The 55,345-nt window shown below is 68.4% G+C and carries 55 protein-coding genes and 6 pseudogenes (1 of these 61 cut by a window edge); 36 read left to right on the top strand and 25 right to left on the bottom strand.

Annotated elements, in window-relative coordinates; genetic code table 11:
• The 3 genes from ACFQ4H_RS20895 to ACFQ4H_RS20885 all read right to left on the bottom strand — a co-directional run.
• Nucleotides 1-223, bottom strand: partial view of a GNAT family N-acetyltransferase gene (locus ACFQ4H_RS20895; protein WP_377572813.1) — the beginning only. 350 nt of this gene lie to the left of the window's left edge; the window shows 223 of its 573 coding nt (coding positions 1-223); its start codon is at nt 221-223; the stop codon falls past the left edge of the window.
• Nucleotides 224-273: 50 nt separating this feature from the next.
• The gene (locus ACFQ4H_RS20890; RefSeq protein ID WP_377572812.1) at nt 274-1,014 is read right to left on the bottom strand and encodes a class I SAM-dependent DNA methyltransferase; all 741 of its coding nucleotides are present in this window, start codon (nt 1,012-1,014) and stop codon (nt 274-276) included.
• A 64-nt stretch (nt 1,015-1,078) separates the two neighbouring features.
• On the bottom strand, nt 1,079-1,570 hold the full coding sequence (locus tag ACFQ4H_RS20885; protein ID WP_377572810.1) for a cysteine hydrolase family protein: 492 nt from the start codon (nt 1,568-1,570) through the stop codon (nt 1,079-1,081).
• Between the two features lie 60 nt (nt 1,571-1,630).
• On the opposite strand from ACFQ4H_RS20885, the gene ACFQ4H_RS20880 reads away from it, so the two are divergent.
• Nucleotides 1,631-2,647 (top strand): aldo/keto reductase, encoded by a 1,017-nt coding sequence (locus ACFQ4H_RS20880; RefSeq protein ID WP_377572808.1) that lies wholly within the window; start codon nt 1,631-1,633, stop codon nt 2,645-2,647.
• A 1-nt stretch (nt 2,648) separates the two neighbouring features.
• Entirely contained in the window at nt 2,649-3,071 is a 423-nt protein-coding gene (locus ACFQ4H_RS20875; RefSeq protein WP_377572807.1) for a MarR family winged helix-turn-helix transcriptional regulator, read from the top strand.
• An 88-nt stretch (nt 3,072-3,159) separates the two neighbouring features.
• Here ACFQ4H_RS20875 and ACFQ4H_RS20870 read toward each other — a convergent pair whose 3' ends face one another.
• The 3 genes and pseudogenes from ACFQ4H_RS20870 to ACFQ4H_RS20860 all read right to left on the bottom strand — a co-directional run bounded on the left by ACFQ4H_RS20870 (nt 3,160) and on the right by ACFQ4H_RS20860 (nt 6,088).
• The gene (locus ACFQ4H_RS20870; RefSeq protein ID WP_377572805.1) at nt 3,160-3,621 is read right to left on the bottom strand and encodes an HNH endonuclease; all 462 of its coding nucleotides are present in this window, start codon (nt 3,619-3,621) and stop codon (nt 3,160-3,162) included.
• 397 nt (nt 3,622-4,018) lie between these two features.
• Nucleotides 4,019-5,082: pseudogene (locus ACFQ4H_RS20865) on the bottom strand (S9 family peptidase).
• 466 nt (nt 5,083-5,548) lie between these two features.
• Nucleotides 5,549-6,088, bottom strand: coding sequence for a DUF1062 domain-containing protein (locus ACFQ4H_RS20860; RefSeq protein WP_377572803.1), 540 nt, complete (start codon nt 6,086-6,088; stop codon nt 5,549-5,551).
• A gap of 341 nt (nt 6,089-6,429) precedes the next feature.
• Here ACFQ4H_RS20860 and ACFQ4H_RS20855 point away from each other — a divergent pair, with 341 nt between their 5' ends.
• Nucleotides 6,430-8,094, top strand: coding sequence for a HEAT repeat domain-containing protein (locus ACFQ4H_RS20855; RefSeq protein ID WP_377572801.1), 1,665 nt, complete (start codon nt 6,430-6,432; stop codon nt 8,092-8,094).
• A gap of 48 nt (nt 8,095-8,142) precedes the next feature.
• On the opposite strand, the pseudogene ACFQ4H_RS20850 reads toward ACFQ4H_RS20855, so the two are convergent.
• Both ACFQ4H_RS20850 and ACFQ4H_RS20845 read right to left on the bottom strand, forming a co-directional pair.
• A pseudogene (locus tag ACFQ4H_RS20850) lies at nt 8,143-8,328 on the bottom strand (hypothetical protein); the annotation flags it as partial.
• A gap of 136 nt (nt 8,329-8,464) precedes the next feature.
• Nucleotides 8,465-9,412, bottom strand: coding sequence for a tyrosine-type recombinase/integrase (locus ACFQ4H_RS20845; protein ID WP_377572799.1), 948 nt, complete (start codon nt 9,410-9,412; stop codon nt 8,465-8,467).
• A gap of 683 nt (nt 9,413-10,095) precedes the next feature.
• On the opposite strand from ACFQ4H_RS20845, the gene ACFQ4H_RS20840 reads away from it, so the two are divergent.
• The 4 genes from ACFQ4H_RS20840 to ACFQ4H_RS20825 all read left to right on the top strand — a co-directional run bounded on the left by ACFQ4H_RS20840 (nt 10,096) and on the right by ACFQ4H_RS20825 (nt 12,910).
• Nucleotides 10,096-10,554 carry a MarR family winged helix-turn-helix transcriptional regulator gene (locus ACFQ4H_RS20840; RefSeq protein ID WP_377572797.1) on the top strand — a complete coding sequence of 153 codons (459 nt, stop codon included), beginning with the start codon at nt 10,096-10,098 and terminating at the stop codon, nt 10,552-10,554.
• Nucleotides 10,551-11,984: an MFS transporter gene (locus tag ACFQ4H_RS20835; RefSeq protein ID WP_377572795.1), complete on the top strand. Its 1,434-nt coding sequence runs from the start codon at nt 10,551-10,553 to the stop codon at nt 11,982-11,984. The genes ACFQ4H_RS20840 and ACFQ4H_RS20835 overlap by 4 nt, the downstream gene beginning before the upstream one ends.
• A gap of 33 nt (nt 11,985-12,017) precedes the next feature.
• Complete coding sequence (locus ACFQ4H_RS20830) at nt 12,018-12,311, top strand: DUF1330 domain-containing protein (protein WP_229401590.1); 294 nt, start codon at nt 12,018-12,020, stop codon at nt 12,309-12,311.
• Nucleotides 12,312-12,592: 281 nt separating this feature from the next.
• A complete protein-coding gene (locus ACFQ4H_RS20825; RefSeq protein WP_377572793.1) occupies nt 12,593-12,910 on the top strand; it encodes a hypothetical protein in 318 nt (105 codons plus the stop codon).
• Nucleotides 12,911-13,248: 338 nt separating this feature from the next.
• Here ACFQ4H_RS20825 and ACFQ4H_RS20820 read toward each other — a convergent pair whose 3' ends face one another.
• The 7 genes and pseudogenes from ACFQ4H_RS20820 to ACFQ4H_RS20790 form a co-directional block, all read right to left on the bottom strand.
• Nucleotides 13,249-16,275 carry a Tn3 family transposase gene (locus ACFQ4H_RS20820; protein WP_377572791.1) on the bottom strand — a complete coding sequence of 1,009 codons (3,027 nt, stop codon included), beginning with the start codon at nt 16,273-16,275 and terminating at the stop codon, nt 13,249-13,251.
• Between the two features lie 117 nt (nt 16,276-16,392).
• A pseudogene (locus ACFQ4H_RS20815) lies at nt 16,393-17,082 on the bottom strand (IS5 family transposase); the annotation flags it as partial.
• A 56-nt stretch (nt 17,083-17,138) separates the two neighbouring features.
• A complete protein-coding gene (locus ACFQ4H_RS20810; RefSeq protein ID WP_377572789.1) occupies nt 17,139-17,366 on the bottom strand; it encodes a hypothetical protein in 228 nt (75 codons plus the stop codon).
• 122 nt (nt 17,367-17,488) lie between these two features.
• Entirely contained in the window at nt 17,489-17,893 is a 405-nt protein-coding gene (locus ACFQ4H_RS20805; RefSeq protein ID WP_377572787.1) for an NUDIX domain-containing protein, read from the bottom strand.
• A gap of 241 nt (nt 17,894-18,134) precedes the next feature.
• Nucleotides 18,135-18,670: pseudogene (locus ACFQ4H_RS20800) on the bottom strand (Tn3 family transposase); the annotation flags it as partial.
• Nucleotides 18,671-18,750: 80 nt separating this feature from the next.
• On the bottom strand, nt 18,751-19,335 hold the full coding sequence (locus ACFQ4H_RS20795; protein ID WP_377572785.1) for an isochorismatase family protein: 585 nt from the start codon (nt 19,333-19,335) through the stop codon (nt 18,751-18,753).
• Nucleotides 19,336-19,375: 40 nt separating this feature from the next.
• The gene (locus ACFQ4H_RS20790) at nt 19,376-20,620 is read right to left on the bottom strand and encodes an MFS transporter (protein ID WP_377572783.1); all 1,245 of its coding nucleotides are present in this window, start codon (nt 20,618-20,620) and stop codon (nt 19,376-19,378) included.
• A gap of 137 nt (nt 20,621-20,757) precedes the next feature.
• Here ACFQ4H_RS20790 and ACFQ4H_RS20785 point away from each other — a divergent pair, with 137 nt between their 5' ends.
• Both ACFQ4H_RS20785 and ACFQ4H_RS20780 read left to right on the top strand, forming a co-directional pair.
• Nucleotides 20,758-21,690 carry a LysR family transcriptional regulator gene (locus tag ACFQ4H_RS20785; RefSeq protein WP_377572781.1) on the top strand — a complete coding sequence of 311 codons (933 nt, stop codon included), beginning with the start codon at nt 20,758-20,760 and terminating at the stop codon, nt 21,688-21,690.
• A gap of 64 nt (nt 21,691-21,754) precedes the next feature.
• Entirely contained in the window at nt 21,755-21,937 is a 183-nt protein-coding gene (locus tag ACFQ4H_RS20780) for a hypothetical protein (protein WP_377572780.1), read from the top strand.
• Here the strand turns inward: ACFQ4H_RS20780 and ACFQ4H_RS20775 are convergent.
• Nucleotides 21,919-22,893, bottom strand: coding sequence for a helix-turn-helix transcriptional regulator (locus ACFQ4H_RS20775; RefSeq protein ID WP_377572778.1), 975 nt, complete (start codon nt 22,891-22,893; stop codon nt 21,919-21,921). The genes ACFQ4H_RS20780 and ACFQ4H_RS20775 overlap by 19 nt on opposite strands.
• 136 nt (nt 22,894-23,029) lie before the next feature.
• On the opposite strand from ACFQ4H_RS20775, the gene ACFQ4H_RS20770 reads away from it, so the two are divergent.
• The 9 genes and pseudogenes from ACFQ4H_RS20770 (at nt 23,030) to ACFQ4H_RS20730 (ending at nt 28,465) form a co-directional block, all read left to right on the top strand.
• Entirely contained in the window at nt 23,030-23,425 is a 396-nt protein-coding gene (locus tag ACFQ4H_RS20770; protein WP_377572777.1) for a RidA family protein, read from the top strand.
• A gap of 145 nt (nt 23,426-23,570) precedes the next feature.
• Nucleotides 23,571-23,666 (top strand): annotated as a pseudogene (locus ACFQ4H_RS20765) (hypothetical protein); the annotation flags it as partial.
• A 41-nt stretch (nt 23,667-23,707) separates the two neighbouring features.
• Nucleotides 23,708-23,890: a Tn3 family transposase gene (locus ACFQ4H_RS20760; protein WP_377572843.1), complete on the top strand. Its 183-nt coding sequence runs from the start codon at nt 23,708-23,710 to the stop codon at nt 23,888-23,890.
• 40 nt (nt 23,891-23,930) lie between these two features.
• The gene (locus ACFQ4H_RS20755; protein WP_377572775.1) at nt 23,931-24,083 is read left to right on the top strand and encodes a hypothetical protein; all 153 of its coding nucleotides are present in this window, start codon (nt 23,931-23,933) and stop codon (nt 24,081-24,083) included.
• Between the two features lie 77 nt (nt 24,084-24,160).
• Complete coding sequence (locus tag ACFQ4H_RS20750; protein ID WP_377572773.1) at nt 24,161-24,286, top strand: hypothetical protein; 126 nt, start codon at nt 24,161-24,163, stop codon at nt 24,284-24,286.
• A gap of 107 nt (nt 24,287-24,393) precedes the next feature.
• Nucleotides 24,394-25,914 (top strand): N-acyl homoserine lactonase family protein, encoded by a 1,521-nt coding sequence (locus tag ACFQ4H_RS20745; RefSeq protein ID WP_377572771.1) that lies wholly within the window; start codon nt 24,394-24,396, stop codon nt 25,912-25,914.
• Nucleotides 25,911-26,567: a TetR/AcrR family transcriptional regulator gene (locus ACFQ4H_RS20740; protein ID WP_377572770.1), complete on the top strand. Its 657-nt coding sequence runs from the start codon at nt 25,911-25,913 to the stop codon at nt 26,565-26,567. The genes ACFQ4H_RS20745 and ACFQ4H_RS20740 overlap by 4 nt, the downstream gene beginning before the upstream one ends.
• A gap of 48 nt (nt 26,568-26,615) precedes the next feature.
• The gene (locus ACFQ4H_RS20735; RefSeq protein WP_377572769.1) at nt 26,616-27,584 is read left to right on the top strand and encodes a VOC family protein; all 969 of its coding nucleotides are present in this window, start codon (nt 26,616-26,618) and stop codon (nt 27,582-27,584) included.
• 101 nt (nt 27,585-27,685) lie between these two features.
• Nucleotides 27,686-28,465: a class I SAM-dependent methyltransferase gene (locus ACFQ4H_RS20730; RefSeq protein WP_377572768.1), complete on the top strand. Its 780-nt coding sequence runs from the start codon at nt 27,686-27,688 to the stop codon at nt 28,463-28,465.
• Nucleotides 28,466-28,618: 153 nt separating this feature from the next.
• Here the strand turns inward: ACFQ4H_RS20730 and ACFQ4H_RS20725 are convergent, their stop codons facing one another.
• Nucleotides 28,619-29,128: a peptidoglycan-binding domain-containing protein gene (locus ACFQ4H_RS20725; protein WP_377572766.1), complete on the bottom strand. Its 510-nt coding sequence runs from the start codon at nt 29,126-29,128 to the stop codon at nt 28,619-28,621.
• Here ACFQ4H_RS20725 and ACFQ4H_RS20720 point away from each other — a divergent pair.
• From ACFQ4H_RS20720 to ACFQ4H_RS20700, 5 genes are all read left to right on the top strand, one after another.
• Nucleotides 29,127-29,402, top strand: a complete 276-nt coding sequence (locus tag ACFQ4H_RS20720) for a nucleoside triphosphate pyrophosphohydrolase family protein (protein WP_377572764.1) — start codon at nt 29,127-29,129, stop codon at nt 29,400-29,402. The two genes, ACFQ4H_RS20725 and ACFQ4H_RS20720, sit on opposite strands and share 2 nt — an antisense overlap.
• Nucleotides 29,403-29,876: 474 nt before the next feature.
• Entirely contained in the window at nt 29,877-30,026 is a 150-nt protein-coding gene (locus ACFQ4H_RS20715) for a hypothetical protein (RefSeq protein WP_377572763.1), read from the top strand.
• Nucleotides 30,023-30,430 (top strand): hypothetical protein, encoded by a 408-nt coding sequence (locus ACFQ4H_RS20710; protein ID WP_377572761.1) that lies wholly within the window; start codon nt 30,023-30,025, stop codon nt 30,428-30,430. Before ACFQ4H_RS20715 ends, ACFQ4H_RS20710 begins: the two co-directional genes overlap by 4 nt.
• Nucleotides 30,430-30,735 (top strand): DUF4158 domain-containing protein, encoded by a 306-nt coding sequence (locus tag ACFQ4H_RS20705; protein ID WP_377572759.1) that lies wholly within the window; start codon nt 30,430-30,432, stop codon nt 30,733-30,735. Before ACFQ4H_RS20710 ends, ACFQ4H_RS20705 begins: the two co-directional genes overlap by 1 nt.
• Nucleotides 30,736-31,601: 866 nt before the next feature.
• Nucleotides 31,602-32,189 carry a GNAT family N-acetyltransferase gene (locus ACFQ4H_RS20700; protein WP_377572757.1) on the top strand — a complete coding sequence of 196 codons (588 nt, stop codon included), beginning with the start codon at nt 31,602-31,604 and terminating at the stop codon, nt 32,187-32,189.
• A 210-nt stretch (nt 32,190-32,399) separates the two neighbouring features.
• On the opposite strand, the gene ACFQ4H_RS20695 is transcribed toward ACFQ4H_RS20700, so the two are convergent.
• Nucleotides 32,400-32,588, bottom strand: coding sequence for a hypothetical protein (locus tag ACFQ4H_RS20695; protein WP_377572755.1), 189 nt, complete (start codon nt 32,586-32,588; stop codon nt 32,400-32,402).
• A 137-nt stretch (nt 32,589-32,725) separates the two neighbouring features.
• On the opposite strand from ACFQ4H_RS20695, the gene ACFQ4H_RS20690 reads away from it, so the two are divergent.
• The 7 genes and pseudogenes from ACFQ4H_RS20690 to ACFQ4H_RS20660 all read left to right on the top strand — a co-directional run bounded on the left by ACFQ4H_RS20690 (nt 32,726) and on the right by ACFQ4H_RS20660 (nt 37,951).
• Entirely contained in the window at nt 32,726-33,517 is a 792-nt protein-coding gene (locus ACFQ4H_RS20690; protein WP_377572753.1) for an alpha/beta fold hydrolase, read from the top strand.
• Between the two features lie 4 nt (nt 33,518-33,521).
• Nucleotides 33,522-34,310: a MerR family transcriptional regulator gene (locus ACFQ4H_RS20685; protein WP_377572751.1), complete on the top strand. Its 789-nt coding sequence runs from the start codon at nt 33,522-33,524 to the stop codon at nt 34,308-34,310.
• 303 nt (nt 34,311-34,613) lie between these two features.
• Complete coding sequence (locus tag ACFQ4H_RS20680) at nt 34,614-35,612, top strand: hypothetical protein (RefSeq protein WP_377572749.1); 999 nt, start codon at nt 34,614-34,616, stop codon at nt 35,610-35,612.
• Nucleotides 35,612-36,796: a sensor histidine kinase gene (locus tag ACFQ4H_RS20675; RefSeq protein ID WP_377572747.1), complete on the top strand. Its 1,185-nt coding sequence runs from the start codon at nt 35,612-35,614 to the stop codon at nt 36,794-36,796. Before ACFQ4H_RS20680 ends, ACFQ4H_RS20675 begins: the two co-directional genes overlap by 1 nt.
• Entirely contained in the window at nt 36,796-37,482 is a 687-nt protein-coding gene (locus ACFQ4H_RS20670) for a response regulator (RefSeq protein ID WP_377572745.1), read from the top strand. The genes ACFQ4H_RS20675 and ACFQ4H_RS20670 overlap by 1 nt, the downstream gene beginning before the upstream one ends.
• 75 nt (nt 37,483-37,557) lie before the next feature.
• Nucleotides 37,558-37,650: pseudogene (locus ACFQ4H_RS20665) on the top strand (transposase); the annotation flags it as partial.
• 22 nt (nt 37,651-37,672) lie between these two features.
• Nucleotides 37,673-37,951 carry a hypothetical protein gene (locus ACFQ4H_RS20660; RefSeq protein ID WP_377572743.1) on the top strand — a complete coding sequence of 93 codons (279 nt, stop codon included), beginning with the start codon at nt 37,673-37,675 and terminating at the stop codon, nt 37,949-37,951.
• Nucleotides 37,952-38,613: 662 nt separating this feature from the next.
• Here ACFQ4H_RS20660 and ACFQ4H_RS20655 read toward each other — a convergent pair.
• Nucleotides 38,614-38,997 (bottom strand): SRPBCC family protein, encoded by a 384-nt coding sequence (locus tag ACFQ4H_RS20655; protein ID WP_377572741.1) that lies wholly within the window; start codon nt 38,995-38,997, stop codon nt 38,614-38,616.
• A 307-nt stretch (nt 38,998-39,304) separates the two neighbouring features.
• The gene (locus tag ACFQ4H_RS20650; protein WP_377572739.1) at nt 39,305-40,201 is read right to left on the bottom strand and encodes a bifunctional helix-turn-helix transcriptional regulator/GNAT family N-acetyltransferase; all 897 of its coding nucleotides are present in this window, start codon (nt 40,199-40,201) and stop codon (nt 39,305-39,307) included.
• A 126-nt stretch (nt 40,202-40,327) separates the two neighbouring features.
• On the opposite strand from ACFQ4H_RS20650, the gene ACFQ4H_RS20645 reads away from it, so the two are divergent.
• Both ACFQ4H_RS20645 and ACFQ4H_RS20640 read left to right on the top strand, forming a co-directional pair.
• On the top strand, nt 40,328-41,218 hold the full coding sequence (locus ACFQ4H_RS20645) for an alpha/beta hydrolase family protein (RefSeq protein WP_377572737.1): 891 nt from the start codon (nt 40,328-40,330) through the stop codon (nt 41,216-41,218).
• Nucleotides 41,215-41,655: a MarR family winged helix-turn-helix transcriptional regulator gene (locus ACFQ4H_RS20640; RefSeq protein ID WP_377572735.1), complete on the top strand. Its 441-nt coding sequence runs from the start codon at nt 41,215-41,217 to the stop codon at nt 41,653-41,655. The genes ACFQ4H_RS20645 and ACFQ4H_RS20640 overlap by 4 nt, the downstream gene beginning before the upstream one ends.
• A gap of 371 nt (nt 41,656-42,026) precedes the next feature.
• Here ACFQ4H_RS20640 and ACFQ4H_RS20635 read toward each other — a convergent pair whose 3' ends face one another.
• The 4 genes from ACFQ4H_RS20635 to ACFQ4H_RS20620 form a co-directional block, all read right to left on the bottom strand.
• Entirely contained in the window at nt 42,027-42,998 is a 972-nt protein-coding gene (locus ACFQ4H_RS20635; RefSeq protein ID WP_377572733.1) for an Lrp/AsnC family transcriptional regulator, read from the bottom strand.
• Between the two features lie 131 nt (nt 42,999-43,129).
• Complete coding sequence (locus ACFQ4H_RS20630; protein WP_377572731.1) at nt 43,130-44,797, bottom strand: DHA2 family efflux MFS transporter permease subunit; 1,668 nt, start codon at nt 44,795-44,797, stop codon at nt 43,130-43,132.
• 362 nt (nt 44,798-45,159) lie between these two features.
• Nucleotides 45,160-45,987: an SDR family oxidoreductase gene (locus tag ACFQ4H_RS20625; protein WP_377572729.1), complete on the bottom strand. Its 828-nt coding sequence runs from the start codon at nt 45,985-45,987 to the stop codon at nt 45,160-45,162.
• A gap of 133 nt (nt 45,988-46,120) precedes the next feature.
• A complete protein-coding gene (locus ACFQ4H_RS20620; protein ID WP_377572727.1) occupies nt 46,121-47,095 on the bottom strand; it encodes a septum formation family protein in 975 nt (324 codons plus the stop codon).
• 325 nt (nt 47,096-47,420) lie between these two features.
• Between ACFQ4H_RS20620 and ACFQ4H_RS20615 the strand changes: the two genes are divergently transcribed.
• From ACFQ4H_RS20615 to ACFQ4H_RS20600, 4 genes are all read left to right on the top strand, one after another.
• Complete coding sequence (locus tag ACFQ4H_RS20615; RefSeq protein WP_377572725.1) at nt 47,421-48,461, top strand: phosphotransferase family protein; 1,041 nt, start codon at nt 47,421-47,423, stop codon at nt 48,459-48,461.
• Nucleotides 48,462-48,672: 211 nt separating this feature from the next.
• Complete coding sequence (locus ACFQ4H_RS20610) at nt 48,673-48,972, top strand: hypothetical protein (RefSeq protein WP_377572723.1); 300 nt, start codon at nt 48,673-48,675, stop codon at nt 48,970-48,972.
• Between the two features lie 357 nt (nt 48,973-49,329).
• The gene (locus ACFQ4H_RS20605) at nt 49,330-50,559 is read left to right on the top strand and encodes a trypsin-like serine peptidase (protein ID WP_377572721.1); all 1,230 of its coding nucleotides are present in this window, start codon (nt 49,330-49,332) and stop codon (nt 50,557-50,559) included.
• Between the two features lie 416 nt (nt 50,560-50,975).
• Nucleotides 50,976-51,674 (top strand): GNAT family N-acetyltransferase, encoded by a 699-nt coding sequence (locus ACFQ4H_RS20600; RefSeq protein ID WP_377572719.1) that lies wholly within the window; start codon nt 50,976-50,978, stop codon nt 51,672-51,674.
• Nucleotides 51,675-51,834: 160 nt separating this feature from the next.
• Here ACFQ4H_RS20600 and ACFQ4H_RS20595 read toward each other — a convergent pair whose 3' ends face one another.
• A complete protein-coding gene (locus ACFQ4H_RS20595) occupies nt 51,835-55,236 on the bottom strand; it encodes a DUF3892 domain-containing protein (RefSeq protein ID WP_377572718.1) in 3,402 nt (1,133 codons plus the stop codon).
• Nucleotides 55,237-55,345: the final 109 nt, after the last annotated feature.

Below are 55,345 nucleotides of genomic sequence, written 5' to 3'. Positions count from 1 at the left end.
TCCGCCAACGCCCGGGCCACGCGGCTATCCAGTCACCGGCCTCGTCCTCGGTCATCGACCGGCAGTGCCACCGCTGGATGTCGGGATCCGCGTACGCGGCGAGGACCGCCGGACGGTCCGAACACCGCCACGGCCTGAGCACGAGACCGTCCGCGTGGATCACCGGCTGCGCCGTCGCCGCCATCCAGCCGGGCGGCAGCAGAGGTTCGACCAGGAACGGCACAGCGCGACTGTACCGGTCCCGCCATGGTGGCCGGTCGTAGTGCCGTCGGGTCAACCGGTGGGCTTCTCCCAGATCGAGACATGCTGGGCGCTGTCGCTGGTGAACGGATCCCTCGCCCAACCATCCCAGCGCTCGTGCAGCCGCAGCCCGGCAAGTCTGGCCATCAGATCGAGTTCCGCCGGCCAGACGTACCGGAAGGGAATCGAACGGTACCTCCCGCGTCCATCGACGACCTCGACATAGTTCGAACTCATCGTCTGCGTCGCGACATCGTAGAGGTCGAACGCCCACCGGGTCGGGCTCGTGTGGAACGGGACGACGTTCTGCCCGGCCGGAAGCTTGCGCAGATCTGGGATCATGACCTCGACAACGAACCGACCGCCTGGTTCGAGGTGGTCCGCGACGTTGCGGAAACAGGCCACCTGGGCCTCCTGGGCGGTCAGGTTCATGATCGTGTTGAAGACGAGGTACACGAGGGAGAACGTTCCGTCCACTCTCGTCGTCGCGAAGTCGCCGATGGTCACGCCGATCGCATCACCGCCGGGCTTGGCCCGCATCCGGGCCACCATCGCCCGGGACAGGTCGATTCCGTGCACCGCGACACCGCGTCGGGCCAACGGCACCGCGACACGCCCCGTCCCGACACCCAACTCGAGAGCCCGGCCCCCACCTGCCAACTCCGCCAACACGTCGACCGTGGCAGTCACGACGTCCAGCTGGAACATCGGCGACGACGGATCGTCGTACCTCGCCGCCACGTCTTCCCCGAAGTACCCGTCGTCATGAGTCATTCGCGGACCGTACCGCGCTGGGGACCATCGTTGCCGTGATTATTCGGTTCGGAACCGACGAGCGCTACTGGATGCTCTCCCGTACCGTCACGCCTCGATCAAGCAGGTCGTCGAGAGCACCGTGGTGTCCCGCCGGCGTGTTCCCGGCAATCGCCGGCAGCAGTACGGAAACCCGGTAGCCCAGCCGTAGCGCGTCGACGGCGGTACCCGCGATGCCGCCCTCGGTCACCAGGCCGGCCAGCGTGACGTCGCTGACCGCATGGTCACGCAGCAGACCGTCCAACCGGGTGCCCGCGAAGGCGCTGCGGTCGTACTTGTCGACGACCGGGTCGTCGTCCTCGACCGTCACCTCGTCGACAAAACGTGTCACCGACGAGTCCGGCCCTCCGTCCGAGCCGTCGAGGGCCAGATGTCGCACATGGACGACGAGATCGCCGGATTCCCGGAACGAGCGTCGCGCCCGTTCGGCGGCCCGTGCCGCCGCCGTGCCCCCGTCTGGCGCGTACCGCTCGACTACCCACTCCTGCAGGTCGATGAGAACGAGAGCCCTTGCCATGGCCGCCCCTAGCAGTAGTCTGTTGAATGACAGAGTACTGCTATTGAGGGGTGTGGGGACATGCGGACACGTGAGGTGGGTGCCACCGGACGCCACGTGGGCGTGATCGGCCTGGGCTGCATGGGCATGAGCTGGGCCTACGCCGAGAGCACGCGCGACGATGCCGCATCACGGGACGTGGTGCGGGCCGCCGTCGACGCCGGAGCAACCTTCATCGACACCGCGGACGTCTACGGTGACGGCCACAACGAATCCCTTGTCGGCGAGGCGTTGTCGGGCCTGCGCAACACGGTGTTCCTGGCAACCAAGGCCGGGCTGGTGGTCGACGACATGCGCACCAAGTCCATCCGCCGTGACGGGTCGCCGGCCCACCTACGTGCCGCCGTCGACGCGTCACTGAAACGCCTCGGCACCGACCACATCGACCTGTGGTACCTGCACCGCGTCGACGACGCCGTGCCGCTGACCGAGTCCTGGGGGGCGATGGCGGAGATGGTCCGGGCCGGCAACGTCCGCTACCTGGGGCTGTCGGAGGTCACCGTCGAGCAGGCCGTCGCCGCAGCCGCCGTACACCCGGTGACCGCCGTACAGTCCGAACTGTCCCTCTGGACCCGCGACGCGCTCGGGCAGCCCAGCACGGGTGCATCCGCAGCTACCGTCGCCGCCAGCGGTGCGTTCGACGCTGGCGACGTGCTCGGTTGGTGTGCCGCCAACGGTGCCGCGTTCGTACCGTTCGCGCCACTCGGACGAGGCTTCCTGACCGGCGCCATCGACACCACCACCCGGTTCGAGGACAGCGATCTGCGCGCCGGAAACCCCCGCTTCACCAGCGAAGCCCGCACGTCCAACGCCCGCATCGTCGACACGGTACGCACCGTCGCCGCCCGCCACGGGGTGACCCCCGCGCAGGTTGCGATCGCCTGGACCCTCGCGCAGGGGCCGCACGTCATCCCGATCCCGGGTACCCGTCGGCTCGGGCATCTCACGGACAACATCGGCGCCGCCGACCTCACCCTGACCGCCGCCGACCTCGCCGAGCTCGACGCCGCACCGACGGCCGTCGGCACACGCTACTGAAATGGAACGGATCGGCCTCGTCATCAAACGCGCCGAACAGGCGCTGATCAACGAGAAGACGCGCGTGCTGCAGGAGTTTCGGCTGACCGTCCCGCAGTACGCGGCGCTGCTCGTACTGTTGCAGACCTCGGAGGCGTCCGCCGCGCAACTCGCCCGCTCCTGCCTGGTGACCCCGCAGACCATGGCGACCGTACTCGAAAACCTCGAAGGGAAAGGGCTGATCGAGCGGACGGTGTCGCCGTTGCACCAGCGGGTACGGGTCGCCCGGCTGACATCCGAGGGTACCGACCTGGTGCGTCGGGCCGACCGGGTCGTCCTCGCCGTCGAGCGACGACTGGCCGCGGCGTTCACCGCCGACGAACGCAGGATGCTCACCGAGCACCTGGAGCGGGCGATCGTCGCCCTGGCCCACCACGGACCGTAAGGCGGGTCGGCCCGCCGCCGGCGTTGCACGAGGGCTGATACCGATGTAGCAGGACAGCGGTGTCAGCCCTGCCGGCGGCAGGCTCCCCTCAGCTGATACCGATCGTCGCCCGAGCCTGTGCCACGATCTCCGCCTGCCGCTCGCGCCACCGTCGCTGGGTGTCCCGGTCGCACAACCGGCACGTCCGGCGATAGGTTCCGGTGGCGCTGTCCACCTCCCGCTGGTGTCCGTTGCGGCACTGCGGTTGCAGTATGCGGCTCCGACAGTTCTCGGCCCGCGTCACCTGCCGAAGATGCGTGGGCTCGATGCAGTCCTTCACGTTGCAGACGTGGTCGACGTCGAGCGTGGGATCGTACGCGCCGACGAATACCACGTAGGCGGCGATGTGCGCCCAGGCCCGGCCGGCGACCTTCTGGTAGACGCCGCGTCGCGTACCGTAGCCCCGCACTACCAGACACCCCTCGGTGGTACGAACCGAGCGTTCGAGGAGGTAGTCGCGCAGGGTCTCCTCGGTGAAGTGCCGGGACAGGCCTTTGACGTTCGCGAGCATCCCGTGACCGTAGACCACCGGGTGAGGTGGCGTGCTCGGACGACGCGCCGCGTGGATTACACCATCCCAAATCGTTGCGCACAATAACTGTCATTATGGTGCAGCGACTGAATGTCCACTTTGCCCCACTTCCCCGCCCCGATTATTGGATTACCAATATCAGCAATCCAATAATCGGGGCGGGGAAGTTCGTTGAGCGTGATGGCAGGAGGTTGGCGAGTTCTCAAAGACACGGCGAGCGGAGCCCGAGCACAAGCGGAGACCGCGCATCCTCAGACGCTGCGGATCTCAGACCGCCTGGGTCTTGAGGTCAGCTCAGGTCGGTAGCGACAGGTGGATACGGGAACACTGCCGTCATCATCATGGGAAGCAACGACATCAGGACCACGCGCCCCGCTCAGGGCCGGAGCCAACGATCGAACCAGGCACGGGTTCGGTGCATGACGTCGAGTTGGTGGTTGCGTTCCCGGATCGAGTGGCCTTCCCTGGGGTAGATCACGAACTCGTGCTCGAGGCCGAGGTGGCGCAGCGCCCGGTGGAAGTACACGGCTTGGCCGAGGGGGACGTTGGTGTCCTCGGCGCCTTGCAGGATGAGCACCGGAGTACGGATGCGGCTGGCAAAGGAGATCGGGCTGACCGCGTCGTGTGGGTGTGGTCCGATGCCGGACCAGCCGGTGCTACCACCGAGCGCGGCTTCGAACTGGCCGTTCTCCCCTGTCGCGGCGAGCATGCCCGGTGCCAACCGTCCTCGCCCGGCCACCAGGCCAGAGATCGTGCCTCGGCCTCGACGGTTCCGAGGTCCTCGGCGGTATCGGTCGTGGGGTCGAACAGGTGTAGTTGGCCGGTGCGTGGACCCTAGTCGTTGTCGGCGCTGGCCTGGGTCAGTACAGCGAGCGGGCCGCCGTCGGGACGATGCCGCAGTTCCACGACGTACCGGGTGCCAAACACGTTCGGGGTGGTGACCTGGCCAGTGCGCTGATCGAGCAGGCGCAACCGGGCACGCCATTCGCGCTCGCCGCCGATGGCGTCGTCGCGGTCCAGGGCGCGACGCGCGTCCAACTCGGTGGGTTCATCCTCGGCGAGCAGAGCGGCCAGGTTGGGGTCGGCGAGTGGCAGGTGGTCGATGATGCCTGCGCGCCAGTTGGTCAACGCGATCACCGTGGCGTCGGCGAGGGTGAGCCGGTGGACCTGCGGGGTACCGGACTGGGCGCGATCGGACAGGAAGAACAGCGTCTCCGAGTCCGCCGACCAGCGGGGCCGAGACTCCACTGCGGTATCGGCGGTCGCCCGGCGCGACGCGCCGGCGCCATCGATGTCGGCGAGCCACAATTCGGTGTCGAGGTGGTCGCCGATCCGGCTGGTGGGAGCAAGAACGCAGCAGAGCAGACGCCCGTTCGGGGCGAGCACCGGGGTCTGCGGGTCACGACCATCAACCACGAGCTCGGCGGTCAGGCCTGTCATGCGATCAGTCTGCCAACATCAACAGGGCAACACGCGATCGAATCAGCACAGGTTGACCCCGACGCCGTCCGGCAGTGTCCTGGCGGGTCTCCCCGCTCGGCGGGTCCGGACGGATGCTGTGCCGATGGTGCAGCCCCCAACGCGCCAGACCAGTGGTTGTGTGGATGAGCGGGCTGCACCTGCCGGAGTGTCGGCGTACGCGTTGAAGTGCACAACCGCGTACGGGTGAACGTGACCAGCCCCGTGGCGTGTCCACTTTAGTTGATTTGAGTGTTTTGGCAGTCTTCGCCAGGTTGCCGGGCGGTGATGATGGCGACCGCAGACCGACGATGAAGGACCGACACCGCAACCGAAGGGGCACCCCGATACAGAACGAGATTGGCGATGACCCGTACGGCTACGACCGCAAGACCCGACACCTTCCGGGAGCCGGGCGGGCCACCCGGCCCGCCCGGCTACATTCCCGCTAGTCCTCGGTCATCACGGTGAAGGTGAATCCGGCGCTCGTCGGACGGCGCAGCGAAATGTCGCACTTGATCCGACGCAACACCTCGTTCCTGCTGAGGCCGAGCCCTTTCGCGATGAGCCGTTCCGGGCGCACCGGTACCGGATCCTCGAAGACGACCTCCACCTGGACCGGCCACGCCTCGTCGAGCCATGCCGACGGGGTGTCCAGCCGCCAGGCCCCCGTCCAGTCCAGGGTGAAGCGGTTGCGCCGGGCGAGCAGCGGATCGAACAGCCTGGACGCCACCAGGTCCGGATCGTTGACGCGGTAGCCGTGGAGCTCGGCCGGATCGAGGGATCTGACCGTTGCTCGCTCGTGCACGGTGAGCTTGCTCGTCCGATCGCAGGATACGCAGCGGACCAGCAACCACACGTCCAGCAGCTTGCCGTTGGCGTTGACACGGAACCTGCCCTTGCCGGTGGTGGCCGAGTCCGACCGGCAGTCCACGCACCGCAACGACAGCAGGGGCAGCCTGGTCCGACGAACGACCCAGGGCAGCACAGTATGAGGTTGTGAAGACATAGTCTCTCTAGACCTGATCTCTCTAGACCTGACGCGAGGCCGATTACGCGCGACCTCAAACGCTGTACGACCGGGCGCACAAGGGCAGCCCGGCAGAACCGACGGGAGCGTCGGCTACAGGTGAGCGGAAGAAGGTGTCAGGTCTAAAGAGCGGGCGGGGTCACGCGGTTTGTCCTCTGTCCTCACTGCGGCGGGTCGCAGGCAACCTACGGGAACGCGGAAGAAGGGCTCAAACGGTTTTCCGGCCGAAACTTCGTCGGTGCTACCAGGCCCGTCCGACTGGCAGGGTCGTGTAATCCAACTGTCCTGTATTCACGTTTATGGCTCGCCTGGCAATCACTGTCGGTAACCGCCGGATCGGATGGGGTGATCGACTATCATCATCACCGATGTCATCGTTGCAGGATCTGAAGTGTCCCGGCCTGGACCGTGAGCGCCGGGTGCGGGCACTGTTAGGGATGGCCGTCAACGCGTCCACCCCGCAGGACGTGCTGCTTTGCCTGGCCTGCGACCGCCGGGCGGCTGGGGCCATGGCACTGTCCCGGGCGGGCTTCCCGGAGGGGGTCGCGGAGGCGCTGCTGTCTCTCGGCGATCGGGAGGTCACCCGCAACCTCGCCCACAATGCGGCCACCCCGGTCCCGATCCGGTGGCAGCTGGCTCGGGACCGGGATCCGGACACCCGCGCGGCAGCAGCCCAAGGGAACATCACCAACGGCCTGGGTATCCCTGGGGCGACTGTGCCGCTCAACCTTCTGCGCGAGCTGGCCGGCGACCCGAATCCCGAGGTTCGGGCCCGGGTCGCCGGGAACCGATTTGTTCCAGACGAGGTCAGGGTCTGGCTGGCCCACGACCCGGATCCGCAGGTCCGGGAGGCCGTGGCTGGCAGCCGGTGGCAGATCCCAGAACCGGTGTATCGGAGACTCCTGACCGATCCCGACCCAACGGTGCGGGTCAAGGCGATCAGTTCGTGGAATCCCCCGCCGCCGGCTGACCTGCATCCGGCACTGCTGGCGGATCCGGCCACCCGCCGTGAGGCGTTGCCCTACGTCACGTTGACCGCCGAGCAGGCCACCGCCTTGGTCGCAGAACTGATCAACCGATTGCATCGCGACCAGGTGCCGGATGCGGACCTCGCCATGGTGGGCACACTCGTCAACCATCCCGACATTCCACGCGCGATCCTGGAACCGCTGCTGGACTCGCCGGACCCGTTCGCCCGGGGCATGGCTCGTTCGACCATGATCCTCCGGCGGGACACGCCGGAGCCAATGCGGGCCCGACTCCACGCCGAGTTCCTTGGGCCCAACCCGGACGACAAGGCCGACCTGGACGACCAGCAGTTGGACGAGCGGTGGGTAGCGTTCGAGATGGGCCGGCTCCGCCTCGCCACGGCCTGGATGGAGCGCTGGCCACTGGACTGGCTCAAGCGCGCCCCAGTGGCGGAAAGGGCTACCTATGTCGACTCTCCATATCCGTGTTTCAGGCGTGCTGTGGCTGCGGTCGGCGATTTGCCAGAAGAACTTGAACAACGGCTGCTGCACGACACTGACGCCGAGGTGCGCCGGATCGTGGTGCGGCGCAACCATGTTCTGCCAGAGGCGGCGGTCGAACGGGTGATCGTGGAGTGCGGCAACAACCACAAGATCATCCCCCGGCTCGAAGACCACCCAAGCCTGACGGTGCGGGCGTTCGAGCGGTTCGCCATGGCGCCAGAAGTCCGGCTGCGCAGGATCGCCACCCACCACCGCGACCTGCCCCCCGTGTTGGTGGCCCGGTTGGCTGCCGACCCTGACGCTTCGGTGCGCCGCGGCGCGGCCAAGCACCGGAACCTGCCGGTTGCCCTGCTCCCAGCCCTACTCACCGACGACGACCTAGACGTGGTGGAGGCGGTCGGTGGCAATCCCGGGATGCCGGTCACCTGGATGCGAGAACTCGTGGCAACGGTCCCCGCGCCAGCGCCGGTTCAACCAGTTCGGCCGGCCTAAGGCGTGTTTCATAAGCTGGTCATAGCCACTCGGTGATGATGGTGATGGTCAGGACGGCTTGGAAGCGGACCGCCAGCTGTCGTATCGAGTGGCGACGCCAGGGTGGCGTTTGAGCCTGTTGATGCCGTTCTCGACGGCGTGGCGTAGCCGGTATAGGTCCTTGTCGAACGCGGGTGGGCGACCGCCTTTGGAGCCTTTGGCCTTGCGGTGGGCGTCCTGGTCCTTCTTGCTGGGCCGCCCGTAGTTTCCAGACCAAAAACAACGGTAAGCAGTTGATCTAGGCCCGCACCTGGGGTGACGGCCTCAAGACGGCCGGGTTGCCGGACGCCGTTTCGACGTTTCCCGTGATCCCGGTACGTGGGATGCGAGATCAGTGGCGGTGCCGTCGGTGGTGCTCGTCGTTTTCGGCGGTGATGCGGGCGGAGGTCTCCTCGCCGAGCCGGACGTAGATGCCGAGGGTGGCGAGGTGCAGGTGGCGGGACTTGGCCTGGAGTTCGGCGGCGGTGCGGCCCTTGGCGGCCAGGTGGGTCAGCCCGGAGTGCCGCAGCTGGTGGAGGGTGTACCCGGCGCCGTGCGGGTCGTGGAGCTTGGACGCCTGCTTGAACAGGTACTCGGCGCGCGGGTAGGACAGCCGCCCGCGGCCGGTGTCCGGGCAGATGTCGCCCAGGGCCGGCGTACGGCGCCCGGCGGCGGGTGCACGTCGGTCGGCGAGGAACACCGGCCCGGTGGTGCGGCCGGCCAGCAGCCGGGGCAGGAGCCGGGCGGTCGGGGTTTCCCAGTGCACGTAGGCGCGGTCGCCGCCCTTCTCGGTGACCAGGGCGCGGCGGAACTCCATGTCGAGGTCGGGCACGTTCAGGCTGAGGATCTCCTCGGTGCGGGCGCAGGTCTCGTAGAGCATCCGCCACAGCACCCGCTCGCGTAGCGGGTTGCGGTCGTCGGTGAACAGCCGTTCGAGGCGGGTACGGGGGATGGCCTTGTCGCGGGTCCGGGTGACCTTGCGGCGTTCCAGGCGCCGGCCGGGGTCGGTGGTCAGCCACTCCTGGCGGCGGCAGTAGACGGTGAACGAAGTCAGCGCGGACAGGTGCTTGTTCCAGGTGTTCGCGGCCCGCTCGGCCCAGCGGGTCATCGTCTGCTCGTAGAGCTCCGGGGTGAGCGCGGCGACCGGTAGCTGATCGCCGGCGGTCTCGCGCAGCCGGCGCAGGGTCTCGGTGTAGGTGGCGCGGGTGCCAGGGTCGTCGCGGAACCGGTCGAGGAACGCGTCGACGGCGACCACGAGCGCCACCGGGCGATGGGCGGTCGGCAGCGGGACCGCGGACACCTCGGCGGCCCCTTCCGGTGATGTGACACAGAATGTGGCCGAGTCGCCCTCGCCGCGGTGATGGCGTCCCGCTGGTGGCGATGGGGGGATCATCGGCTGTGTGACAGAGAATACGGGATTCTATGTCACATGTGGCCGATGGCGACTCGCCCTCGCGTCGCGTTGTCGGTGATGGAAGTTCTGTTAGAACCAGTAGGGACGGTACGCGCCGCCGACTCGGGTGGGGCGGTCGTCGCCGGGCTGTAGCGGCAGGTGGCCGGCGGCGCGCTCGGCGCGGATTTCGGCGTCGTTGAGCGGGTCCGGCTGGCGCGGTGAACATCCACTTGTCGGGTCGGTTGGGGTGCTGTGCCCGGCCGTTCTGGTCGAGGGCGTAGACGCGGCGGACGGTGCCGTCCACGGCGATGATCGCGAACTCGGCGTGCTCGCGGATGTATTTGCCGACCTTCCAGGCACTGCGGTCGGACTCGTATTGCTGGGACGACCTCGCCATAGGTTCCGCGCGGGTCGCCGGAGTCGGTGTGCACACGATCGCGGCGAGAGATCACCACGGCGACGCGGCCAGCGGCCCGGCGCAGGTATCCCCACCGAGCACTTCCATCGCGGCGGGCGTGACGGCCAGCGCGCGCCCGCGCCAGTCGACTCATTTCCATACACTATGAATATAAGTTTGCTATGCTTTGAGCGTGAGTCGTCAAGACACCGCTCCTGGCGCGTCCGCCGCCATCGGGGCAGCCCTCTACGGCCTGGCCACCAGGGCCGCGAGACGCCTGCCCCGGGACATGAGCCTGACGTCCGCCGCTACCCTGGCCACCCTGGACCGGACCGGACCGCGGCGCATCACCGATCTGGCCGCGGTCGAGGGCGTCACCCAGCCCGCGATGACCGCCCTGGTCCGGGTGCTGGAGGAGTCCGGCCTGGTCGAGCGGCGGGGCGACGCGTCCGACAAGCGGGTCACGCTGGTGTGCCTGACCGAGGCCGGCGCCTCCTATGTCCGGACGCGGCGCCAGGCGGGCGTCCACGCGTTCGAGCGGTTGATCGACGAGCTCACCGGCGACGAGGTCGAGGCGCTGGTGGCGGCCCTTCCGGCGCTGAAGCATCTGGCAGAGCTCGAAAGCCAGGACCGCGAAGGGCCGAAGCAGTGACCGGGCAGCCGGTCGGCGGGGTCGCGGTGAAGGCGTTCCCGGTGGCGCGTTCCGAGGCGCGGCTGCTGGTCCCCGCCCTGATGTTCATCGCTTTGGTCGTGGCGGCGGTCGCCAGCCTCGGGACGCCGCTCATTACCAGCGTGGCGACCTCGTTCCACGTCTCGCTCGGCAGCGCGCAGTGGACGCTGACCGTCGCGCTGCTCAGCGGCGCCGTCGCCACGCCGGTCCTGGGCCGGCTCGGAGCCGGCCGGCACCGGCGGGCCACGATCCTCGCCACGCTGGCGGTCGTCGTCGCCGGCAGCGCGCTCACCGTGCTGCCGCTGCCGTTCGCGTGGCTGCTGGCCGGCAGGGCGGCCCAGGGCGTCGGGCTCGGGCTGACGGCGCTGATGATGGGCGTGGCCCGAGACCACCTCCCCGAAGAGCGCAGCGCGGCCGTGATCGCCCTGATCTCGGTGGTCTCGATCATCGGGGCCGGCGTCGGCTACCCGCTGGCCGCACTGCTCGCCGAGTTCGGAGGGGTACGGGCCGCCTACGGCCTCGGCCTGGTCGTCACCGCCGCCGCCCTCCTGACCGCGTGGCGCTCCATGCCCGAAGCCCCCGAAGGCCGCTCCGCCCACGTGGACGTGGCAGGCGCGGTCGTCCTGGCCGCTGCGCTGCTCCTGGTGCTGTTCCTCGCCGGCGAACGGAATCTGTGGAGCCGGCACCTCGCCGTGGCGGCGGTCCTCGCCGTCGTCGCGGTGGTGCTGCTCTGCGTCTGGGCCGTCATCGAGCTGCGCAGCACGACGCCCCTGGTCGATGTGCGGGCGGTGCGGCACCCGGCGGTCGCCGGGGCGAACCTCGCCATGTTCGTCGGCGGGATCGGCATGTACCTCCTGCTCACGCTCATCACCCGGTACGCGCAAACGCCGCACGGCGCCGGCTACGGCTTCGGGCTGACGACCTTCGTCGCCGGGCTGGTCCTCATCCCGTTCTCGGTGCTGGGGTTCGTCGCCGGCAAGCTCACGCCGCGGGTCCGGACGCGGATCGCCGACCCCCTGCTCCTGGCCGGCAGCGCCGTCGTGGTCGGCGGCGGGTTCGCCCTGTTCGCGGCGGCCCGGTCGGACCTGGCCGAACTGTTCACGGCGATGGGCGTGCTCGGCTTCGGCGTCGGCGGCTTATCGGCCGCGATGCCCGGCGTCATCCTGGCCGTCACCCCCAAGAGCGAGACGTCGAGCGCCATGAGCTTCAACTACGTCATCCGCAGCGTCGGGTACTCCCTGGGCAGCGCCATCGGCGGCCTGATCCTCGCCGCGGGCACCGGCCCCGGCCACCTCTTCCCCGACGACAGCGCCTACACCACCGCGGCGCTGGTCGGCATCGGCGCCATGGCGATCACGACGCTGACAAGCCTCGCTCTCGCCCGCCGACGCTCGTCCGAGACCAACCCGTAAGTCAGATGCACTCATCCCAACACTGGAGGTTCCATGCCCAAGGGCTACTGGGTCAGCGTCTACCGCACCATTTCAGACCCTGAGAAGCTGGCTGCTTACAACAAGCTGGCCGGTCCGCCCGTCAAGGCCGGGGGCGGTCGGACCCTCGTCCGTGGCGGTCGGGTCGTGGCGCATGACGCCGGAATCGCCGAGCGTACCGTCCTGGTCGAGTTCGACAGCTTCGAGCAGGCCGTCGCGGCGCACGAGAGTGCGGCCTACCGCGAGGCGCTGGTCGCCCTCTCCGACGGCGTCGAGCGCGACTTCCGCATCGTCGAAGGCATCGACTGACCGAGGTCCAGTCGGATCTTCACTGAAGGACTCTGTCGGGAATCTTGAGGACGGGCAGTTAACGATCGTGACGTTGCGTCAGGCTCGTAGGAACATGATGCCCATGTTCCCGGTGAGCCCGATATGTCCTTCCAGCCCCTGCGCGCCATCACGTTCGAGCAGGCCCATGGCTAACGATCTTGCGAAAACTGGCGCTAAGCCTGTTGTCGCTGGTCAGCCACGACGGGGCGGGGCGATGTGAGAACTCTCGCGCGGGGATGTCAGCGCTAATCTCTCACAACGTGAGCGAACCCAAGCGCAGAAAGTACGCCGACTACCTGCCTGCCGAGCTACGCGAGCAGGCGATAGAAGCGGCGCCGTTCGGTACGCCACGACCAGGCCACGGCACTGTGTACCTCTACCCCCTACCGGACGGCACCACCTGGTTGGGGACCTGGTCCGACGAATACCCGGAACCGACACCGAATGGCGAACGAGTCGGCCAGGAGATGTACGAAGGCACCCGGGACGCCGTCGTAGCCTGGGCCAAGGCCCGGCCCGTCACCCACCGTCTAATCTTCTCCCCGGATGACGACTCATACCGACCACTAGCCACCTGAGCAGAGCAAACGCGGTCAGGCGCGGCGGGAAGCGGTGTCGAGCAGTTCGATGATCTCGGCCAAGGCGACCGGGCCGGGCTTGACGTAGCGCATCGCGGTACGCGGGTTGGCAGTGCCCGACCCATGTACCGGATAACGTGCGCGGGTCGCACGTCTGGGCCGTACCGGCGGCTGCAGGCCAGGCTGACCGCGATCGCGTTCATGTACCGGATAACCGGCTGTTATCCGGTACATCAGACGACGGAGAGCGTTAGCGCCAGTTTTCGCAAGATCGTTGGTGACGGGCCGAGCAGCCGTGGGGCTTGAGCCACCACGGCTGCTCGACCATCGAAAACCAGTCAGCCGATCGCCGGGGCGACTTCGGCCAGCCGCAGCGGCCGGTAGCCGTCGGTGTCGAGCTGGGCGAGCTCGCCGTCGATGTCGACGGAGTGGGTGCCGTAGAAGTGCACGTTCTCGTGGTGGGTCGGCCAGATGTGCGCCAGGACCTCGTCGTCGACGTCGCGGCCGGTCCCGCGCAGGGCGGCCACGCCGAGGCCGTGGTATTCGGTGGACCAGCAGACGATCGCGTTGGTGGCCAGGGTCAGGCACCACATCTGCTCGGTTTGCTGCTCGTGGTGCCGGCGCCGGAGTGCTCCTTCGCCGGCGTAGGCGAGGCTACGGCGCAGGGCGTGCAGGTTCTCGCCTTTGTTCAGCTGCCGGGCGATGCGCCGCCGGTAGGTCTCGTCAGCCAGGTAACGGGCCGCGTAGACCGTACGGCGCAGCGCCCCGTACTCCTTGATCGCGCTGGTCAGCGCGTTCTGCTGCCGCTTCGAGGAGCACAGCTTCCCGACGACCAGCGCCGCGGTCGCGTGGCCGCCCTGCACTGAGGCGGCAACGCGCAGCAGGTCGTCCCACGTGCTCGTGATCAGGTCTGTGTTCAAGCGCCGGGTCAGCAGGCCGCCGGCCCGCGGGTAGCGGTCGAGGAAGTCAGCCTTCGGCCCGCTCCGATAAAGGGTGATCTTCCCGAGGTCGCGGATCCGCGGCGAGAGCTGCTTGCCGACCAGGTCGAACAGGGCGAAGTTTGCCAGGGTCGCGCCGTGGGTGTCGGTGGCGTGCTCGAACACCGGCAGGTCGGTCTCGTTGCCCAGCAACCCGTCGAGCACGTAGTGCGACTCCGGCGCGGTCGCCACGATCACCTTCGTGTCGAAGGTCGAGTGCTGGTCGGAGACGTGGGTGTAGGTGGAGACGCCCTGGCCGCGGGCGAAGTACCGCGACAGGTGCCGGGCGGTGATGGACTTGCCCTTGACCGGGAACCGCTGCCCGTCCGAGGACGACAGGGTGCCCGAGCCGAACGCCCGGGTCAACGGCAGCCGGTGGTGGTAGTTGACCACCGCGGCGTTCGCCGCCTCCAGGGTCTCCGGCCGGAAGTACCACTCAGCGGTCCAGGCCAGCACGTCGTACGGCACCCCGCAGGACTCGGCCATCGCGGACAGGCCCATGTTCGTGGCCTCCGCGATGATCACGTACATCAGGTTGCGCTTGAGCTCGGCCGGCCGGGCGACCTTCCCACCGGCGTGCACCAGGTGGTCGGTGAACCCGGTCCGGGCGTCGACCTCCACCAGCACCGACGCGATCGGCACCCGCGGCAGCATCCCGGCCAGCTCGGCGCGCAGCGCGTCGGCTTCGGCGGGCACATCCTCGGCGGTGAGCGGCGGGATGATCAGCTCGCCGTCGTCAGTGAGCCGGACTTCGCCCGGGTTGCCCTTCGCGAGCTGCGTCTCCAGGTCGGCCAGGGCGGTGTGCAGCTCGTCGTCGGCCTGGGCGAGCGCGTCGGCGGCCTCGACCGGTTTGCCGACCAGGTGGCAGAACTCCACCTTCTGCGGCGCCCACGCCTCGGGCGTGAGCAGGAAGGACGCCGGATCGGCGTACCGGCGCGAGCCGGGCACGAAGATGTCGCCGGAGCGCAGGCCGTCGCGCAGGCCGACCAGCACGGCCAGCTCCCAGTACCGGCGGTACGCGGTGACGTCGCCGGCCTGCTCCGCGGCGACCAGGTAGCCGGCCCACTTCGTCGGTACGAACCCGACCGGAGCGTCCGCCGGGACCTTCCGTGCCCCGGTCGCGTACAGACCCGTCAGGATCCCGACGGCCTGCATCAGCTGCTCGGTGCCGGGCCCGCCGGCGAACTGGACCGCGGCCAGCACGGCCGGGGCGAACTGGCGCAGGTACGACATCGACGCGTCAAGCATGCTCAGCTGACCGTGATCGCGGGGCAGCCGCTCGCGGCGCTCGGCCCACGCCGCGCGCATCCGGTCCATGCCGATGCTGGTGCGCAGCATGGCGCCGATCTGCTCGTCACCGATCGCGGTGTCGAGCACGATGGTCAGGATTTCGTCCAGCAGCGCCTGCCGGTTCTCGCCGCCCTTGGCCCGCTCGGCCAGGGCCTCGGCGACCTTCTGCTTCGCCGCGGCCTCCCGGCCGCTGATCGCTTGGTCGAACAGCAGCAGCGTCTCGTCGAGCACGTCGACGGCCGACTGCGCCAGCAGCGTGAGCAGGATCGGGTACCGGCGCTCCGGCTCACGCCGCTGCAACGCCTGCCCGGTCAACCGGCGGCCCACGCCGGCCAGGAACCGGCGCCGCTCCGCCGGCAGCATCGACAGGTCCACGGTGTGCGCGTCGAGACGCCGCAGGTAGGCCAGCTTCTCCAACTCCGCCTTCACCGCGGCCGGGCTCGACGACGTCGGCCCCACCCCCAGCCAGGCCAACGGGGTCCGACCGAGATAGGCGTCCGGGACCAGCAGCAGATCCAGCTCGGCGCACCGCCGGTCGGAGAGCAGGTGCCGCACCCGCGACCAGGTCTCCGTCCGCGCGTGAGCCCGAGCCGCAGCCACCCGCCGCAGCAACAGGATCACCCCCGGCCGGATCACCCGCGACGACAGCAGGTACTCGCAGGCCAACCGGAACAACAGCTTCGGCGAATCGTGCTCCATCGCCCGGGCGAACAGGAACTCATCGAGGTTCTTCCACTCGCCGGTGTCCATCGACCGCCAGCCGGCGTAACCGGCCACCTCACGCAGATGATCCGTACGGGTCTGCACCCGCTCGCCGTACCCGCGCAGCTCACCCATCGCGATCCCGAGCCGCTGCGACAACCGGCCCACCACGGCGTCCGGCGCCAACGCCACCTCATCGGGCACGAACCCGAGCCACGGCAGCGAGCACAGCTGGACCGCCACGCCCAGCACGTTGCGACCAGTGCGGAACTGGCGCACGAACGCCTCATCCGCACCGGTCAACGTGAAGTATCGGATCAGCTCGGCCCGGTTGATCTCCGGGAAGCCCCGAAGCCGCGCCAGTTCCTCCGCCGAGAACACATCCTGAGTTGCCACGAACCCACCGCCTGAGCATCGACCGTCACCAAACGGACGGCACGCTAGGGCTCGCAACAGACCTTGATCAACCCTCAGTTCTTACCGTTGTTTTTGGTCTGAAAACTACGGGCGGGCCTTGCTGGGGATGCAGGCCTTGATCCCGCGTGAGCGTAGATGGCTGCGGTTGCCTTGGCTGGTGTAGGCCCTGTCTGCCAGGACCGGGTCGGGACAGGTGCGGGGCCGGCCGACACCAAGGCGGGTCACGCGGATGCGGCATAGGACGGGGATGAACTGTGGGCTGTCACCATGATGCCCGGCGGTCACGATCAGGGAGAGGACCTTCTGTCCCTGCTCGCAGGCCAGATGAGTCTTGGGGGGGGGCAGCCTGCCCCTGGATCGACCCAGCGCGTGGTCGGCCGGCTCGTCGTGCACACCGCCGGGCGGCTCCTTCTGCAGATGCCCGTCCTTGCGGGCGCCGGCGGCGTGCTGGTGGGCGCGACTGGTCATCGAGTCCACACTCACCGTCCAAGCGATCCGGCCGGTCGCGTCGCCGGCCGCCTGCAACGCGGACAGGATCTTGTCCCAGGTCCCGTCACGCTGTCAACGGCGGAACAGGCCGTAGACGGTGGGCCACGGCGCGTACTCGGCTGGGACGTCCCGCCATGGGGCACCGATCCGGATCCGCCACCGGATCCCGTCGATGAGCTGTCGTTTCTCCCACTTCGGCGGACGACCTGTCGTCGGCGCGGCAGGCAGCAGAGGGGCCAGAACAGGCCACTGCATGTCAGTCAGGTCATGCCGCCTCGTCACCGCTACGCTTGGCACGAGGTCTCCGGTATGAAGTTCTTGCTTGGTCGCAGAACCAGATACCGGAGACCTCTTCAGTTGTCGATCTGGATCATGACCAAGCCTGAGCACTTGGACACCGGCCCAGCGCGGCGCTCACCGGTATCCTTGCCCGTTGCCCAGCACTGCGAGCGGTACGCCAGCACGTCGCCGCGTTCGCGACCATGATGCGCGAACTCGGCGGCGAGCGCCTGGACGGCTGGATGCATGCCGTGGAAGCCGACGACCTGTCCGCCCTCGTAACGACTCTGCGCCGCGACCACGCTGCGGTCACCGCCGGGCTCACGCTGCCCTACAGCTCCGGCACCGTCGAAGGTCAGGTCAACCGCATCAAGTTGAGGGTAGGCAGATCGGTGCGCTTGTGCCGATGACAGCAGGTTGAAGTTCAGGCGCAGACCCCCCGCATCGCTTGCACCACCGCCGGGCCTACAAGTTTGTGGGCGAGCGGAGGCAACTCCTCAGGCCGGAACCAACCGATCTCGTCATGTTCATCGGGAGCGACGTTTGTCGGTGTCCCCTCCCATTCGCCGACAAGCCAGGCGCTGAGGCGTATGGAGTCCTCTCCGCCGCCTGCGTCCAGCCGACACAGATGGATCGCCGAGCCTGTTGCTATCTGCACGCCCAGTTCCTCGTGCATCTCCCTGGTGAGCGCAGCCAGCTCTGTCTCGCCTGGCTCGATGTGTCCGCCGGGCAGGTCCCATACGTCCGGGTAGGCGCGGCGGTTCGGACTTCGGTGGACGAGTAGGACTCGGCCTTCGCGAACAAGCGCCCCGGTAACGATCTCGTGCATGGGTGGGGATTGTGGCATGACCATCCGATCAAGAACGTCCGCAACTGCCGCAGACAACGCGCGTTCGGCTCTCGGCAAATCGTCACCACCCGTGAAGAGTCCACTAAGAGTGAGCCAGAGCCCCCTCCGTGAACGGCGGCGTCGGAGAAAAGGCCACCGCTCACGGAGATTGTCGGTCAGCTGTTTGCCGGGGCGGCCTCGGCCAGCCGTAGCGCGGCAGCATCCCGGCCAGCTCAGCACGCAGCGCGTCGGCGACCTCGCCGGGCTTGCCGACCAGGTGGCAGAACTCCACCTTCTGTGGTGCCCACGCCTCAGGCGTGAGCAGGAACGACGCCGGATCGGCGTACCGCTGCGAGCCGGGCACGAAGACGTCGCCGGAGCGTAGCCCGTCGCGCAGACCAACCAGGACCGCCAACTCCCAGTACCGGCGGTACGCGGTGACGTCGCCGGCCTAGTCCACGGCCGCGAGGTAGCCGCTCGCGGCGCTCGGCCAAGGCCTCGGCAACCTTTCGCCGCGGCCTCCCGGCCGGAGATCGCCTGGTCGAACAACAGCAGCGTCTCCTCGAGCACGTCGATCGCCGACTGCACCAGCAGCGTGTGCAGGATCGGGTACCGGCGCTCCGGCTCGCGCCGCTGCAACGCCTGCCCGGTCAACCGCCGCCCGACCCCCGCCAGGAACCGGTGCCGCTCCGCCGGCAGCATAGGCAAGTCCAGCATGTGCGCGTCCGGGCGCCGCAGGTAGGCCAGCTTCTCCAACTTCGCCTTCACCGCCGCCGGTCGTTTCTGACGGCGTTGATGAGGGGAATTCCGACTGCTCGATCAACGGAGCCTGCCAGTCTCAACCCCCGTCCTGAGTGTCAGTCGCGGGTCTTGGCAAGCATTTCAACGATCTCGGTGGTGGAACCGGTCTCACCGAGAAGAGGGAAGATCCGCTCAATGCTGTTGCGGTGCGCCTCCACGTCCAGATCGGCCATGGCGTCCGTCGCGAGCGTGACGTGGTAGCCGTGTTCGTAGGCGGCACGGGCGGTCGACTCCACGCCGATGCTGGTGGTGAGCCCGGCCAGCACGATCTGGGTGATGCCGCGGCGGCGTAGTTGCAGGTCGAGGTCGGTTCCGTGGAAAGCGCCCCAGGTGCGCTTGGTCACTGTGATGTCGTCAGGGTGGCCGGCCAGGTCGTCGACGATGGCATCCCAGCCTTCGGGTAGGGAACCGGGCTGGGCCGGGATCGCGATGCGGCCGGGAGTGGCATCCGATCCATCCGCACGGGCCGTGACCCGCACCAGGGCGACCGGGGCGCCGTGTTCGTGGAAAGCGCGGGCCAGTTCGACCGCCCGGGCCACCACCTCACGGCCGGTGTAGGGGGTTGTCGGGGCGCTGACGACGGCGTTCTGCAAGTCGACGATGACAAGCGCGCTGGACGAGTCAAGTGCGGTGAGAGTCATGAACTGGGCCTTTCTTGTCGGACGGCTCGGCGGGGGTGTCTCACGTGTGGCTCGGGGCAAGTTCCTGCTCGTGCTGTGTGGTGCGGTCGTGTCGTGGGAGAAACAGTGGGGTGGCCAGGATGAATACACCGGCGATCGCAATGGCGGTGCGTGGGCTGGTGACGTAGGCCAGCAAACCCCACAGAGCGGTCATGGCGGCGATGGTGGCGTTGCTGGTGACCGACCACGCAGACAGAGTGCGGGCGACCCGGTCCGTCGCGGTCTGGTCGAGTCGGTAGGTGGCGAACACCGGGTTGAACACGCCCATACAGGTGACCAGGCCGAGTTGGACGGCGATGACGAGTACGAGCCCAGCAGCGCCGGAGCCGATGAAGGCCAACCCGATCGGCCAGCATGCGCGCAGTGCCCCGGTGGTGAGCAAAACCCGGTGCTGTCCGAACCGGGTAACGAGTCGGCGGGCCAGTCGTGAGCCGACCAGTCCGCCGACGCACGGTGCTCCGAAGGCGAGGCCGTACTGCCAGGGCGCGAACCCGAGTCGGTCGAGCATGAGGACGGCCAGCAGCGGTGAGGTCGCCATGATCAGGCCGTTGACGAGGATCGTGTTGAAGAACAGCGGGCGCAGCGTCGGGTGGGTCAGGACGTAGCGCCACCCGGCCAGCAGGTCGCCGGCTCGCAGCCGTGGACCCTCGGTACGGGTGGGGCTGGGCTCTCTGCCTCCGATCGCGCGAATACCTACGGCCGACAGCAGGTAGCTGACGGCATCGGCTGCCACGGTCGTCACCGGGCCGAACAGGCCGATCGCGGCGTTGCCGAGCGGCGGTCCCACCACGGTGGCGGTCCAGGTGGTGGCCTCGAACCGCCCGTTCGCGATGAGCAGGTCCGCCCGAGGTAACAGGGTCTTCAGGTAGGCGCCGCTGGCCGCTTTGAAGGCAATGTCGGCCGCAGCGGCGACGACGGACACGACCACGAGTTGGGTGAAGGTGAGCCAGCCGAGCGCGAACGCGGCGGGAACGCTCATCAACGCGACGAACCGGATCAGGTTCATCGTCACCATCACCGGCCGCTTACGCCGGAACTCCACCCACGGGCCGAGCGGTACGGCGACCAACGCACCGACTGCCAGCCCCACAGCCGACAGCAGCGATACTTCAATTGGCCCGACATGCAGTACGAGGATCGCGATCAGGGGGAACGCACCGAACCCGAGCGACGTGCCGAATGTGCTGACGGTGTATGCCGCCCAGAACCATCCGAATTGCCGTCCCAGCGACCTGCCAGCCAGCATGCCCCGCAGCCCTCGCAATCTCCAGCGAACAACCTGACGTTGACCGGTGAGATCCAAGCAAGGGGCGACGCTGCGGATCAAACAACCGCCATGCCGGCAAGCTACAACCGGCAGTTGTGTCGGTAGGGTCTGTCGGCATGGATTTCGACGCCGTGCGCACCTTCGTCGCCGTCGTGGACGCGGGGCAGTTCCAGGAGGCCGCCGCCGAGCTGGCGATCACCCAGCAGGCCGTCTCCAAACGCATCGCCGCGCTGGAACGCAACCTCGGCGTACGGCTGTTCACCCGCACGCCGCGCGGCGCGGAGCTCACCATCGACGGGCAGGCGTTCCTGCCGTACGCATGCGAGCTGCTGCGTGTCGCCGAGCGCGCGGTCGCGTCCGTGCGCACCGGCCGTCGTCCGCTGCGCGTCGACGTGATCGCCTCGCGCGGCGCACAGTCGGGCATGATGCGCGGCTTCCACCGCGCGTATCCCGAAATCGAGCTCGACGTGGTGATGCTGTTCGAGATCGAGACGGCTGTCGCTGCCATTCGGTCCGGTGCGATCGACGCGTCCTTCCGCGCCGTCGCCGTGCCCGGCCGGCCCCTTCCCGAGGACATCGAATCCGTCCGGGTGCTCGACGAGCCACTCCAGCTTCTCACCGGACCCGGCCACGCTCTGGCGGCGGCCCGGTCGGTGACCGTCGCTCAGCTCGCCGGGCACCGGATCTGGATGCCCGGCATCGTCCCCGGTACGGAGTGGGCCGCCTACTACGACGACCTTGTCGCCGAGTTCGGCCTCACCATCGAGGTGACCGGCCCCAACTTCGGCTCCGACGCGCTCCTCGACACCGTCGCCGACACCCCGGCGTTGGCCACCTTCATGGGTGAGCAGACCCGCCTCGTCTGGCCCGCCGGCTACGGCCTGCGCCGGATCCCGGTGATCGATCCGACGCCTGTCTACCCACACTCGCTCCTCTGGCACCGCGACAATCCCCACCCGGCGTTGGCCACCCTCCGCGCTCACCTCACCGCTGCAAAGGCCGGCCACACCGCCGGAACCTGGGTGCCGGGCTGGGTGACTCCGCGTTGAACCCGGCCGAGTCTGCGATCATCGTGGCCGGATCGACGGACGGTCACGCGGGGGCAGGCAGGCCATGGCTGAGCCGGAGGCGCTCGATGGCGGCATTACGCCAACCAGCGGGTTGGCTTCGGTGAAGTCGATGGGTCTGCGCCGGTCGGTGATTGCCGTGTCCAAGCTGTTGGTGCTGTCGAGTTCGGCCACGGTGCAGTACCCGCTGGATGCGCAGGTGGCGGCAACTCAGGATGGCACACCGTAGCGGGTGGCGATCGCGGCGGCGCGGTTACGCAGGGAGGTGCGCAACCACTGCGGGGCCAGGGCTTCCGCGTTCATGGCAAGCTGCCACAGCGCCCATTCGGCGTGCCTGGAATCCTGGAAGGTGACCTCCAGCCGCAGCCAGCCGTCCGCGTCGGATTCTTCGGTGAGGACAGCCAGCGCGGTGCCCACCAGGTCCTCCCGCCGCGCCGGGTTCAGCCGTACCAGCACGGTGACTTGGTCGCCGCCGGCCCGGAACTGCGTGCTGCGTTCCTGCCAGGCCCGGTCCAGATCGACCCGGTCTGGCCGCTGTGCGGGTTCGGCGAGTTCCTCGGCGGCCAGGACCCGGGCCAGCCGGTAGGTGCGGTCCGCACCAGACCTCGTGGCCAGCAGGTAGCCCTGGTCGCGTACCGTGACCAGGCCGATCGGGTCCACCGTGCGCCACTTCGGGGCCTGACCCACAGCCGCGTACTGGATGCGCAGCTTGTGTCCGGCCAACACCGCACGCCGAACCTCGGCCATTACGGCGTCGGGCACCTCCTCCGCGACCAGCCGGCGCGAGAGGAGGTCGGTGTCCGGGTCGATGAGCAATCGCTGGGCCGCGCCGGCAGCGGTGGTCCGATAGCTTTCAGGTAGCGCGTCGACCACCTTACGCATGGCCGAGGCGAGCGCCGAGCCGAGGCCGAATGCCTGCGCGCCGCTCCGCGATCCGGCGACCAGCAGGGCGAGCGCTTCGTCGTGGTTCAGTCCGGTGAGCTCGGTCTGGAAACCGGGCAACAATACGAAACCGCCGTGCCGACCACGTTCGGCGTAGACCGGAACGCCGGCTGCGGACAGCGCCTCGATGTCGCGCAGCACAGTCCGGGTGGATACATCCAGCTCGTTGGCCAGTGTGGTCGCGGTCAGCCGACCGCGCTGGCGCAGCAGAAGCACCAGCGAAACCAACCGGTCGGCGCGCATACGAAAACTCTACAGAAATACACGACACAGGATGTCGTGATTTGTTGGGAGGCTTGTCAACACGACGTCGAAGACGGCGGCTCACCGAGCCGATGGACGTACGTACTCCCGATGAATCGAATGGAGCTGATGTGCAGTGGAGCGAACGACAGTCAACCCGGTGCCGTGGTCGGTGGAGATGGGCTTCAACCAGGGTGAGATCGTCTCCGGGCAGACCCGGACCCTGTACTGCTCCGGGCAGACCGCGATGAGCGGCGACGGCAAGCCCCAGCATTCCGGTGACATGGCGGCACAGGTGGCGCTGAGCCTCGACAACCTGGAGGCCGTGCTCAGCGAGGCTGGCATGTCCCTCGCGAACCTCGTCCGGCTCAACGTCTACACCACCGACGTTGATCTGCTTTTCCAGCACTACGGCGTACTGGCGTCGCGGCTGGGCGCCGCAGGGGTGGCGCCGACCACCACGATGCTCGGGGTGACACGCCTGGCGATCCCCGACCTGATGGTCGAGCTCGAGGGGACCGCCGTCGCGTAATGCGACCTGGCCGCCTCCGGCAGCCCTGCCGGAGGCGGCACGAGCAACAGGCAGATGGGCGGTTTCCGGTGCTCGGAATGGCGACAGTCGGCACCTGTGGCTTCGACGCGAGTACGTCGGCCTGTTCCTGGCGGCCCCGCTCGCAGTGCCGTGGCCGGTGGTCGAGCACCTGGCTGCGCAGCTTGCCATGAAGGACCCGTCGGTGGTGAAGCGGTACCCCGAGTGCTCGAAGACGGTGTACGAGCACGCGTGGAAGATCCGGGACGCCTACGGTTACCACCCATGTTCAAGCGGGGCATCAGCTGGCTCAACGCCGTCAACGACCAGGTCGCGGGCATCGGGCAGATGGTCGTCCCGGGCACTCCGCGCGACTTTCTGCACATCCTGGACGCGCTGCTGAACCTGGCCGGCGGGGCAAACCCGGTGTCGCAATCAGATCCATCGGGGATTGCTGACAGGGTTTGACGACAGGTGGGTCCGATCCCCCGTACGGAAGGGTCCTTCGGTGGCGAACCTGGTCTACAAGCGGGTCTCGACCGGCCAGCAGCCGACCGTCCGGCGGAACCTCGTCCTGGACGAGGCCGGGATCGAGGACCCGGTCGTCTTCGAGGAGGAAGCGGGCATCTCCAGCCGTCTCCACCCCCTCCAGCGCCCCTAGTTCCGCGAACTGCTCGTGTACGCGCGGCCGGGCGACACGGTGCGCATCTCCGAGATGTTCTGCCCACCGTGAAGTTCATGGTGCAGACCCTCGCCGTCGCCGGCGAACTCCAGCGCGAGCTCACCTACGACGGACTGCACGCTGCTGAGGCGAAGGGCGGCGAAGGTGCGCGCTGCAGCGCCGCCAACCGATTTTTGAGGTAGTGGTGCTGGTTGGATGCCCAGCGCGGTAGGCCCTTGGGGCCGGCGGGACGGAGTGTCTATTATGTAAACGCATCCGTTTGCATTTACATAATGGAGCGGGAGGTCAGGTGCTGAAGATCCTGGGCAAGATCGGGTTGCTCGTTCCTGCCCTTGCGACCGCAACCGTCTGGCTGGTCGTCCTGCGGCTGAAGAACGTCCCAGTGCCGCTGCTGGGGGCCTACGGGCTACTACTGATCGGACTGGTGGCCGGGCTGTTGTGGCCGGGCGTGCTCGGCCGGCGAGTCACGCGGCGCCGGGTGCTGACGTTCGTCGGGGTTCCGGTCGGCCTGGGCACGCTGGCGCTCTACCTGACGGTCGTCTACCACGTCAAGGACCTGCCGATGCTGCTCGCCCTGGCTGGGGCGGCATGCCTGGCCGGGGCGGTGTCTGCTCTGCTGCGCGGACGTCGCAGAGCAGACGACCAGGGCACCCGACGGACCAGGCGTGCCTTGCTGCTGGGCGGTGCGGGGCTAGTGCTGGGCATGCTGAGCGGACTATCGATCGGCCCCGTGGAACGGCAGCGCCGCGAGATGCTGGCGCGAGGCGAGCACGAGCGGCAGGCGGCCATGCGTGCCCCGGGCGCGCGTCGGCGAATCACCGACGGTGCCGTGCGGGTCTTTCCGATCCACATCGGCGACACCATCGTCACCTACGGTCAGTTCTACGGCGGTCTGGACGGCTGGGAAGGACTGAACGGTTACCTGCGCACCCTGGTCGACAAGGCGCAGATCGCGGTACCCGTCTACGCCTACCTCATCGACCATCCCCGGCATGGCCCCATGCTGGTCGACACCGGCGTGAACTGGGAGCAGGCACACGATCACGACGGGTACTACGACATGACCTCGCGCCTACTGACCGAGCGTGACGAGTACCGGATGAGTCCCGGGCAGGATCTGCGGGTCCACCTGGCCCGGCTCGGCTACGACGTCAAGGAGATCACCACCGTGTTCCTCACCCATGTCCATGACGACCACGCGGGAGGGCTGCGCTACCTGCCCCAGGCGACGGTGGTGATGGACCGGCGCGACTGGAAACACGGCGTGCTCTACCCGTACTCATTCGACCTGGTCAAGGACAACCTCTCCTTCCCCGCCTTCGACTCCGGAGCCTTCGGCACCTTTCCCGCCAGCCAGGACTACTTCGGCGACGGCAGTCTTGTCCTGCTACCCACACCCGGCCACTCACCCGGCCACATGTGCGTACTGCTACGCCTGGACACCGGCAGCGTGCTGTTCATGGGTGACACCCTCTACACGCTCTCCCACCTGGCCACCGGCCAGGTCCGGCAGATGACCATCGGAGGTGCCGACACCATCCGCCAGCTTGAGGCCGCCCAACGTATCCAGCAGTTGCTGTCCTCGGATCCCGGGGTCGTGCCGCTGTTCGCGCATGACAACACCCGCTACCAGTTCGACCTCGTGACCTCCACGTTCACTGACGGGACGCCCGGTGCGGCGGGGCTGTGGGAGCTGCGCCGGCACATGCAGACCGTCCTCACCCCTGAGTGGCGGCTGCGCCCCGGGCACACCCCCCGCTTCGTCGCGCCCGCCTCCGGGCCGGGTCTGGGAAAGGTGGAGTTCCGATGACGTCTGCACGGCGTACCCGGGGCAGGCCACGCGACCCCGAGGCCGACGATGCGATCATGAGGGCGGCGCTGGAGCTGTTCGTGGAGCGGGGCCTGGAGGGCGCGAACTTCGAGCAGATCGCCAAACGCGCCAGCGTGGCCAAGGTGACCGTCTACCGGCGCTGGTCCTCGAGGGAGGAACTGCTCACCCAGGCGATCGAACGGGCCCGCACCCTCGTCCCCGAGGCGGAAATCTGGGCCACCGTGGACGCTGCAGGGCAGCCGGTCGACGAACAGCTCATGGACTCCTGGGTACGTACGTTCGGCGACGTCCGTTTCCGCGCGATCCTCGCCCAGCTCATCGGCTCCAGCATCACCCAGCCGTCGTTGTTGGAAATCTATCGCGAGCAGTACATCCAGCCCCGCCGCCAGCTGATCCGCACCGCACTCGAGCGGGCCCGCCGCGACGGGATACTGGCTGAGGACGCCGACCTCGACACTGTGATCGACATGGTCGTCGGTGCGGCGATGTACCGCATGCTCATCGACCCGCACGCCTCAGCCGACCCCGCCGCCACACACCAGTACCTGGCGGCCGTCCTCCAGCAGGCCGACCGACTGCTGCGACGGACCGACGCGCAGCACCGCCAGGAAGAGGGGCAGAAACCCGCATGACCGGACATATCGACGCCCAGCAGCGCCTCGCCGACCTGCCCGGACCTGTTGCGCGCGGGCATTCCGCCGATCGCCGCCGACTTCCTGCTCGACACCACCCGCACCGCCTGGCCCTGGCCGTACTCGTCGAGACCAGCCGCCCTCGACAGACACCGTGCCCGCCGCTACGTCCGTCAGGTCCGGCCCATCGCCGGCGCCGGCCAGGGCGGTGTTTCGGTGGCGGTCCGGGGGTCGGCTTGGCAGGATCGGGGGTCGGCTTGGCAGGATCGGGACATGGGCCCCGAACTGGACCGACCGGCGATCGGATCGCTCAAGACCGTGGTGCTGGACACCCCTGACCTCGACCGCCTCGCCACGTTCTACGAGCGGCTCGCGGGCTGGCACCGCCACCCGAACGACGACGATGATGATTGGATCACGCTCACCACCGACGACGGTTGGCGGATCGGCCTGCAACTGGCCGCCGATCACGTTCCACCGCGCTGGCCGGATCCGCACCATCCGCAGCAGGCCCACCTCGACCTGCGGGTGCCGGACATCGACGCGGCGGCTGACCGGGCGATGCAACTCGGTGCCACCGTGCTGCGCCGCAACGAGAGGTGGCACACGCTGGCCGACCCGGCCGGGCACCCGTTCGACCTGTGCCTCAACCCGGACGACCCGCGGACCACCCTGATGGGTGTCATGCTCGACTGCCCCGACGCCAAGACCCTGAGCCACTTCTACGCGGAACTGCTCGGCAAGCCGGTTACGTACGAGGCCGACGGCATGGCCATGATCGGCGAGGACGGTACGCAGCCGGTGTTGTTCCAACAGGTGACGCCGTACACGGCACCGCGCTGGCCGGACCCGGCCCACCCGCAGCAGTTCCACCTCGACGTGACGGTCGACGACATCGACGCGGCCGAACCGGCCGTTCTCGCGCTCGGCGCCACCCGGCTCGACGGCGAGGGCCCCAACTGGCGGGTCTACGCCGATCCAGCCGGTAAGCCGTTCTGTCTGTTATGGACGGTTTAACGGCGCTGTTTCACCTGACCGACGGCCGGTATGCCCGGCCGACCGACCTGCACCCGAGTGAACCCGACGCCGGCAGGGTACTGCAGCGCTAGGGTTGCCGCGTGGACCAAGACGAACGACTCATTCACGCCTCGTCATTCGGCACGGCGGCGACCGCGTACGCCGCGCACCGCCCGGACTATGCGCATGCCGCAGTGCGATGGGCGCTCGAGCCCGCGCCCGGCCTACGGGTACTCGACCTCGGCGCCGGAACCGGCAAGCTCACCGCCACATTGGTTGCAGTGGGCGCCGACGTCACCGCAGTCGAGCCTGACCCGGCGATGCTGACCGAGCTCCACAGTGCACTGCCGGACGTCCACGCACTGTCAGGTAGCGCCGAGGCGATACCGCTACCGGACGCGTCCGTCGACGCCGTGCTGGCCGGCAACGCCATGCACTGGTTCGACATGGCCATCGCCGGACCCGAGATCGCCAGAGTCCTGGTGCCCGACGGAATTTTGGCCGGCCTGTGGAACGTCGTCGACGATCGGGTCGACTGGGTCGCCGACCTGGCACGGGTCAGCGGCAGCGCCGCCATCGGCCCGCGCGACACACCCGCCAGTTGGCGCACCGAGACAGCCGACGCACACCTTCCAAAGACCGGCGGGACTGCCCGGTTCGGCTCGCCGGAGCAGGCCGACTTCCCGCACGGGCAGCGCCGCACCGCCGACTCCCTCGTTGCGACACTTGCCACAAGGGCGGGGATGCTCGTCATGCCGGAGCAGGAACAGGCGACCACGCTCGGCCGGATCCGTACCTTTCTTGCAAGCAAACCGCAGACTGCGGACGGCGAGTTCACCCTCCCGATGCTGACCTGCGTGCTGCGCGTCCGACGGCTGTGAAGCAGCTGCGGTGAACGCCTTGACCGACCGGCCGACCATCTCGCCCCCGAAACGGCGTGATGGCACTGCTCCCCGAGAAAAACCCGGAAGCGCACGATCCGCTCGGCGCCTTCGACCGGGTTGAGCACGGTACTGACGAGGCCGCCATCGTGATCAATACATGCACTTGTGCGGTCCAGCAAGGTTGCCGGACGAAGTGTAGTAGGGCCACATGATGCTTCCCCGCGTAGCGGGCCCGTAGACCCCATCGACCGCGAGGGCCTTGCCGTTTACGACCCGCTCCCAGTTCTGGGCATTGAGAAGTGCCGTGCGGGTTCCTGAACCGAAGTCTCCGTCGACAGCGATCGACTGCCCGTAGCATCGGACAAGTGCGTTCTGCAGAGCGACAACTCCCCAGTTGTTGTAGTTGCTGCTGGCCAAGAGACAGTCGATATCCTCGGTAGGGTTGTAGATCGGCAGGAACATCCACCCTTTCGGCCCAGAGAAATAGGCGTAGTCCCAGATGCCCAGATCACAGGTGGGCAACGCGCTCACCGTCCCGGCTGTCCTGAAGGTGAGGGTGGGGGCAAGCGTCGACGCCTGCGCGGGAGATACGGGCGCCACGACGGCCAGGGTCAGAGTGAGAAGTCCGCTCATCGCAGTCTTGCGCCAGGACATCTTCATGGCAGCTCCTCACCGTGTACCGGACCAGCCGCACATTGAACTATGCAACTCTATCCTGCTGGCGTCTGTCGCGGTAAGTGCTGGCCACGGCTTCCAACGAAAAGCCAACGTCGATACATCGGCTCGGTGGCGTCACGCGGCAGAGGACCGGGTCGTTCTGGGCAAGGTGTTTCAGGTGCTGCTGCTCGCCACGCACCAAGGCATCGACCGTGGGGCCGCCGTTGCCGAAAAACAGCTGGTCTGGAACCCGCAGCCAACGATCGCAGCTGACTGAGGTGGGGCAAGCGGGCGGTTGATAATCTGCGGCGGTGTCGATCATCAGCCGCCTTGCCGCCGCGTCCGACACAGCATGACGCCCACCTGAACTGTTTTCGCCCCGCGACCTCACAACACCCTTGACAGCACTTCTCGCAACGGGGACGCCGGACCAGCCGGTCCAACTCGGCCTCTAGCAAGTTCCGGGCGTGCGATCACACATACCCGTGACCAACCCTCGTTCGAGCTACATCGGCTCTCGACGTCCTCTAGACGTTGACCCCAGAGCAGTACGTGCACTTGGACGCGGCGTTTGACCGCGACGACATGGATCGCTGGCAGGCCGACGCCGGTGTGAAGGCCGCGACTACCTACCGGGCCCGGCGCTTGGGTAGGTGGCCCAGCCCGCCCAAATTGCCGGTAGGCGCGTGGCGTGAGGGCTGTCACAGGTGGGCCGTACCATCGGCGGCCGTGTACGACACTGACCAGCCCATTGGCTCATCTGACCAGTTCGACGATCCGCCTGCGGCTGCTGCGGGCGTGGGAGGCGCTGGATATCCCGGATCTGCCTGCGGCCCGCAAGCTCGCGGCTGATGAGTCGGTGCCGGATATGGTGCGCCGGCGCATCTGGTTGCGCGGATGAACCCGTGGCTGGTGATGTACCTGCACACCTGCCAGGCGCTTGACTCGATGACGTTTGCTCAGGCCGGTGAGCTGGCGCAGGACGCTGATCAGGACGCCATCGGTGACATGGGTGACGGGTACGCCGAGTCCGCGTTGGCGCTGAACATGCAGGTTGAACGGCTGCACTGGGTGAATTCCAACCTGGTCGTGGCCAAGGGGCCGGTGTGGAACCCGCTCGGCGACCTGGCGATCGGCACCCTGGCCGGGGTCGTTGACACCGCGGCGATGGCGGAGGGACACCAACGGATCATCGCGGCGCTCGACGCGTTCACCGAAGCGGCTCACCGCACTCAGCGACGCGTCATCGTGGTGTCACCTTCCTGGAAGCCAGCCGGCGGTGAGCGTATCGCCAGCGACGCCTGATGGCCGGCGGTATGGGCGCGGGTGTCTGGCAGCCTGTCGCGGTGCGCCGTGAGTGGGAACTGGATGAGCTGGTCGCGTCGTGGACGTTGGTCGACGTCGACCGGGAGCTGTTGACCGGCAAGCATGGTGCGACTCGGTTGAGCTTCGCGCTGATGTTGAAGTTCTTCGAGATCGAAGGCCGGTTCCCTCGCTACGCAGGGGAGGTCTCGCTGACGGCGGTGGATTACGTGGCCCGCCAGCTTGGCCTGGCTGAGGGCGATGTGCGGCGGGTCGAGTGTTTACCCGCGGCGACGAGGACAAGGTGATCACCTGGCTTGCCGACGAGGTGTGCCCGAGCGAGCTGAACACCGACCGGCAGCGGGAGGCGGTCTTGGCCCGCTGCCGGTCGGCGCGGCTGGCCGAAGCGCTGTGCACCGGCACCGCCGGCGGCGTGAAGATTGGCCTACGCAAGAGCGCGTTGTGGACCACCGTGCCCCGCCCCGCTCGACAGCCGCGGTCCGGTCCGTGTTCATCGCCGACTACCTCGCCGACCCCGACCTGCGCCGTGAGATCCACGAAGGGCTGCAGGTCGTCGAGTAGTGGAACTCCGCCAACACCGTGATCTTCTACGGCCGCGACGCCGAACTCACCGGCCCTGACGGGAAGCCCAAGAGATCTCCATGCTCGCCTTGCACCTGCTGCAATCCGCGCTCGTGTTGGTCAACACGACGCCTCGTCGATCGGGTCCTCACCGAACCCGACTGGGCCAACCGGATGACCGACCACGATCGCCGCGGCCTGACCCCATTGTTCTGGTCCAACGTCGCCCTCCACGGCACCTCGTACTCGACCTCGACAAGCGCATCGACTACGCCCGCAGCCCGACGCCGGTCATCGCCGCGGCCCCGTAGCCGCCGCGGCCGTGAACCTGGCTTCATCCCACCCACGCCGCCTGAGTGATAACTGCCATTATCGACTGAGTCAGGTACTGGCTCAGTCGATAATGTTGTGCTCTTCAGGTGTTGTCTGCCAGTTGATATGAGGCACTGCCAGCGTGTCTGAGGCATCTCGCGGTTTCTGCCATTTAAGTTGAGGCACCTCAGCTCAGGAGCATGATCATGCCTCCAGCCACCGATGCGCAGCCACCCCTGCCGACGTGACGCCCGTGATCGTTGCCAAGAGAGGATGAGGTGTGACCGCAACCCTGTCAACGCCGCCCGCCATTCCCGCAGGCACACTCGCCAACGGCCGGCAACCGGTGCTGTCCGCCGCCGGCGGCCTGCTGCTGCGGCCCTGGGAAGCGGCCGACGCCGCAGTATTCTTCGCCGCCTATCGCGACCCTGAGATCCAGCACTGGCACACTCGTCAACCCGCATCTGAAGACCAGGTCCATGAGTGGTTCGAACTGTATCGCCAGGCATGGGAGGAGGAGACGGGCGCGAGTTGGGCGGTGACCCGCGGCGGCGGTGAGGTGCTGGGGCGTATGGCCATGGGCGGAATGAATCTCAATGACGGTGTCGCGGGGTGCGCATACTGGGTGCTCCCGGCCGCCCGTGGAGCAGGTGTGGCCTCCCGTGCGCTGACGGCCCTGAGCGTCTGGGCACTCGGCGAGGCTGGTTTCCACCGTCTGCATCTGGATCACTCGACCCGCAACAACGCCTCCTGCCGTGTCGCCGTCAAAGCCGGTTTCCTCTTGGAGGGCACCAAACGCAGCGACGCCATCCACTCCGACGGTCGACACGACATGCACCTCCACGCCCGCATCCGGGGCGACGAGTGACTCGCCTGCATCAAGGGCGACTGCCGCATTTACTCGCCGGTGCCCGTCGGTCGCCTCAACTCCACTGGCAGAAACGTGCGTGCAGCTCTGCCGGTCAATCTGAGGCACCCCAGCTCAGAAGCCAGATCATGCCTCAATCTCATCGGCAGACGACATCAGGGCTTGATGGCCGGGGATCTTCGGCGATAGTTGGCCGTCCGGTTGCGGGGGCTATGTGCCGATGACCAGCGATTCTCGGGCGGCATCGACGACTTCTTCGGTGCCGGTGTTGATCTGGTTGATGTCGAGGATGCGCTGAACCTGGGCGATGAGCCGGTAGGTCGGGCGGAAGTTGCCGCCCTCCCGCACGGCGATCGGTGACGACAGCGCCACGTACGTCGGCATCAACCCGCCGGCCACGTCGCGGCACATGTACGACCGGTTGGTGCGTCGCCACCTACAACCGTCCCACTGCACCGGCACAGTGCAGTGGCGGCAGGCCTGGATGCCCACATGAGGCTTGACCTTGACCTTGGGTCAGGATCCACACTGAACGGGTGACCAGCTTCGACTCCACCTGGACCGGCATGGTGCCGGTCGACGACACCGCGCTGGCCGTGACCGACACCGGAGGGCCGGGCCGTTGCGTGGTCTACCTCAACGGCCAGTTCGCCACCCAGTCGTACTGGCGGCGCGTCATCGCCGAACTCGGCAGCGACTACCGGCACATCACCTATGACATGCGGGCCCGCGGCCGGTCGAAGCGTTCGGCGGACTATTCGTTCGAGGCAAACGTCCGCGATGTCGACGGCGTACTGGCGGCACGGGGCGTGGACCGACCGCTGCTGGTCGGCTGGTCCTACGGCGCACCGGTTGCGCTGCACTGGGCCAACCGGAATCCGGACCGCGTGCTGGGGGTGGTGTCCGTGGACGGGGCGTACCCGTACGACTTCTCCTACGCCGAGGAGCGGATCCGGCGGCTGTGGCGGCGGTCGGGCTGGCTGCTGCCGATGCTCGCCAGGTTGGGCATGGCCGCGAAGATGTCCGCCGAGCAGCATGCCCAGAGCAACATCGAGCTCAACGGGATCTACGCCGCCCTCGAACCGGTCCTGGACAGCGTGACCTTCCCGGTCCGGTACGTGGTCGCCACGGGCGGCAATCTCGGCGGCAGCCGTGATGAGATGGAAAGCATGCGCGCCAGCCTCACCCCGGTGCTCGCCCGCAACCCTTACATCAAGGTGAGCGCAAAGGTCGCGAGCAACCACGGCACGATCCTGCGCAAGGACTTCCGGGCCGTCGCGGACGCGGTTCGCGCGCTCGCCGGCGCCCGCGACCGGGAGGTCGGCTGAACGGATGACCGACGGTGTCACGATCGGCCAGGCGGCGGCCTTCGCCGGCGTCACGGTGAAGACGGTGCGGCACTACCACCGGCACGGGCTGATCGCCGAACCGCGCCGCGACAACTCCGGCTACCGCCGCTACGGATCGGCCGACCTGCTGCGGCTGGTTCAGGCGCGGACGCTGGCCGCCGCCGGCGTACCGCTGGCCGAGATCGGGGCGATCCTCGACGCCGATCCCGACCGGTTCGCCACTGCCCTCGCCGATGTCGAGCGGCGCCTCAACGAGCGGATCGACGACCTGATCGCACGACGGGACATGCTGCACCGACTCGCCGACGACCGGGCCCTGCTGCCCGACCGGGTTCTCGCGAAGCTGGACGAGGTAGCCGCCGATTTTGGCTTCACCCCGGACGACGTGGCAATGGCCCGGGAGGGCCTGGTGCTGCTCAGGGCCCTGCTGCCGGAGGGCTTCGACGACTACATCTCCCGGGTCGAGCGCGGGCTCGACGACCCCCGGTACCGCTCCTTGATCAGGCGCATGTGGCGTGCCGCCGAATGGAAGCCGGACGACCCCAGAGTTGACGAACTCGCCGCAGCCATGGCCGACCACTATCTCGCCCATCCGTCACTGCTACCCGTCCCGGCTGGACTCCACGCCCGCACCGACGGCGCCATCCGGTACAACCTGCTCGCCCACCACCGCGAAGAGCAAAAGCCAGCCTGGGCTCGGCTGAACGCGTTGGTCGAGGCACACCTGCGCTCCGCCGGCTTCGACATTACGAAGCAGACGCCAACTGATTGACTCGGGTCCACGCCCGTGGACCCGACCGCGAAGATCGTCGCCTGGGACACCACCGTTTTGCACGGCTCGGTCTGCGCCGACCATCGGGTTACGCGCCAAGCAAGCGGGCCCGGCCGCCGCTGACGTATGCCCTGGGGCATAGGTGGTGGCCTTGATCGTCCGACGTCAGGCAGTCGTGCGGTCCGGCTGGGGTGCCTAGCGTCGACGGGGTGATGGAGAGCGACTCGTCGATGAAGCGCATCGGCAGCCCGACAGGGTTGAGGCCCTGATGTTCGGGACGGCCACGCCACAAAGGAGCCTGCGGTGTCACTGAGTTCCGCGACCACCCAGATACGACGGAGCGGGAGACCGGCCGCCCTGCTGATGGTGCTCGCCCCCTTGCTCGCGGAGGTCCTCGGCGGGGCGACACCGCTGACCCTGTTCCTCAACCCAGTAACGTTCCTCTCGTACGCGGTCTTCCTGTACGGGCTGCCGCTCCTGGTGATCCGCGAGATCGCCACCAGGGCCGGCCTGGGAACGCTCAGCCTCTGGTGTCTGGGTGCGGTGTACGGCCTCTACAACGAGGGCCTGCTCTCCGAGACGTTGTACCATCCGCTCGACCACCAGATCCCCGCCTATTTCTCCTACGGCCTGGTGGCGGAACTGCGGATCCCGTGGATGCTCTACATCCTGCCCTGGCACGGCCTGCTCTCGGTGGTGATGCCGATCCTGTTCACGGAGCGGCTGATGCCGGCCAGCGCCGGCATACCATGGTTCCCGAAGCGCGTCACCTGGGTGCTGGGAGCCTTCGTCGTCTTGTTCGGCGTGACGCGGTTTCTGTTCGCCGGTGAGGATCGGGTTTCCAATGGCGGCGTGGTGCTGCTCCACTTCGGGTTCGTGGCCGGCCTCGTGGTCGTGTTGTGCCTGGCCGCACGGCGGCTCCGGTCCGCCGTGCGGCTGATTCCGGATGTTGATCGTGACGCACCCGTCTGGCGGCCGGTGGTCGCGGGAGCGGCGTGCTACCTGGCCACCTTCGTCGGGCTCCAGGCGCTGGCCGAGCTGTCCGTGCCCTGGCTGCTGTTCGTGTTGTACTTCACGGCCATTGCGGTGGTCGCCGTCTGGGCGTTCGCACACCTGCGGGAGGTGACCCGGACGGCCGCGACGCGCTTCCTCCTCGGCACTGGCTTGGCGGAGGCGACCGTGGCGGTCGTGTTCGGGCTGCTCACCGTCACCGTTCTCTGGGCGATCGCCGGGGTGCTGTTCGGCGCCGTCTTCGTCATTGCGTTGTTCCGCCTCAACCCCCGCGGGCCACGCTCCCTATGATGATGATTATTGATGAGATCCGGAAGGTGGCAGAACGCCATCCGGCCATGGCCGACATCGGCGTCACCACCGTCCTCGCGCTGGCCAACGGACTCGTCACCGCCGACGCCGGACCCGGCCTCGCCGACTGGCTGCTGTTCGGAACCGTACACCTTCCGGTGGTGTGGCGGCGGCGGGCGCCGGTCGCTGCATTCTGGATGGTCTACGGACTCGCCGTGGCGGCCTGGTTCACGGCCCGCGCCGACTTCGTCTACCCCGTGGTGGTCATCCTCGTGGCGGTCTACAGCACCGCCCGGCACCGTCCGTGGCGTCAGACATGGCCGGGAGTGACGGCGGTCGAGCTGACCCTGCTGCTGGCCGCGCTCCGAGGTCATCTGCCCGGTTCGGAGCTGGCGGTGCTCACCGTAAGCCTAGTCGCCGTCGTGCTACTCGGTGTGGCTCTGCGGACGCGGCAGGCGTACCTGCTGGAGCTGCGGGACCGGGCCCGACGGCTGGGCCGCGAGCGTGACCAGCAGGCCCGACTCGCCGCGGCTGCCGAGCGGGCCCGTATCGCCCGGGAGATGCACGACATCGTTGCGCACAACGTGTCGGTCATGGTCGCACTCGCTGACGGAGCCGGACTGACCGCGCTCACCGCGCCGCAGCGCGCCGCCGACACCCTCGCCACGATCGCGGCCACCGGCCGGCAGGCCCTCGTCGAGATGCACCGCCTGCTCGACATCCTCCGCGACGGCGGACCGGCACGTACGCCTGAAGTGGGCCTCGCCCCGCAGCCCGGGTTTGATGACCTGGAGACACTATTGGCGCAGGTCCGCGCAACCGGCGTGCGGGTGATGCTGTCGAGGGACGGCACACCGGAGACCTGGGGGCCGGGGGTGGGCCTGACCATCTACCGGATCGTGCAGGAGGCGCTGACCAACACGCTCAAGCACGCTGGTCCGGGCGTCACGGTGCGGATCCGGATTGCCTCCACGGCCGATGGTGTTGAGGTGGAGGTCGTCGACGACGGGGCGCGGCGTGCGGACAGCCCGTCGACCGCCGGCACCACCACTGGACATGGCCTGGCGGGCATCGCCGAGCGGGTCGCGGTCTACGGCGGCCGGGCCGAAGCCGGCCCGCTACCCGGCGACGGGTGGCGGGTCCGGGCACGGCTGAGCCTCACCGAAAACCGGGGAGGTACTTGATGGTCCGCGTCCTGCTCGTCGACGACCAGCCACTGCAGCGCCTTGGGTACCGGATGGCCCTGGAGACCCAACCCGATATCGAGGTGGTCGGAGAGGCGGGAGACGGCGCACAGGCCGTCACGATGACCCGCGCGCTGCGCCCCGATGTCATTCTGATGGACGTACGGATGCCGGTCATGGACGGCCTCGAAGCCACCCGTCGTATCGTGGCCGCCGGGCTCCCGTCGCGGGTCCTCGTCCTGACCACGTTCGACCTTGACGAGTATGCCTTCGCCGCGCTGCGGGCCGGTGCGAGCGGGTTCCTGCTCAAGAACGTCCCGCCGACCGACCTCTTCACTGGCATCCGGGCGGTGGCGATCGGCGACGCCGTCGTCGCGCCCAGCGCCACCCGCCGACTCATCGACACGTTCGCCGCGTACATACCGGGTCCATCGAGCGGACCTTCCGCCATGTTTGATGAGGTGGACCGGCTCACCGACCGGGAGCGCGAGGTTCTGCTGGAGGTTGCCCGAGGCCGGACCAACGCGGAGATCGCCGACGCGTTGCGGGTGGTAGAGGGAACGGTGAAGATCCATGTCGGGCGCATCCTCGCCAAGCTCCACCTGCGGGACCGAGTGCAGATCGTGGTGTACGCCTATGAGACCGGGCTAGTCCACCCAGGGCAGAACCCACCCGTCAACGACTGATAGCACTGCCGACCGGAACGGCAACTACAGATCTTGAAAGGCCAGCTTTATCCACTGTGATGTCGCGGGTGGACGGATCGGGCGATGTTCACGGCGATCGTGTTCGTGTTGACCAGCGGTTGCGCGTGGCGGCACCTACCGCCGTCGTTCGGGGTGACGGTGCCCTGACGGGTGGCCAGCAGGACCCGCGGTGCCTCACGTTCGCCGCAGCCAGAACCTCGACCGGCTCGCCCGATCACTCCAAGACCTCATCACCATCGTCGGCGAACTCCGCCGACCCGGGGCGTCGGGTTTCGGTCCCTCCACGAAGCGCTGGACACCACCAAGCCCGCCAACTGCTCGCCGAGCCGGCAACAGCGTCGCCTCCATCGCCCGGCTCCTCGGCGTCAGTCCCTCCACCCTCTACAAGCACGTCCCCGAACTCACCGCCGGACGACCGCAGTCCACCGAGGTCGAGGCAGCTCCGTAACCGCCAGCACTGATCCAGACGGCGGCCACCGACCGACGAAGATCCCCGGCCATCAAGCCCTGGACCGGTCGTTGTCGTAGCCCGTACGGGTATGCAAGGATGCACAACCCGTACGGCATCCTAGGATGCTAACTTGGAGATCGTGGGGCCTGGATCTGTTGGGATTGGCGGCAGGAACATCGATCCGGTCCGCCGACGGGTCATGAACCGTTGAGAGTCTGCTGTCCGGTGATATCGGAGCAGCATGGACTCCCATACGTTGCTAACCCACGACAACGACGGACGGACAGTTGGCACGGCCAGCCGGGAGAAGCGGTGGCCAACCGCTAATGGACCTGCACTCCGCTCCTCCGCGTTGTCGACTGGAACTGGGCTACCCGGGCACACACAGCGGCATATCCGCTGTTGGACAATCGCAGCGCTGCCAGCTCTGTGGTATAGGGAACCATCGCTAAGGCATCCTAGGACACTATCTAGATCCCGGTGCAGCAAGTGGTGCATCAGCTCGGTCAAGAATCGGCTTGCCCCCGCACCGGAAGGATGGGGGCGAGTATGCCCAGCGAACGCTTTCAGCTCCGGGTCGCGGCCTGGACCGCACAGGGTCGCGATGCTTCAGGAATCATCGCGGATACCGAGCGGGATACGGACGGTCATGCCGACTGCTACGCCTCCAGGACGAGCCTGATCTGCTCCCCCAGCCGCCGGTGGGCTGCTTCCGCCTGTCGGAATGCATAGCCGAACAGCAACGACGGTGCAGTCAAGGTGATCGTCACCCTGATGTGGATGGTGCCGTCCCCCTGGTCGGCCACGACGGTCCGATTGTCCACGGAGACCCGGGGCGGCTGCCGGGCAACCATGTGCAGCTCAGAGGCACTCTCGGCAAGTACGTCAGCACGGTATACGATCTTGAACTTCAGCGAGCCCCACCTCATCTGGTCGGTGATCGCGAAACTGCGTAGCGCGCCCGGCGCGGACGGCAACTGTTTCACGTCGACGATCAGCGGGTGCAGCTCGCCCTGCCGGGCCAGGTCACCCAAGAGTGCCATCGCAGCCGGAACGGTGGATCTGGCACATACGTCGTAGCCAAAGACGCCCTGGCGCATGGGTCAAGAGTCTAGGGCCGCGTCGCAATCGCCGATCAGCGCCAACGCCCTGCTGAGGAGCAGCCATCCACCGTGGAGACCTTCGGTCTACGAGGAACGGTCCAAAGAACTCGCACCTCCGCTGCACTCCCCGCCGAGCATCGCAGACAGGAGAGCCACTGCTCCCGTACGCCAGGTCTCACGCCTGCCCCGAACTTCCCAGCGCGGTCGCGCGGGCCGGCAGAGTCCCCGCGACCGGGTGCCTGTGCCGTCAGGTCACCAGGTGCTTCTCGAACCAGTGGTCGGCATAGCGCTCGGTGTTGTACGGCTCGATCTCGCGGTAGCCGGCCGAACGGTACATCGCAATGGCCTCGGTGAGGCTGCGATTGGTGTCGAGCCGGACAGCGGTCCAGCCACGTTCAGCGGCGTATCGTTCCAGTTCGGCCAGCATCCGACGCCCGATTCCGAGCCCACGCACGGTGTCCGCCACCCAGACACGCTTGATCTCGGCGGGTGCGTCACGGTGGAGCTTGACCGCACCACATCCGACCGGCTCGGCGTTGAGGGTGGCGAGCAGGAACACGCCGGCCGGCGGGACGAGTTCCTCGTCGTGGAGCGGGTTGCTCAGCGCCGGGTCGAATCCCTCGTCGAACTTCCGTGCGATCTCCCGACCGTAGGCCCGCACACAAGCCCTGGCCCGTGGGTCGCCGGGAGGACAGGGATCGATGGTCACCATCGACGCGACAAGCAGGCGCTCGACCTCGGCCATCGCCGTAACGAGTCGTTCGCGGCGATGGCCGGTCAGCGGTTCGAGGAGCGACCAGGCGAACGCATCGGAACGTTTGTCGAGCTCAGCCCATTCGGCCCGGCCGGTGTCGGTGAGCGCTGCGGCCCGTATGCGTCCGTCGCCACTGAACTGGTCGGCCGGACCCACGGTGACGAGGCCGTCACCTTCAAGGGCACGGAGGAGCCGGCTGAGGTACCCCGAATCCAGTCCGAGCCGTGCTCGTAGCGCCGCGACCTCGGCGCCATCGGGGCCGATCTCCCACAGCAGACGCGCCTGGGCGAGGGGCCGCCCCCTGGCCATGTACTCGTCGTCGAGTGCTCCCACCCGCTGTGTGACCATCCGGTTGAACCGCCGCACGGCGGCAATGAGCTCCGAGTCCATATGCCTGACTTTAGTCAGCTATACACGTTCGGAGCTAGCGCCATGCCATGTCAGCTCCAGACGCATCAGTCGGGGTGCCTGCCCGCGGCATCGCCCACGCCCCGGCCGCAGGCTACATTAGTTCACATGCGAAATAGTTCCGGAGTGGTGTCCGAGACGATCCTGGTCCCGGTCCAGGCAGCAGGAAGGATCTCCGGAACGCTCCGGCTACCGCCCACCCCGCCCAGCGCCGCAGTAGTCATCCATCCCGCGACTGCGACGCCCGAGAGGTTCTACGCAGCCTTCGCGACCTACCTGGCCGAGAACGGGATCGCCACCGTCACCTACGACTACCGCGGCACCGGCCGGTCCGGCGCCCCGCGCCAGCACCGCGACCTACGTATGCGTGACTGGATGGATCATGACGTGCCAGCCGTCGCCGGCTGGGCGCGCGCGCAACTCCCGTACGTGCCCCACCTCGCCGTCGGGCACAGCGTCGGCGGGCACGCCCTCGCCCTCGGCAACGGCACCGAGGGACTCGCCGCATTTGCGCTCATCGCGTCACACGCGGGCACGACGAGGACGATCCCGGCCCTGACCGAGCGGCTCCGGGTGGCACTGGTGCTGAACGTGGTCGGTCCGGCACTCGGCGCGGCCCTGGGCTATGTCCCCGCCCGACGTCTCGGGTTGGGTGAGGACCTTCCCGCAGCCGCGATGTCCGAGTGGGGCCAATGGGCCCGCCGCCCCGGCTACTTCTTCGACGATCCGTCCATGCAGGCACGGCAACGAGCAGCCACGATCACCCAGCCGGTCCTCGCGATCGGGGTCAGTGACGACCCCTGGGCCACTCCCGGACAGATCGACGTGATCACCGACCACCTGACCGCAGCCAGGGTCGAACGCCGGACGTACTCTCCCGCCGACGCCGGCGTGCCGTCGATCGGCCATCACGGGTTCCTCCGCCGCAGCGTGCGTGACACACTCTGGCCAGAACTACTGACCTGGCTACAGACGTACGCGGAGAACGCTTCGGAATGAGAGAACCCGGCTCCCTGCCCCGGCTCGTGTTCCAGCTCATGACCGCGCAAAAGTCGGTACGACGCTGGATCGACACTCGATCCGGTGACACCGGCATTGGCGCTGCCGGGGCCGGGGTGCTCTTCTACCTGGCAGGCCACGACCAGGCGCTGATCGGTGACGTGACCGCCGCGCTGGACGCATCCCCGTCCGGCATGACCGGACTGGTCAACCGGCTCGAGAGGGCCGGTCTTCTCACCAGGTCGGCGGATCCGGACGACGCCCGCGCCACGAGGCTCACGTTGACTCCGCTCGGTCAGCGCACCGTCGCGTCCGCCCATGTCATCCTGACCGACCTCAACGCTCAGCTGACCGACGGGTTCACGGCCAGCGAGTTGCAGATCGTCAGCCGATGGCTCACCCACACCGCGGACAGACTACGCCCGAGCAGCAGCTGAGCAGGTTGGACCGCCAGGGTCTCGAAGGCCGCCAGGGTCTCGAAGGCCGCCAGGGTCTCGAAGCCTGGAATGTGGACGCCTGTCATCCGTCCGTTGCCTACTCCTCCGGCCAGGGGTGGGGCTCGATCACCCACGGCTCGCCTGGGTTCTCCCGGTACGCCACCTGCCCGTGCTCCCGCGTCCGGCAATGGCCGTAGCGCGGAGCCCGCATCGTACTGTCGGGTTGGAATCCGCGCCCTCGGCCGCCCCGTCGTCCTCGTCTGCTGACGCCACATGAAGGGCGCCACGTCGACCACGTCGTCCGGTCTTTCGACCGCTTCGACGACCCTCGGTAGTCGGACGGGCCGGGACGTGCTTCACCAGCTGCGGCGTCAGCGTGGCCGATAGGTGAGGGTCTTGACCCGTCGGAGGGTGAGGGCGGTCTCCACCGTATGGACACCGGTCAAGCCACCGATCTTGTCGCTCAGGTACGCGTACAGGTCACCGGTCGTGCGGCAGATCAGGGAGAGCACGATGTTGGCCGGGCCAGTGACGGCCCCGGCGAAGCGTACCTCGGGATGTTCCGCGACCGCCCGCCCTGTTTCGGCCAGGGCCTGAGGAGCAACGGTCAGCCAGCACATCGCCCCGACGCCCTGCCCGAGCGGTTCGTGATCGAACTCGACGGCGAAGTACAGCACTCCGGTGGTGCGCAACCGTTCCAGGCGTCGCCTGATCACGGCCTCGGACTGGCCGGTGGCCTTCTGCAGCTCCGCCAGCGGGGCGCGGCCGTCACGGCGCAGCGCGGCCAGCAGCGTCTCGTCGATGGCATCCAGTACGACCGGCGCTTCGGGCCGGGCGGCGACCGGGGGACGCAGTGCGGTCTCCTCGTCCGGATCGAGTGCGCTGATCTTGCGCAGCCAGCCGTGCGGGCCACCGTAGAAGGTGTGCAGGATGCAGTGGGCGCTGACCGAGGTGACGCGCGGAGTGCGTTGGAGGCGCTCCAGGAGCAGATCGTCACGTTCCTGGCGGGTGCGCGGTTTCATCGCGCACATCACCTCGGTGCCGCCGGAAACCAGGTCGATGTACTGGGTGTCGGGACGTTTCGCCAGCGCGGAGGCCAGTTGCTCGGCCACGTTGGGGGTGCAGCCGAGCCGGATGATCCAACTGTCGCGGCCCAGACGGCTGTCGTCGGCCACGCCGGTCACCCGGAGGTCTGCCGTCGTACCCAGCCGCCGGAACCGACGGGCGATGGTCTGGTCGGAGACACCCAGCACCTGAGCAATCCGGCTGAACGCTGCCCGCCCGTCGAGTTCCAGCGCCTGAAGCAGCTTCAGGTCGAGCTGGTCGAGTGTCTGGGGCGCCACAGGGCATCTCCTGCAGAGTGCGGAACGGGGCGCGGCGCGGCCTTCGGACGGGCGCTCAGGGGCTGGTAGGGGGTCATTGTAGGCACGGATCCTGGTAGCCAGGACGTGAAGCCCGGCCACCGGTGCAAGGCCTACCCGAAGGTCTCCACCGTACTGCTCTCGCGACCGGACACGGCCGTGGTCGACGATGATGATCGGTCCTGGGCCATGCTTGATCCCGGCGTGGTCCGTTCCGCCAGTTCCACAGCCACCGAGGATGCGGAGTCGTTCGGGACAGGGACGGGGGTCGTGGTGGACCGCGACCGTCGCAGCAGTACAGCGGCGGCCAGCGCGGCAAGCACCAGCAGGATCGCCGAAACGAACAGACACAGCCGCAGGCCGTCGAGGAACGCCTCGGCCGTGGCACCCATCGCTCGGCCGGTGTCGCTGCCCAGGTCGAGCTGGGCCACAGCACCGAGCCCGCTTTCTTCGGCGGCTCCCCTGATCTGCTGCGCGATCTCGCCGTTCAGGCCCGCTCCGGCGAGGTGGCCGGGCAGTGCGCCCACTGCCTTCACCGTCAACAGGGCACCCATGATGGCCGGGCCGAGCGCTCCGCCGACCTGCCGCAGGGCGTTGTTGCCCGCGGCCGCCATGCCGGCCTGATGCGGCGGTACCGAGGCGACGGCGATGTTCGTGATGCACGGGAAGGCAAGCCCGAGGCCCAGGCCCAGCAGTGCCAGGCGCCAGGCCACCGACCCGAACGACGTGTCCGGACCGACCGAGGTCAGGCACAGCAGGGCGACCGCAGCGACCAGCAGGCCGACGGTGATGAGCATCCGGGCCGACACGCGGCGCATCACCCGGCCCATCACCAGGCCCAGGAACATGGACACGACGTTGACCAGCACCATACGGATGCCGGACTGCAGGGTGGTCAGCTGCTGCACCGTACCGAAGTACAGGCTCAGGACGAAGAAGAAGCCGATCAGCCCCAGGAAGCTGATCAGGGCCGCCAGCGTGGAGGCGGTGAAGGCCGGGCTGCGGAACAGCGACAGATCCAGCATCGGAGCACTGCTACGCAGTTCCACCGCCACGAAGATGGCGGCGCTCACCACGGCCACCGTCAGGGCCACGAGTGCCCGTGGATGCGAGAACGACTCGGCACCGCCCTCGATCACCCCGTAGATCAACGTGGTGATCGCCACCGCTGCGGTGAGCTGCCCGGGCCAGTCGAGTCTGCGCTTGCCGTGCACCCGGGACTCGTCCAGCAACCGTGCGGCAACCACCATGGTCAACAGCGCCACCGGCACCGGCAGCAGGAAGATCCACCGCCAGCCCACGTGTTCGAGGATCGCTCCGGCGATCAGCGGCGGCACCGCCATGGCCGCCATCATGCAGGTCGTCCACCAACCGATGTACCTACCGCGCTCACGCGGATCGGGCACCGCATGACTGATCAACGCCAACGTCACCGGCAGCAACGCCGCAGCGCCGGCCCCAGCCAGTGCCTGCCCGACCCAAACCAGCTGGACCGAACGGGCGCACAACGCCACCAGGGCACCTAGGGCGCACAACGCCAGGCCCACCTGGTAGACCCTCTTGCGGCCGTGCACGTCCGCGAACACACCTGCCGTGAGGATCAGGGCCGCGACCGGCAACACGAAGGCGTCGGAGATCCACGACAGCTGCGCGGTGGAGGCATCCAGCGCCTGCTGGATCGCTGGCAGGCTCACCGCGACGGTGACCACCGGCAGGTAGGCGACGAAGACCCCGACGCACGCCAGCGCGATCGTGGCCCCCCGCCTGCGCGCAGACTCCATTTCCCCACTCAGCACGTTCAAGGAACCCTCGCTTCACTGCCGCACACCACCCGATATCGGCCACCCACCATTCGTGGAATCTGCGCCCCGAGCCAGCCAGAGGCCGCCATGTCGCAGAAACCGACACCGGGACCCGGTCGACTCGAGATATCCGACATCACCGTCGTGACCCGGCCAGCAGTTCCGCAGAGCGCCGTCCACCACACCTCGGGATGCCAGCCACAAACCGTGATCGAATCAGCGTGCCCGGGTCACGCCCGACCAGCGGTGTCCTCTCCACAGGTCCACCTGCCAACGGTCACCAACCGCTGTGTTTCCACGGCCGCGAGTGACGTCGGATTCACGCTGGAACGACGGCTGTCTCAGGCTGTCGCGGCGGCCCGCATCTGGCGGGCGGCCGTGCTGGCACCGCCGTCGACGAGCAGGTCGGCGCCGGTGATGAAGCTGGCGGTCGGGCCGAGAAGGAACGCGGCAGCGTCGGCGATGTCGGTGGGCGTACCGAGGCGGCCCGTTCCAGAGGCCTCGATCATGGCTCGCATGTAGGCGCCATGCTCTCCGTTGAGCTCCTGCTGCCCCATCGGGGTGGCGATGACACCGGGACTGATCGAGTTGATCCGCGCACCGCGCGCGCCCCAGGTGCGGCTGGCCCCCTGCACCTGCAGGTGGTTGGCGCGTTTGGCGAGACCATAGGCAGCGCCGGGGTCGAGCGTGTCCGCCGCGAACAGCGGCAGCTGGAGTAGTTGGTCCGCCGGGGTGGTCGCCAGAAGGATTTCGTGCTCGGCGCTCAACTGGACGCCGTAACCCGCCATGCTGGAGATCACCACGCCGGCGCCACCGGGGGCGATCACATGGCTGAACTCCTCCAGCACCAGGCCGACGCCGAGAAGGTCGACCGCGAGGATCGCCTTGGTCGGTGCCTGTACCGGCGACAGGCCTGCGGTGTGCACCACCTGCGTGACGCTGCCCAGCCCTGCGGCGGTGGTGGCCAACTCACGCACCGACTGGTGCGACGAGACGTCGACGGGCTGGACGGTGACCGTATAGCCGTCACCCCGCATGCCTTCGGCGGCGTCGGTCAGGATGGCCTCGCTGAAGTCTGCGAGTAGCACGGTCCTACCGGTGCCCTGGCGGCGGGCGATCGCCTGCCCCATTCCACCGACCCCGATGACGACGACTACCTCGCGGTTCATGACGCCTCCCGGCTTTCTTACGAGACGATTCGTCTCGCAAGAAAGCGTACCCCTGTCCGGTTTCGCAGCCGGGCAGTCCGACACAAAGCTCGTCGGCATCCGTGATGCGACTTCCACCGGCCCGGTGGTGTCGTCAGTTCGTCGGGATCGACAGGTCCGCGTCAGGGCGAAGTACGGAGCGGGTCCACGTCGTGTCGTCGGTGTAGACGATGCAGAACACGTTGTGGATGCCACCGCGCCAGGAGTTCCTGTCCGGCGCCAGAAAGCCCAGTTGCGCCGAGTCCGACATGGCGGAGCTACTCACGTTCCGGTCGACGATGGACCGGCACCTGGTTTCGGCATGCCGAGCGAATGTGCTCATGCCAGGCCACTCGTCGCCGACTTCGGTGAACGCACCGACCACCTGGCCGTTGTGCGAGTCGTCGCAGCGCCGCAGTTCGACGTCGACGACCGTCACATTGAATGAGGGCCGCCGGAAACAGTCGCCCGGCTTCAGGGTGCACACGTTGGCGTGCCCTGGCCTCGGATCCTGGCAACCAGTCCGGGTAACCAGGTAGACGACTCCGATGGCCCATGCCCCGGCCCACAACAGTGCGCTGATCATACCGATGATGACCAGGACGATCGTCATCACCTTGCTGGTCGCCGCCACGGAACCGGTGGCCGTACCCATGGTGGTGGGTACGGCCACCGGATAGGAACCCGACCCGACGGTCGGCGGAGGGTACGCCGGGCCGCTGGTGGGCTGCCCAGCCGGTGGGTCGAGCGGACCTGTCCCAGTCGTGTCCGGTCCCCGGCCAGGTCCCGTATCCGGGCCGGAACTCGATGCCGCTGGGTCCGACACGCCCGGTACGGTGGCCGCCGGCGGCGGTTGCACCACGCCGGGAGCCGGGGCGGGCATGTGCACCGAACCCGGCGTCGCTCCGACGCTCGGCCGACGTGTCTGGATCAGCGCGATGACACCGAACGCGATCGCCAACGGAATCGGGACCAGCAGACAGCCGAGGATTCCGAGCACCAGTGCGGCGATGGCCCAGCCGTTAACCCGCTGCCGGGGCGGCGGATACGTCATCATGACCGGTGGCACCGGCGGGCCGGGCGGAGGCATCCCCGGGGACGGTGAAGCGGGCGGCTGCGGGCTTGGCGGCACATCAGGATGCATGTCACTCCCACCTCGTTTCCGCAATCAAACACTCCGATCACTCTGTTTGACAACGCACGGTGCGCCATTGTCGATCGCCTATTACTCAAGGATCCTGCGACAGGATGGATCTTCAGAATTGACGACATCCACCCGCCCGATGTCGAGCCCGTAGCCGGACCGGCACAACGTCCGCCTTCGCCTACCACCTTCCCTGCATCGAACCGGGCAGGTCGGGTAGCCGGCGGTAAAACCGCGTGCCAGGGCACCGGGCAGTGGCTACGGTGGCGACGTGCGGACAGCTCCCGAGGAATCCATCGTGGATGGCAACAACTGGCACGACCCGGTGTGGCGGGCAGGGGCAGATCAGTGGATCACCGCCCGACTCGCCGAACGGGGAACGCCGGTCACGGGCCCCATCGAGCAGTTCCGCGTACGCCCCTGGTCCGTGACCTGTCGCGTGCCGACCGCCGGCGGGTGGTACTGGTTCAAGGCCAACACCTTCCACTGCCGGTACGAGGTGCGCCTGGCCGAAGCGCTGGCCGGCTGGGTACCGGAGTCCGTACCGACCCCGGTCGCCCTGCATCCGGGGCGTGGCTGGCTGCTCACCGCCGACGCGGGCACCACTCTTCGCGAGGCGTCGGCTCAAGATCGGGCGACCGACGACGCGCCCACCCGGGACGCCGCCCTGAACCGCTGGGCGGCGTTACTCGAGGAGTACGCCGAGCTACAGCGGACCCTGGCGCCCCGGGTCGATGCGATGGTCGCACTCGGCGTGCCGGATCAACGCCCAACCGCGATGCCCGAGTTGCTGGACCGACTGCTGCAGGACCCGGTGGTACGCGCCGACCTCGGCCCAGACCGGGCGGCTGCCGTCACGGCCGTGATGCCGGATGTCCTTCACTGGTGCGAGGAACTCGGCGCCGACGGGTTACCCGCCTCGCTGCAACACGATGACCTGCATGACGGCAACGTCTTCGCATCAACGAAGGCCGACCAGAGTGGGCGGTACCGGTTCTTCGACTGGGGCGACGCCAGTGTGGCGCACCCATTCGGGACGTTGCTGGTGGCGCTGTCGGCCGCGACGCACACCTTCGACCTCTCACCCGGCGCCCCCGAGCTGGCCCGGTTACGCGACGCCTACCTGTCGGGCTGGCCGGGTGGGACGGCGATGCTGCGCCGCTCGGCCACGTTGGCCTGCCGGGTGACCCGGATCAGCCGAGCGCTGGCCTGGTCCCGCGCGTTGGACGGCTCGGCCCTGCCGCTCGATGACGACATCCGCGCCGCGCCCGCCGAATGGCTGGCCGAACTGACCCAACCCGACGTGCTCTGAACCGGGCGAGGTCACGTACCGGTCGATGGCCGACGGAGACGCCGGTCGGCCATCCTCCAGGCGCTACCCGTAGGCGCGGCGGAATCGCCCGGATCCGGTCCGGGCGGCCCGCAGGGAGCTGCTGCGCGGGTAGCGACAAGTCGACAGAACGTTGAGTTGATTTCGTGGCTGATGCTTCGCTGTCGGCACCTGTCGACGTTAGGGGTGTTCCATGCAGCATCGACCAGCCGTCCGCGCCCTCGCTGTCACGGCGATCGTGGTTCTCACCGTCCTGCCCCTGTCCGCACCGGCCGCAGCATCGGCCGGCTGCGACACCGGCAGCCAGATCACCATCAACTCGAACCCGGGCGCGGAGGCGCCCTCGCAGGCCTGGGGACACCGGCACCTGACCGGAAACCACTACGTCAAGCAGATCACCAGCACCGGCATCATCTGGTGGGCGGACAACAACGGCGGCTCCGACGGCGACACCGCCGACACCTACTACGCCACCTGGTACTGCAACCACTGAACGTTCGGCAACCGACGGCCGCTCGGCACCGGGCACCACCGGGCCGGACGCCGTAGGCCGGTCCGGCATACGGAGAAGTCGTGGCCCCGCCCGATGGCGGGGCCACGAGCTTTCAGCAGATCGGCACGATCAGCTGAGCCGTGCCCCCGAGCGGTACGACGTCCGCCCCGCTGCACGACGTCCGTCCCGCTGCACGGCGTACGGCTTCGGCAACGGCCGCCGCAGGTAGGTCTGGGCGGTCGGTTCGAAGCGGACCCACCAGCGCCCAACACATCGATAACCTTGTATTAATCTATTAACTTCGTGTATGAAGGCTGCAAGCACAGTGAAGTGCCGTTTTCTTGGGGAGGAGCGACGATGAACCATGCCATGCGCCGCCTGCGAACGGCGGCGGTCGTGCTCAGCACCTGCACGCTCGGGCTGAGCCTGCTGTCGGCACCCGCTACCGCGGCGTACGCGGATCAGCCCCTCGCACCCCAGTCCGAGCGGGCTCCCGAGTCGGAACAGTTCTCTGCGGAGGGTGTCACCACCGTCGGTGAACTGCGTACCGTCGACAGCTCGCTGTCGTACGCCCGGGACGGCCGGACGCAGGTCATCCGGCACCCCGGCGCGGCGTACGTCAAGGTGCACTTCAAGTCACTGCGGCTGGCCGACGGCGACTACGTCACCGTGTCCAGCCCCGACGGTCGGGAAAGCTACCGGTACGATCGCCACCTTGATCGGGCGACCGGCTCGGACTACACCACCGACGGGCAGCCTGGCTTCTGGGCGATGTCGGTGGACGGCGACACCGCGGTGGTGCAGTTGCACAGCACCCGCCGCTGGGGCGGCCAGGCCGCGACCATCGACCGGCTCTGGCGCGGCTACGACGATGTGGAACTCGCCGAGAACAACTTCTCCACCCAGTCCGTCTGCAGCACCGACGCCCGCCGCGACGTGGTCTGCTACCAGAGCAGCCACCCCACCGAGTTCGCCAGGGGCAACGCCGTGGCCCGACTGTTGATCAGCGGTGGCGGGATGTGTACGACCTGGCGGGTCGGCAACACCAACCGGATGCTGACCAACAAGCACTGCTTCTCCACCCAGTCCCAGGTCAGCGGTAGTGAGATGCAGTTCAACTACCAGTGCGCCACCTGCGGCGGCAACAACCCGGGGGCTGGCACCAAGGTCAGCGGCGCCACGCTGTACCGGGTGAGCACCGGCGGCTCGGGCGAGTTGGACTACGCCCTGTACTCGGTGAACAACTTCGCCAGCATCCAGGGGTTCGGCACGCTGTACCTGGCGACGACCGCCACCACCACCGGCACCCGGATGTACATCCCGGGTCACGGCGACGGCAGCCCGAAGCGGCTGTCGATCTACGAGGACACCCAGGGTGGCACGCTGTGCACGGTGAAGAACGCGAACTACAACACCTGGAACATCAGCTACAGCTGTGACACCTCGGGCGGCAACTCGGGCTCTCCGGTGCTGAACGCCAGCCACCGGGTGATCGCCCTGCACCACCTCGGCGGCTGTCCGTCGAACCAGGGTGCCAAGGCCCACCTGATCTACAACGAGATCGCCAGCCTGATCGACAACGGCTGACGACGCCGGCCGCCGGAACGCGATGCGCTCCGGCGGCTATCGGTGTCCGGCAACCGCACGCGGCTGCCGGACACCCGCGCCGCCGAGACCACCGTCGTCCCGGAGCCGACGACCCAGTAGGTCCGGGAACGCCGTGAGCAGGTTCAGGCCATATGGAAAATTCGCTTGACCGTACGGAACGCTCTTGGCGGACTTGCCTGGTGGATACCGCTGATCTCGCCGCGCGTCTGGCCTGTGTCGGGCGAACCTGGACCCCGCAGCAGCGACTGCACGTCGGCAACGTCGCATGGGCGGACGCTCACGGGGATGGCAGTCCGGTCCCTGACGTCACTCTCGCATGGGGTGATCCCCTCGTCGGCTTCGCCGACACATGGCTGTCAGGTACGGCCGAACAGCCCGCGACAGCCTCGCTGCACATGTCACCGCAGAGCACGCCAGCGCAGATGGCGGACGCAATCAACGAGCTACTTCATGCCACACCCCGGGTGACGGTGGAGGTATCCCGACAGCACACCGGTCTCGTCGACGCCCTGACAGCTCACGGCTTCCGCGAATCCCATGGGCCGTGGTACGCGCAACTGTGGCGGGATCTCACGGACCTTTCCGACCTGGCAGCGCACCCCGTACCCGACGGCTACTCGATCCGCCCCGTCCGTGCTGACGAGTTCGTAGCACGAGTCGAGGTGCATCGCCGCTGCTGGGACCCCGTACGCATCAAGCGGATGTTGAACCTGCCGGTAACCGGCGACGAGGCCGGTTCGAGCTACTCGGTCGACAAGCACCGTGCCGTCACGGCGACACCGGTGTATCGGGGGGATCTGGACATGGTCGCTGTGGCGGCCGACGGTTCACTCTCCGCCTTCGGGTTGGGATGGCTCGACGCGGAATCAGGGTCGGTGTTGTTCGAGCCGGTCGGGACCGCCCCGGACCACACGGAACGTGGCCTGGCGCGCGCCCTGTGCGCCGAGATTCTGCGGGCCGCCCGCGACCTCGGTGCCACACAGGCTGTCGTCGGCCCTCGGGGCGACGACGGATACCCGGTGCCACGCCGGCTCTACGAAGGGCTCCGGATGTGTGAGGTCGCCCAGTTCGTTTGCTTCACCACCTCGTCGTGAGGGCGTGGTGACGACGCCATCCGGGTCGTACGCCGGAGGCAGGTGGAAGTGTCGCCGTTCACGGCTGCGGACCGTCGCCACGGGATCGGGAGTGCGGCAGAGCGCACCCTGGATCAGGACCGGTGCGGGTGGTGGCCGGACACCACCACCCGCGCGACAGCTACACGTGACTGCACTCGGGCATCTGGTCCAGGTTGTTCGGTGAACTGCCATCGGCCACCGTACGTAGGTAGGGCCGACCGTTCTTCGGGCGGACCACCCGGATCTCCGTACGGGTGGTGCCGGACTGCTCGATGTAGAACGCGAACCGGCCGGTGGTGATGAAGTCGATCGCCTCGGCCACCGGGATGAGGAAGTGGGTGCCGTCGGCGTTCGTACCGCCCAGCGCGGTCACCGTCCGGTTGCTCGACGATCCGGTGCTACGGATGCAGGTGATCTGCACCGGTACGGCGCTGTCGAAGTACGAGGTGTCCGGTGCCAGCGCCACCTGGAGCCAACCCTCGCTGGTCATCGCCGGTTCGTCCGGCAGGCGGGCATCCACCGTGGTGGCGACGACCTCGTCGGTCGCCCAAACACCCGGCTCGGGCCGGCGGTGCCAGGTCCACACTCCCCGTACGTCCTGCGGGAGCGGCAGCCGGGTGTCGGTGGCCTCCCGCAGCACGGGCCCGTAGCGCAGGGCGGGCGACAGCCGGGACAGCGCCTGCCCGGTCCACTCCCGCAGCAGGCCGATGCCCTTCTGCGGGACCAGCCCGGTGGTGATGTGGACGTCCGACCCGGGTGCCATCAGCAGGGTCACCGGCACCGGCACCCCGGGGGTCACGGTGAACGTCCCCGAGGTGTCCAGGTAGGACGAGTAAAGCGGATCGGCTCCGGGCGGGGCGGCAGCCCCCGAGTCGTCCGGCAGCCCGGGCGCCAGCAGCGCCACCGCCGGGTCGACCAGGTGGCACCGGTCCATCGTGTCGCCCACGCAGTACGCCAGCAGTCCGTCCTGGCTGCGGACGAGGTCACCCAGCCGTACCGGCACCCCGGTGGTGCTGTTCTCCGCCGGCTGCCGGGGGTCCTCCACCTCCACCTTCACGTACGCCCGTACCACCGCGACCGGACGGCCCAGCAACAGCGCCAGGTGCTCGTCGCCGGAGCGGCCGGTCAGGTCCACCGTCCAGCGGGTCGTGTCCAGGGCCCGTAGCAACGCTTCGAGGGCGCTCTGCCCGGTGCCTGCGCCCCGTCCGTCGCGTCGGGCCGCGGCGAGCGCGTTGTCGGCGGCCAGCAGCCCGTCGGCGAAACGACCCAGGTAGGTGTTGGGCAGGAACCGGCTCGGTGCGGCCCCCAGCGTGGCCGGCCGCCCCGGGTCCTCCTCCCATGCGGTCACCCGCTCCGGGTCGGGGCGCAGCCGTCCGTACGCGTTTCCGGCGGCGTCGAAGAACTCCAGCGTGCGGTCCGTCGTCGACGGCACCAGGTAGCCGCAGACCGGGCTCACCCCGGCGCTGGCATCGCGCAATGTCCCGGTGGCGTCGGCGAACCGCAGCAACACCCGGGCCGGTGCGGTGAACCTGGGGCGTAGCGCCGCCAGGTCCGGCTGCCCGGGCACCGTCAGGGTCACACCGGTACGCACCTGCGCCGGCACTGGCACGGTCGCACCCAGCATTTCCAGGTACCGGCCGAAGCCGTCGACCAGTCGGGCCCGGTCCAGCCGCAGGAAACCGGCGCGTAGCGCGACGAAGTCTGCAGGCTGCGGCGTCGGTGCCGGGGTCGCCGTGTCCGGGGCGTCCGGGGCGTCGACCACCGCTCCGGTCGGGTCTCCGCGCAGTTGCGCGGCGATGCCGGTCAGTTCGCCACCGAGCAGGTCCCGCTCGTCGGCACCGGGTCCGGCGGGGTCCAGGAGGGTACCGGCAGCTGGGGAGAGCATGACTCGCCCCCGCAGTACCCGGGCCCGCTCCTCCGCTGGCCGCTGCACCGGGCCCGGCAGTACGAAGTCGGTGTCGTCCAGCCGCCAGTCGTGCGCCCCCCGCGGGGAGGGCAGGTAGCTCGCCTCCCACTCCAACAGCAGCGGGTTCCACGGCCGGCTCGGTGGTGTCACCCCCACCGGGCTGGGCAGTGTCCCCTCGATGGTGGCCCCCGGCGGGGGCAGGGTCGGGTCGTCGTGGTCCGGGTCGAACGCCGCCCACCAGGCCGCCCGCGCCGCGGCCACCGGTGCTGGCTGCGTGTCGGTGCCCTGGGCCAGGTCCGGTGCCGAGCCGGGGTCGAGACAGGCCAACTCGACCAGCAGTTCGGTGGCGGCGGTCGGCACCCCGTACGCGGTGGGAAGCCCGGCCAGCGGCGAGGGCGGCAGGGCATCGGCACCTCGACCGGGGTTGCCGCCGGCCAACCCGAAGGCCCGCAGTGCCTGGCCCTCCAGCCGGCACAGCAGGGTACCAAGGTCGGAGTAGCGGCCGTCGGAACCGTGTTTCGGACTGCGCCCGCTGCCGGAGACCGCCAACGCCGGTTCCAGCGCGTGCCACACCCGGGGAGCGGTCCGTTCCACCTGGACGAACGAGCCACCATCGGCGCCGTCGGTGGCCGGCTGCCAGATGTACTCGTTACCGGCAGCGGCGGGTGCCGAACCGAACCGCGCCTGGTGCAGGTCGGCGTCCAGCTGGGCGTCCGCGTCCGTCCCGTCGGCGTCAGCCAGCGCCCCGAGCAGTAGGCCCTCCACGAGCCGGGCAGCGGCGAACTGGTCGTCAGGTTCTGCGGTGACAGCGGTCAGTGACTCGGCCAGGGTCTCGCCGATGGCGAGCGTGACGCTCTGCGCCGCCGGCCGGTAGTCCGTCTCCTGGCCGAGGAGCCCGCCGTCACCCGGCCAACTCGGGGTGGGCCAGCCGATCGCGATGGCGGCCGCATGGTAGACGGACCGGTCCGGCACGGGCTGTCCGGTCGGACGCGGCGGGTGGATCTCCCAGCCGAGTTCCTCCATCCGCCGCGTGTGCTCCACCTCGCTGGTGACCTTCAGCGGGTCCTGCGCCGGGTTGGTGTACCAGCCCAGCACCAGGTACGCCACCGGTCCGGTGACGCCGGTGAGTTCGTCGTGCAGCGCGAACCGGTTGGTGACGTTGTCGTAGTAGCCCGCCCAGCCGAGGTCGCCGTGCCCGAGGGCGGTCAGCGGCGACTTCGGTGTGGGACCGGGTGCGGGCAGGGTCGGCCCGGACAGCGCGTCGTCGACCCGGACGGGGTCGATCGCGCCCGCGTACGGCAGCAGCCAGGCATGCACCGACCGGGGCTGTTGCCCGTCCGTGGGCCCGGAGAGCCGGACGACCAGCCACCGGTCCGGCACGGGCCGAAACGAGGTGGCGCCGCTTTCGTCGGCCACGCCCTGGGTCAGCCCGTCAGGCAGTCCCCAGTGCAGGTGGGCCCCGACGGGGCGGGCCTGCGCACGGGCGGTGAACGGGGCCGGCAGCAGGTCTGCGTGCACCCGGCCGCTGGCCGGTGGGGTGGGGCGGTCCAGGGCTGTGTGTGCCCAGTCGGCCGGCGCGGTGGGTTCCCGGACGACCAGGACGTCGAGGGCCACGGGTACGAGGACGGCGGTCACAGCGGGAACTCCTCAGCGGTGCGGCGGTACGGGGCGGATACGGCGACTCGGCGGCCCACTCGGCCGGGGCCGCCGGGCACGGCCCGGGGCGTGGTACGGGCGGAACCGG

Source organism: Micromonospora sonneratiae, from assembly GCF_042679305.1.
GTDB classification, from domain to species: Bacteria; Actinomycetota; Actinomycetes; order Mycobacteriales; family Micromonosporaceae; genus Micromonospora_H; species Micromonospora_H sonneratiae.
This window is presented reverse-complemented; position numbering and strand designations above follow the sequence as displayed.

Bases quoted from the DNA above. Each gene is read 5' to 3' on its own strand.
- ACFQ4H_RS20890 (WP_377572812.1), bottom strand. From the start codon at position 1,014: ATGACTCATGACGACGGGTACTTCGGGGAAGACGTGGCGGCGAGGTAC.
- ACFQ4H_RS20885 (WP_377572810.1), bottom strand. From the start codon at position 1,570: ATGGCAAGGGCTCTCGTTCTCATCGACCTGCAGGAGTGGGTAGTCGAG.
- ACFQ4H_RS20880 (WP_377572808.1), top strand. From the start codon at position 1,631: ATGCGGACACGTGAGGTGGGTGCCACCGGACGCCACGTGGGCGTGATC.
- ACFQ4H_RS20875 (WP_377572807.1), top strand. From the start codon at position 2,649: ATGGAACGGATCGGCCTCGTCATCAAACGCGCCGAACAGGCGCTGATC.
- ACFQ4H_RS20870 (WP_377572805.1), bottom strand. From the start codon at position 3,621: ATGCTCGCGAACGTCAAAGGCCTGTCCCGGCACTTCACCGAGGAGACC.
- ACFQ4H_RS20855 (WP_377572801.1), top strand. From the start codon at position 6,430: ATGGCTCGCCTGGCAATCACTGTCGGTAACCGCCGGATCGGATGGGGT.
- ACFQ4H_RS20830 (WP_229401590.1), top strand. From the start codon at position 12,018: ATGCCCAAGGGCTACTGGGTCAGCGTCTACCGCACCATTTCAGACCCT.
- ACFQ4H_RS20805 (WP_377572787.1), bottom strand. From the start codon at position 17,893: ATGCACGAGATCGTTACCGGGGCGCTTGTTCGCGAAGGCCGAGTCCTA.
- ACFQ4H_RS20795 (WP_377572785.1), bottom strand. From the start codon at position 19,335: ATGACTCTCACCGCACTTGACTCGTCCAGCGCGCTTGTCATCGTCGAC.
- ACFQ4H_RS20790 (WP_377572783.1), bottom strand. From the start codon at position 20,620: ATGCTGGCTGGCAGGTCGCTGGGACGGCAATTCGGATGGTTCTGGGCG.
- ACFQ4H_RS20785 (WP_377572781.1), top strand. From the start codon at position 20,758: ATGGATTTCGACGCCGTGCGCACCTTCGTCGCCGTCGTGGACGCGGGG.
- ACFQ4H_RS20780 (WP_377572780.1), top strand. From the start codon at position 21,755: ATGGCTGAGCCGGAGGCGCTCGATGGCGGCATTACGCCAACCAGCGGG.
- ACFQ4H_RS20775 (WP_377572778.1), bottom strand. From the start codon at position 22,893: ATGCGCGCCGACCGGTTGGTTTCGCTGGTGCTTCTGCTGCGCCAGCGC.
- ACFQ4H_RS20760 (WP_377572843.1), top strand. From the start codon at position 23,708: ATGTTCAAGCGGGGCATCAGCTGGCTCAACGCCGTCAACGACCAGGTC.
- ACFQ4H_RS20750 (WP_377572773.1), top strand. From the start codon at position 24,161: ATGGTGCAGACCCTCGCCGTCGCCGGCGAACTCCAGCGCGAGCTCACC.
- ACFQ4H_RS20740 (WP_377572770.1), top strand. From the start codon at position 25,911: ATGACGTCTGCACGGCGTACCCGGGGCAGGCCACGCGACCCCGAGGCC.
- ACFQ4H_RS20720 (WP_377572764.1), top strand. From the start codon at position 29,127: ATGGCAGCTCCTCACCGTGTACCGGACCAGCCGCACATTGAACTATGC.
- ACFQ4H_RS20725 (WP_377572766.1), bottom strand. From the start codon at position 29,128: ATGAAGATGTCCTGGCGCAAGACTGCGATGAGCGGACTTCTCACTCTG.
- ACFQ4H_RS20710 (WP_377572761.1), top strand. From the start codon at position 30,023: ATGAACCCGTGGCTGGTGATGTACCTGCACACCTGCCAGGCGCTTGAC.
- ACFQ4H_RS20705 (WP_377572759.1), top strand. From the start codon at position 30,430: ATGGCCGGCGGTATGGGCGCGGGTGTCTGGCAGCCTGTCGCGGTGCGC.
- ACFQ4H_RS20685 (WP_377572751.1), top strand. From the start codon at position 33,522: ATGACCGACGGTGTCACGATCGGCCAGGCGGCGGCCTTCGCCGGCGTC.
- ACFQ4H_RS20675 (WP_377572747.1), top strand. From the start codon at position 35,612: ATGATGATTATTGATGAGATCCGGAAGGTGGCAGAACGCCATCCGGCC.
- ACFQ4H_RS20670 (WP_377572745.1), top strand. From the start codon at position 36,796: ATGGTCCGCGTCCTGCTCGTCGACGACCAGCCACTGCAGCGCCTTGGG.
- ACFQ4H_RS20655 (WP_377572741.1), bottom strand. From the start codon at position 38,997: ATGGCACTCTTGGGTGACCTGGCCCGGCAGGGCGAGCTGCACCCGCTG.
- ACFQ4H_RS20650 (WP_377572739.1), bottom strand. From the start codon at position 40,201: ATGGACTCGGAGCTCATTGCCGCCGTGCGGCGGTTCAACCGGATGGTC.
- ACFQ4H_RS20645 (WP_377572737.1), top strand. From the start codon at position 40,328: ATGCGAAATAGTTCCGGAGTGGTGTCCGAGACGATCCTGGTCCCGGTC.
- ACFQ4H_RS20640 (WP_377572735.1), top strand. From the start codon at position 41,215: ATGAGAGAACCCGGCTCCCTGCCCCGGCTCGTGTTCCAGCTCATGACC.
- ACFQ4H_RS20630 (WP_377572731.1), bottom strand. From the start codon at position 44,797: ATGGAGTCTGCGCGCAGGCGGGGGGCCACGATCGCGCTGGCGTGCGTC.
- ACFQ4H_RS20625 (WP_377572729.1), bottom strand. From the start codon at position 45,987: ATGAACCGCGAGGTAGTCGTCGTCATCGGGGTCGGTGGAATGGGGCAG.
- ACFQ4H_RS20620 (WP_377572727.1), bottom strand. From the start codon at position 47,095: ATGCCTCCGCCCGGCCCGCCGGTGCCACCGGTCATGATGACGTATCCG.
- ACFQ4H_RS20610 (WP_377572723.1), top strand. From the start codon at position 48,673: ATGCAGCATCGACCAGCCGTCCGCGCCCTCGCTGTCACGGCGATCGTG.
- ACFQ4H_RS20605 (WP_377572721.1), top strand. From the start codon at position 49,330: ATGAACCATGCCATGCGCCGCCTGCGAACGGCGGCGGTCGTGCTCAGC.
- ACFQ4H_RS20600 (WP_377572719.1), top strand. From the start codon at position 50,976: ATGTCACCGCAGAGCACGCCAGCGCAGATGGCGGACGCAATCAACGAG.